The organism is Brevibacillus laterosporus (assembly GCF_030489605.1).
Classification (GTDB): domain Bacteria; phylum Bacillota; class Bacilli; order Brevibacillales; family Brevibacillaceae; genus Brevibacillus_B; species Brevibacillus_B laterosporus_E.
Genome location: NZ_JAUKFY010000002.1, coordinates 346,029 through 403,699 on the forward strand (window position 1 = coordinate 346,029; position 57,671 = coordinate 403,699).

Annotated in this window: 48 protein-coding genes (1 of these 48 only partly in view); 44 read left to right on the forward strand and 4 right to left on the reverse strand. The window is 39.7% G+C overall.

Annotated elements, in window-relative coordinates; translation table 11 throughout:
• Positions 1-509 carry the final stretch of a flagellin gene (locus QZ995_RS03385; protein ID WP_301802997.1) on the forward strand. The gene continues 688 nt to the left of window position 1, outside the view, so 509 of the gene's 1,197 nt are visible here — the last part of the coding sequence; its start codon lies off the left edge, out of view; the stop codon is at positions 507-509.
• Between the two features lie 187 nt (positions 510-696).
• A complete protein-coding gene (locus QZ995_RS03390; RefSeq protein ID WP_301803000.1) occupies positions 697-1,404 on the forward strand; it encodes a DUF4309 domain-containing protein in 708 nt (235 codons plus the stop codon).
• A gap of 475 nt (positions 1,405-1,879) precedes the next feature.
• Here the strand turns inward: QZ995_RS03390 and QZ995_RS03395 are convergent, their stop codons facing one another.
• A complete protein-coding gene (locus QZ995_RS03395) occupies positions 1,880-2,887 on the reverse strand; it encodes a DnaA N-terminal domain-containing protein (RefSeq protein WP_301803003.1) in 1,008 nt (335 codons plus the stop codon).
• A gap of 278 nt (positions 2,888-3,165) precedes the next feature.
• Here QZ995_RS03395 and QZ995_RS03400 point away from each other — a divergent pair, with 278 nt between their 5' ends.
• From QZ995_RS03400 to QZ995_RS03590, 39 genes are all read left to right on the forward strand, one after another.
• Positions 3,166-3,405: a hypothetical protein gene (locus tag QZ995_RS03400; RefSeq protein WP_301803005.1), complete on the forward strand. Its 240-nt coding sequence runs from the start codon at positions 3,166-3,168 to the stop codon at positions 3,403-3,405.
• Between the two features lie 200 nt (positions 3,406-3,605).
• On the forward strand, positions 3,606-3,866 hold the full coding sequence (locus tag QZ995_RS03405) for a hypothetical protein (RefSeq protein ID WP_301803007.1): 261 nt from the start codon (positions 3,606-3,608) through the stop codon (positions 3,864-3,866).
• 263 nt (positions 3,867-4,129) lie between these two features.
• Complete coding sequence (locus tag QZ995_RS03410) at positions 4,130-5,188, forward strand: hypothetical protein (RefSeq protein WP_301803008.1); 1,059 nt, start codon at positions 4,130-4,132, stop codon at positions 5,186-5,188.
• A 149-nt stretch (positions 5,189-5,337) separates the two neighbouring features.
• On the forward strand, positions 5,338-5,838 hold the full coding sequence (locus tag QZ995_RS03415; RefSeq protein ID WP_301803215.1) for a DNA polymerase III subunit gamma/tau: 501 nt from the start codon (positions 5,338-5,340) through the stop codon (positions 5,836-5,838).
• Between the two features lie 185 nt (positions 5,839-6,023).
• Positions 6,024-6,173, forward strand: coding sequence for a hypothetical protein (locus QZ995_RS03420; protein WP_301803011.1), 150 nt, complete (start codon positions 6,024-6,026; stop codon positions 6,171-6,173).
• A 65-nt stretch (positions 6,174-6,238) separates the two neighbouring features.
• Positions 6,239-10,723 carry a hypothetical protein gene (locus tag QZ995_RS03425; protein ID WP_301803017.1) on the forward strand — a complete coding sequence of 1,495 codons (4,485 nt, stop codon included), beginning with the start codon at positions 6,239-6,241 and terminating at the stop codon, positions 10,721-10,723.
• 124 nt (positions 10,724-10,847) lie between these two features.
• Complete coding sequence (locus QZ995_RS03430) at positions 10,848-11,465, forward strand: S-layer homology domain-containing protein (RefSeq protein WP_301803020.1); 618 nt, start codon at positions 10,848-10,850, stop codon at positions 11,463-11,465.
• Positions 11,465-12,517 carry a hypothetical protein gene (locus QZ995_RS03435; RefSeq protein ID WP_301803023.1) on the forward strand — a complete coding sequence of 351 codons (1,053 nt, stop codon included), beginning with the start codon at positions 11,465-11,467 and terminating at the stop codon, positions 12,515-12,517. The genes QZ995_RS03430 and QZ995_RS03435 overlap by 1 nt, the downstream gene beginning before the upstream one ends.
• Before the next feature lie 10 nt (positions 12,518-12,527).
• Positions 12,528-15,995, forward strand: a complete 3,468-nt coding sequence (locus QZ995_RS03440) for a peptidoglycan DD-metalloendopeptidase family protein (RefSeq protein ID WP_301803026.1) — start codon at positions 12,528-12,530, stop codon at positions 15,993-15,995.
• A 116-nt stretch (positions 15,996-16,111) separates the two neighbouring features.
• A complete protein-coding gene (locus tag QZ995_RS03445) occupies positions 16,112-16,531 on the forward strand; it encodes a hypothetical protein (protein ID WP_301803029.1) in 420 nt (139 codons plus the stop codon).
• 3 nt (positions 16,532-16,534) lie between these two features.
• Complete coding sequence (locus QZ995_RS03450; RefSeq protein WP_301803031.1) at positions 16,535-16,921, forward strand: Low copy number virion structural protein; 387 nt, start codon at positions 16,535-16,537, stop codon at positions 16,919-16,921.
• A 16-nt stretch (positions 16,922-16,937) separates the two neighbouring features.
• A complete protein-coding gene (locus tag QZ995_RS03455) occupies positions 16,938-19,598 on the forward strand; it encodes a PKD domain-containing protein (RefSeq protein WP_301803034.1) in 2,661 nt (886 codons plus the stop codon).
• A gap of 40 nt (positions 19,599-19,638) precedes the next feature.
• Positions 19,639-21,060, forward strand: coding sequence for a hypothetical protein (locus QZ995_RS03460; RefSeq protein WP_301803036.1), 1,422 nt, complete (start codon positions 19,639-19,641; stop codon positions 21,058-21,060).
• 34 nt (positions 21,061-21,094) lie between these two features.
• Complete coding sequence (locus QZ995_RS03465; protein WP_301803041.1) at positions 21,095-22,930, forward strand: hypothetical protein; 1,836 nt, start codon at positions 21,095-21,097, stop codon at positions 22,928-22,930.
• Positions 22,931-22,952: 22 nt separating this feature from the next.
• Positions 22,953-27,134 carry a hemophore-related protein gene (locus tag QZ995_RS03470; protein ID WP_301803044.1) on the forward strand — a complete coding sequence of 1,394 codons (4,182 nt, stop codon included), beginning with the start codon at positions 22,953-22,955 and terminating at the stop codon, positions 27,132-27,134.
• Positions 27,110-28,225, forward strand: coding sequence for a cell adhesion protein (locus QZ995_RS03475; RefSeq protein ID WP_301803048.1), 1,116 nt, complete (start codon positions 27,110-27,112; stop codon positions 28,223-28,225). Before QZ995_RS03470 ends, QZ995_RS03475 begins: the two co-directional genes overlap by 25 nt.
• A gap of 15 nt (positions 28,226-28,240) precedes the next feature.
• Positions 28,241-29,074, forward strand: a complete 834-nt coding sequence (locus tag QZ995_RS03480) for a hypothetical protein (RefSeq protein ID WP_301803051.1) — start codon at positions 28,241-28,243, stop codon at positions 29,072-29,074.
• A 75-nt stretch (positions 29,075-29,149) separates the two neighbouring features.
• A complete protein-coding gene (locus QZ995_RS03485) occupies positions 29,150-30,382 on the forward strand; it encodes a hypothetical protein (RefSeq protein WP_301803054.1) in 1,233 nt (410 codons plus the stop codon).
• Between the two features lie 240 nt (positions 30,383-30,622).
• Entirely contained in the window at positions 30,623-31,114 is a 492-nt protein-coding gene (locus QZ995_RS03490; protein ID WP_301803056.1) for a hypothetical protein, read from the forward strand.
• Between the two features lie 48 nt (positions 31,115-31,162).
• Positions 31,163-31,780: a hypothetical protein gene (locus QZ995_RS03495; RefSeq protein WP_301803057.1), complete on the forward strand. Its 618-nt coding sequence runs from the start codon at positions 31,163-31,165 to the stop codon at positions 31,778-31,780.
• Positions 31,765-34,773: a filamentous hemagglutinin gene (locus QZ995_RS03500; RefSeq protein WP_301803060.1), complete on the forward strand. Its 3,009-nt coding sequence runs from the start codon at positions 31,765-31,767 to the stop codon at positions 34,771-34,773. The genes QZ995_RS03495 and QZ995_RS03500 overlap by 16 nt, the downstream gene beginning before the upstream one ends.
• 37 nt (positions 34,774-34,810) lie before the next feature.
• Positions 34,811-38,611, forward strand: coding sequence for a DNRLRE domain-containing protein (locus QZ995_RS03505; protein ID WP_301803063.1), 3,801 nt, complete (start codon positions 34,811-34,813; stop codon positions 38,609-38,611).
• A 214-nt stretch (positions 38,612-38,825) separates the two neighbouring features.
• A complete protein-coding gene (locus QZ995_RS03510) occupies positions 38,826-39,143 on the forward strand; it encodes a hypothetical protein (RefSeq protein ID WP_301803065.1) in 318 nt (105 codons plus the stop codon).
• 285 nt (positions 39,144-39,428) lie between these two features.
• Positions 39,429-39,725 (forward strand): hypothetical protein, encoded by a 297-nt coding sequence (locus tag QZ995_RS03515; protein ID WP_301803067.1) that lies wholly within the window; start codon positions 39,429-39,431, stop codon positions 39,723-39,725.
• 714 nt (positions 39,726-40,439) lie between these two features.
• Positions 40,440-40,973, forward strand: a complete 534-nt coding sequence (locus QZ995_RS03520) for a sigma-70 family RNA polymerase sigma factor (protein WP_022584824.1) — start codon at positions 40,440-40,442, stop codon at positions 40,971-40,973.
• 366 nt (positions 40,974-41,339) lie between these two features.
• Positions 41,340-42,479 (forward strand): hypothetical protein, encoded by a 1,140-nt coding sequence (locus QZ995_RS03525; RefSeq protein ID WP_301803075.1) that lies wholly within the window; start codon positions 41,340-41,342, stop codon positions 42,477-42,479.
• 252 nt (positions 42,480-42,731) lie between these two features.
• Positions 42,732-42,965, forward strand: coding sequence for a hypothetical protein (locus QZ995_RS03530; RefSeq protein ID WP_301803076.1), 234 nt, complete (start codon positions 42,732-42,734; stop codon positions 42,963-42,965).
• Position 42,966: 1 nt separating this feature from the next.
• On the forward strand, positions 42,967-43,209 hold the full coding sequence (locus QZ995_RS03535; protein ID WP_301803079.1) for a hypothetical protein: 243 nt from the start codon (positions 42,967-42,969) through the stop codon (positions 43,207-43,209).
• Between the two features lie 58 nt (positions 43,210-43,267).
• On the forward strand, positions 43,268-43,597 hold the full coding sequence (locus tag QZ995_RS03540; RefSeq protein ID WP_301803082.1) for a hypothetical protein: 330 nt from the start codon (positions 43,268-43,270) through the stop codon (positions 43,595-43,597).
• 102 nt (positions 43,598-43,699) lie between these two features.
• Complete coding sequence (locus QZ995_RS03545; protein ID WP_301803085.1) at positions 43,700-44,032, forward strand: hypothetical protein; 333 nt, start codon at positions 43,700-43,702, stop codon at positions 44,030-44,032.
• Between the two features lie 38 nt (positions 44,033-44,070).
• Positions 44,071-44,358: a hypothetical protein gene (locus QZ995_RS03550; RefSeq protein WP_301803087.1), complete on the forward strand. Its 288-nt coding sequence runs from the start codon at positions 44,071-44,073 to the stop codon at positions 44,356-44,358.
• The gene (locus QZ995_RS03555; protein WP_301803090.1) at positions 44,355-44,600 is read left to right on the forward strand and encodes a hypothetical protein; all 246 of its coding nucleotides are present in this window, start codon (positions 44,355-44,357) and stop codon (positions 44,598-44,600) included. Before QZ995_RS03550 ends, QZ995_RS03555 begins: the two co-directional genes overlap by 4 nt.
• 174 nt (positions 44,601-44,774) lie before the next feature.
• Positions 44,775-45,380, forward strand: coding sequence for a lytic transglycosylase domain-containing protein (locus tag QZ995_RS03560; RefSeq protein WP_301803092.1), 606 nt, complete (start codon positions 44,775-44,777; stop codon positions 45,378-45,380).
• A 300-nt stretch (positions 45,381-45,680) separates the two neighbouring features.
• Entirely contained in the window at positions 45,681-46,730 is a 1,050-nt protein-coding gene (locus QZ995_RS03565) for a sigma-70 family RNA polymerase sigma factor (protein ID WP_301803095.1), read from the forward strand.
• A gap of 2 nt (positions 46,731-46,732) precedes the next feature.
• Positions 46,733-46,996 (forward strand): hypothetical protein, encoded by a 264-nt coding sequence (locus QZ995_RS03570; RefSeq protein WP_301803097.1) that lies wholly within the window; start codon positions 46,733-46,735, stop codon positions 46,994-46,996.
• Positions 46,997-47,132: 136 nt separating this feature from the next.
• Complete coding sequence (locus QZ995_RS03575) at positions 47,133-48,116, forward strand: helix-turn-helix transcriptional regulator (protein WP_301803098.1); 984 nt, start codon at positions 47,133-47,135, stop codon at positions 48,114-48,116.
• Between the two features lie 357 nt (positions 48,117-48,473).
• The gene (locus QZ995_RS03580) at positions 48,474-49,457 is read left to right on the forward strand and encodes an ABC transporter substrate-binding protein (protein WP_301803101.1); all 984 of its coding nucleotides are present in this window, start codon (positions 48,474-48,476) and stop codon (positions 49,455-49,457) included.
• A gap of 15 nt (positions 49,458-49,472) precedes the next feature.
• Positions 49,473-50,654, forward strand: a complete 1,182-nt coding sequence (locus QZ995_RS03585) for an MFS transporter (protein WP_301803104.1) — start codon at positions 49,473-49,475, stop codon at positions 50,652-50,654.
• A 280-nt stretch (positions 50,655-50,934) separates the two neighbouring features.
• On the forward strand, positions 50,935-51,474 hold the full coding sequence (locus tag QZ995_RS03590; RefSeq protein ID WP_301803108.1) for a GNAT family N-acetyltransferase: 540 nt from the start codon (positions 50,935-50,937) through the stop codon (positions 51,472-51,474).
• A 43-nt stretch (positions 51,475-51,517) separates the two neighbouring features.
• Here the strand turns inward: QZ995_RS03590 and QZ995_RS03595 are convergent, their stop codons facing one another.
• Positions 51,518-52,132, reverse strand: a complete 615-nt coding sequence (locus tag QZ995_RS03595) for a hypothetical protein (RefSeq protein ID WP_301803110.1) — start codon at positions 52,130-52,132, stop codon at positions 51,518-51,520.
• Positions 52,133-52,764: 632 nt separating this feature from the next.
• Between QZ995_RS03595 and QZ995_RS03600 the strand changes: the two genes are divergently transcribed.
• A complete protein-coding gene (locus tag QZ995_RS03600) occupies positions 52,765-53,388 on the forward strand; it encodes a glycoside hydrolase family 73 protein (protein ID WP_301803114.1) in 624 nt (207 codons plus the stop codon).
• 513 nt (positions 53,389-53,901) lie between these two features.
• Here the strand turns inward: QZ995_RS03600 and QZ995_RS03605 are convergent.
• Positions 53,902-54,609: a GntR family transcriptional regulator gene (locus QZ995_RS03605; protein WP_301803117.1), complete on the reverse strand. Its 708-nt coding sequence runs from the start codon at positions 54,607-54,609 to the stop codon at positions 53,902-53,904.
• 30 nt (positions 54,610-54,639) lie between these two features.
• Positions 54,640-56,049, reverse strand: coding sequence for a GH1 family beta-glucosidase (locus tag QZ995_RS03610; protein WP_301803120.1), 1,410 nt, complete (start codon positions 56,047-56,049; stop codon positions 54,640-54,642).
• A gap of 510 nt (positions 56,050-56,559) precedes the next feature.
• Here QZ995_RS03610 and QZ995_RS03615 point away from each other — a divergent pair.
• Both QZ995_RS03615 and QZ995_RS03620 read left to right on the forward strand, forming a co-directional pair.
• The gene (locus tag QZ995_RS03615; protein ID WP_301803123.1) at positions 56,560-56,709 is read left to right on the forward strand and encodes a hypothetical protein; all 150 of its coding nucleotides are present in this window, start codon (positions 56,560-56,562) and stop codon (positions 56,707-56,709) included.
• A gap of 4 nt (positions 56,710-56,713) precedes the next feature.
• Positions 56,714-56,935, forward strand: a complete 222-nt coding sequence (locus tag QZ995_RS03620) for a hypothetical protein (protein WP_301803127.1) — start codon at positions 56,714-56,716, stop codon at positions 56,933-56,935.
• Positions 56,936-57,671 lie beyond the last annotated feature (736 nt).

A 57,671-nucleotide genomic window follows, 5' to 3' on the forward strand; every position in this document is an offset into this window, starting at 1 on the left:
AAGCTGCTGGTGATAAAACAAATCCAGGGGCAATTACTGCTACTAAGCAAGATGTGTTGAACGCATTGAAGGAATCTGGAGTGGTATTTGCATCAGCTAAAAAGGATGCAACGGGTAAAGATTTAGATCTTTCCGCAAAGCTTACTGCTCTGCCAACAGCTTCTGCTGCTAATGCTTTGAAAAAAGCTACTGCTGACGACACAATTGGTGTTGATATCTCCACTCAAAAAGCAGCAGACAAAGCAATCACAACCATCAACAACGCATTAAACAAAGTATCCGAAGAGCGCTCTAAACTAGGTGCAAACCAAAACCGTCTAGAGCACACAATCAACAACTTGGGAGCAACTGCAGAGAACCTAACTGCTGCTGAATCCCGCATCCGCGACGTTGATATGGCGAAAGAAATGATGGACTTCACGAAAAACAACATCTTGACTCAAGCAGCTCAAGCAATGCTTGCCCAAGCTAACCAACAGCCTCAAGGCGTACTTCAATTACTTCGTTAATTGATCGTTTATACAGCCAAAAAAGACCTAGCCTCGCGCTGGGTCTTTTTTATTTGAGTCCTCCATATAAATTATCATCAAAGTTTTATTGAAGTAAAATAACCAGCATCTTATTATTATAAGAGCGCTGTCATTATTTTATGTCATCGACAATAGAAAGATTTCTCTTATAAGAAGGAGGCACATAATGAGAGTAGTGCATATATTGGCAATATTCACATCTGTATCACTATTATTAGTAGGCTGTTCTACATCGAAACAAGCCGACAAGGAAATCAACATCCAAATATCAGAAGCGAAACAAGAAGTGGCGGCAGAAAGGGAAAGCATAAGCAAAACAGAAGTAGGAAACTCAACTGATTCAGGGGCAAAAAGTAAAGCAGCTACAGACAAATCTGCTGATAAATCTACAGAACCCCTCGATTTGACCAAGAGCAAACTGCTCCTCGATATAAAAGAGCAAGCGGAAAAAGGTAAGCTGAAAGGTATCACGACTTCAATAGGAACCGCTTACAATGAGATAGAAAAAGTCTATGGCAAGCCTAAAATTACGAATGTTGAATGCTGGACGTATAGTTATGACCATCCTAAGACCACTGCCAATTTCTTTTTTGACCATGATTCCTGCGGAGAAGAATTAAATCAAGTAAAGCCAACTACTAAGCTTAACCGAATAACGGTCGAACCAACCTATTACAATGTTCAGCTTACAGAACATGATATTCGACAAGGTTTAGGCGAACCAACGAATGCTTATGATAATGAAGCCTATGATGGCTATGAGATGTATTATAATGTAGGAAAATATCAGATTTTTATCCGGGTAGATACCGATTCTTCAGACCGAAAAGTAAGTTCTATTTCGGTTAGAACTCCTCTTGTTTTTGAAAAGTAAAAATTTGGGCTAAAAGCTGGGTGGTATAGTAGAATAACCCAGCTTGTTATTTTGAGTTATGAAAAATGTAGCTTTAAAAATATGGATTCGCTACAGTAGCAACTCTTTATAGATGTGAATTAAAAAATACAATTTCCTCTAGCCCACACATATGAATACAATATGTCATAGGTTCTTTTGTTCAAGCTTCCTAAAAAGTTTACTTCAAAAACAACATTCCTCTTTTAGATTAAGTAATAAGGAAAAGATAAAGACTTAGTTTTTTTTATGTTCATAGATTTTTTATGGGCAGATGCCGATCTCTTTTTTATCTGCCCTGACCAGATCATTTTTTTATGGGCCAAAAATCTGTGGATAACCTACCCATAAAAATTGTATCAGCCTTTTGTTATAGAACTCGGATGTTGCCCATAGGATTTTAATGGGCTACCCATAAAATATTGTTTATGGAAAGAAACAAAGGTTCAGAGAAGCTTTATTCGTTTTCATCTAGACAGGCCATAAAAGTTATTTGTTCAAATTCAAAAAAATGGGATGCATCGTGGAGAGCCTCCATAATTAATTCCCGATAACGACTGGATAACCAATCCCGATGAAATGCGTTTTTTGCGTAGATCATAAGTTCTTTTTCTTTTGAAATACAAAAAGTGTCGACATACCAGGTTTTAAATGAATTAAGAGTCAGCCGTTGCCGGATATAAGCCAGCACGCTAATCCACAGTTGTTCATCTGCTATGCTCCTTTGATCCATAATAGCTGTAATTCTTCTTTTAGCATATAAGATACGTTCAGCAGGTGAAAGGTCAATCGGGATCCTACCCAGCTTACCTTTCTCGCGTAATTTCTCGAAATCATTGGTGTAATCGTAACTTTCTGCAAGCTCAATATGCGTAACCTCCATGACCTGTTCAATGTATCGATCATGCATGGATTGAAAGGGCTTGGACAGATTTTCAACTAGCTCTCGGCTTAAAATAGGAATCGTACGTCTTACCTTATAGATAATTCCACAATCATTATTATTCTCCTCGGGATTTTGCAACCAAAATCGAAAGATAAAGCCATGCTGTTCAAGAATATCCATATATTTATTTAAAGTAGTGGTTGTTATCCTCATTTTAACGGCGATCGTAGGTAAATCAGGAAAGCAGAAGTCCTTGTCTCCATAGCAATATCTAGTCAGGTGAATAAAAAGAGAAGTGGCTGTTGCTCCCATAACAGCACCCCAGAAGTCCAAAAAATAATTACTAATCGTGGTAAATCCCTTGTTATCTATTGGTAGATTTACCCCCAATTTTTCTAGTCGAAGAGTCTGAAAATCTTGATAGGTGTAATAGACCCGTTGTAAAACCTCCTGATCATAGGTTTGTTCAACAGGCTTTCCTTTAACGACTCTTATCCGTGATACAGGCTTTTTAATGCCTGTTTTTTCAATTCGATAATAGGTTAATTGCTTTAGATCGAGGTGTTTCTTTTTTTTCATAGAAGAAATCCTTTCTATAGAAAAGAAGTAGCAGTCTTATGGACGGGAAACTGACTGAGTTTGTGTTCCATCAAAATGTATAGCTTCTAATGATATCTCTTATAGATAAAGAAGGCCCCTCTCTTTCAATGTAACAAGAGAGGGTTTTGTATTTCATGAGCAACTGTCTGTTGTAAATATAGCAATGGAGTGGACAGCTTATGTATGTGAACACACATTGTTAACCATGCTTGCCGCTCACTTATATTGAAATGGAAAACATCTTTGCGAATAGGGAGATGATCCTATTGTTAGACAACCTTTGTAAACAAATTACGTCCAGCTTCGGTGGTGATACCTATTTCATGGGACTGGCTTTCCGATTCAAAAAAGGTATAGTGATGACGGATCTATACGTAAACAGTCAACAAACAGCAGAATATACAATAGAGTTTGTTAGTTTTATCGAGCATGAACCGCCAGTATATGTAAAAAGTAAAGAAGAGCTTTATAGAGTGATTCAAGAGTTTGCTATGTAGCCTTTTCGATTGTAAATGTTGCACCTTGCTTTTATAGTAGTGGTTCTATCCTAAGGAAAGGTTGCGAAACGTTTCATTTTTATTTTCAAGAGCCACAAGAAATAGAAATAGGAATACTTCAGATGAGTGGACAATTGAAAGCAGAGCTATAAATGAAAGATAGAAGAATTGGTTGATTGCTAGTAGATTGGATGGATACAATGCAAAAATTAGAGAGATGTGTACAATGTGGTTTCCGCTATGTAACGGAAAAGGCAAAACAAAATTATTTTGCGCAAGGATTTACAGGAGAGCCGCAGACCTGCTTGCATTGTCTGGGAGAGAAAACAGGAAAAGTAATGAATGCTCATGGAAATCTTGTATTTCCACATGAAGTCGAGTCATCTAATAAACAACTGTATATTCCTAAAACGGTGATTGAAGGCTGTCGGCCTTGCATGAAGAGAAGAGGGCTTCTGTAAAAATGCTTCTTGGAACATATTGTCTTGGATAGGAGCTTAAATGAGCAACACTGTCATTTTATTTTAGATGGTAGAAAAGAGAAACAGAAAAAAGCTCTTTTCAATACGCAGGTTAGTTAAAGCCTATACTGCTTTTACTTATATTGTGATACGAACCATGAAAAAGATGATGGGTGCCAGTAGTATCTTGTGTTTCGAATCTATACAGGAAGCACGAATTACTATAACCATTGTTTTGAGATGACTAGAGGAGGGTTTTATACATGGGTACAACGAAGAATAAAAAAATGCTAATTAAGGGTGCAGGTAAATTTATGGCAAAACTGCCTAATTGTGATGAATTAATCACAATTGGTACGTTGAACAACATGCGCTTAGATATTCAGCTTGACATGCAGGATATTGAAGGCGGAGACTCTAGCGTTGCTCTGGATACCCTTTTACGAAAAAAGACGATTGATATCACGGCAGAAGATGCAAAATTTGACTTGAACCTTGTCCGCCTGGCCCTTGGCTCAAAATTACGAGAAGGTGTTAGTGGTGCCACCTATAAAATGGTGACGGAAGCGGTACAGGTTCCTTCTTCTGCTCCTTATCAGGGTACGCTTTCTGAAGGATCCGTATCAACTCCTGCTCATAAAGCGTATGAGAGCACGATTAACGGAACAGACGTAACCTCTAAAGTAACGCTTGCAGGTAAAACCGTTACGTTTGATGATGCTCTTGCAGGTAAAACCGTGGTTATCTTGTATCCAGTTGCTCTTAGTGGAGTATCGTACGATGAGGATGGCTTTGTTTGGGTATTAGAAGAGAAGAATACCGTAAAAGAAACAGGCGGCAAATTCGAAGTCGATCTTGTTTTCGGAGCTGCCCTGCATAAAGATCCTCAAATTTCTGTTCGTACCCTAAAAGGCAACAAGCTTTTAAAGAAAACGACAAACGCTACTCCAAAAGAAAATGAGTACACAGTAAATGGCGGAACGCTATCTTTTCATTCTTCCTTAAAAGACGTGGATATTTACGTAAACTACAAACGTAATGAAGTTGTAGACGTGTTGGATATTAGTACAAAGGATATGCCTCTTACAGTCCATGTCATTCATGATGGTCAATTTGAACAAAAAGACGGCTCTATCCAAGGCTATCAAACGGAACTGTACTTGTGCCGAGTAAAATCAAACTTTACGGTGGATGCACAACGTCAACAGGCTTCTACACATAGCGTAACCTTAACCGTTATTGATCCTGATCGTGTAGATGGAAAGCTTGGAACAATCAAACGATATGAAGCGCAAAGTGCAAATGCCAAAAATCTTTGCTAGGTAGGGACCCCTCTAGAAGGGGTTCTTTCCATAATCATGTTCGAAATTACTATGAAGTACTTAGAATGACAGCATAGGTAGCTATCTGGTTACCCCCGCCATTTAGCTTACCTATGTCTAACTGTAAATGGGGGAAAACACATGTGGGGGTGCCACGTTTGAGTAATCGAAATTTCGCAATTCCGAAGCATCAGGAAGATACATCGAAGCAAGAGGAGGCTATTCAACAAGAGCTAGCCAGTCAGGTTGAAAATCAACAAGCGGTTTCAGCTACGGAGGAAACACCAGCTAAGGTATTGAGCCAAGAAGAGGCGTCCATTCGTGAAAAAGTATTTTTTGAAGAGGATGAAAAGGTTCGGCTGCGTGATGGCAAAACGTACTCAATTCCTCCTCTAGGTATCAGGGATGCCCGAAAATTGATGAAATTGTTAAATACGATTGATTCAGGAATTATTATTGCCAACTTAATTCCAGAGTCAGAGTTAGACGATGATCGTTATGAGGAATTATTAAGTGTGCTTCTAATGGCGTTTAAACCCTACTATAAGCACGTGGATACAGATTACTTAGCTGATTATGTAGACCTAGAAACTGCCAAGAAAATTATTGATGCAATGATCGGATTAAATGGATTAAAAAAGTCAATGTAACCACTGAGGAGGAAGATGAGGAGTATAAGGCACGAGCTCCCATCAATTGGGCTGATATTTTCTTTAAACTAGCTCATTATTGTCATCTGGATAAATATCAGGTTTGGCAACTGACATTGCCTCAGTTGGGTTTTTATTTAGAGCAATGCAATGAACATATCGAATTCACTGTGAAGGTTTCAACCATGTCCTTTGGAAGCCTGTTTGGCGGAAGACTATCTTCCAAGGAGCAATCACATGGAGAGACCAAGACTAGACTAGATGGAACTTACCTGGATGGCTATAAAGTAGCAGATGAATCAGATATGGAATGGCTTGCCAACGTTTTGGGTTAATACATACTCCTGCTCTGCTCCTGAATGGAGGGGCAGGAGTTTTATTTTATAAGGCAGGTGAGACGATGAATAATGAAATGAGAGCAAGCTTTGCCACTGAGCTGCGCACTTCCATTCAAAGGTCCATTCAATACAGCAAGGAGCTGGAGCGACTAGACTCTCGATTTGGCAATTTGGCTGCTCGGATCAATACGGCACACAATTCCCTACGTTCTTTTCATCGAGAAGTAAATAGAGACATGGGAAGAAAGCTGCACCAACAAATGAATCAGGGGGATAGCTCCATGCCTGCAAGCAAGAATATGGGACAGAGGGCTGGAACACTCACTCAGCGAATGCCAGAATTACAATCCCAGATGCAAAGAGTCTCTGATGAGGTGCGAGGAAAAGTAAAACGAGGTATTCAGCTTGAAATGCAGAAGTTAGCAGACAGCATTGAAACATTAGATATTAAATCGAGTCCTAGGCTAAAAAAACACCTCATAAGTCAAATCAATTTGATCAACGAAAAGCTAATTCAAAAGATTAAGGAACAATTCGATCTCCAAGTGGACCATATATTGCAAGAATTTGGGCAAAGTGCGGGGCGCATACAGAGACATAACCGCACCTTGCCGCCGTTTCTCGCTTCTCCTGTCATGTTACGTTCATTAGATCATGGTACTGCAGACACGGGTATAACAGCATCAGGAAAGAAGGCCAGTGCTTCTCCAGCTTCAACCGAGGCGGCTCCTGCTGCTAGTGTAGTGACAGCTATCAATGCTCAAAACGCTGCTATTGCCTCTATTCGCAATAACTTAGCGGTAAGCGGAGCTAAAGACCCTTCCTCACTTCTCTACCAAGCTATTGATATTTTTAATAATATTCAGCAGGAAGAGATCAAGCTATACCGCAGTCTCTCGCTGTTAAAAGATTATCGAGTTGATCCTAATAACGCTCAAAGCTCGGTTGATCAGGGAAAAGTAGCGAGTGCAATTGAAGGGATTAAAGGCTTTGTTCGTCAACAAACTTCTTTTTATGGTCTTTCCTTTAAGCAGCTTTTTGAAGTAGCCTCTATAGGTGGTAAAACACTTGCGGAACCAGCGGAGATCAAAAAGCTAGTACAACAGGTAGCACAGATCAAAATAATTGACCCATCTACTGATATGAAAGCGGTAGCTAACGGTTTGCTGGCTACGAAAGATAAGCTGAGCCTATCCATGCAAGAAATGGATGATAAGATTATTCGTTCTATTGCTGCTGTCACTCAAATGGGAACGGCAAACAGTGAACAAATTTTGCAAATGATTAATAAATCTGGCAATACTTTTCAATCAAAAACAGACGCGGATATGCTCGTAGGGCTTTCTGCCGCCTCCATTCAAACAAATACAAATCTCGGAATCTATGAAAAAATCCTGAAACGCTTTGAAACTGACAAAGGAAGAGATAAAGCGAAAGAGCTTGGTCTCAAAACAGAAGAGATGGACCCAGCAACTGGTGGGATGAAAAACAGAAGTGCAGAGTCCATGTATAAGGATTTTGCGGATATGCTTTCTTCCTTACGTAACAGTGCTGAACGAGATAAGCTGATCGATTCCTTCTTTGGTACCAAAGAAGGAGGGAAAGGGGGCGCCAGTCAGGAAGCCTTATTAGCTAAAACACATGCAGAGCTTATTACGAAGATGAAAGGCTTTGATCAGTCTAAATTTGAGGAAATGCTTCAACAGTCCTTGCAAAATCCTTCAGTGAATATGAATCGAGTTAATACAAGCTTAGAAGTAGCCTTGGACGCATTAGTCACTGAACTGACTCCATCCATTAATAAGGTATCTTATATGCTGATGAATATGGCAGATGGAGTTTCAAGGAATATTCAGCTTTTTGCTGGTTTAGCAGATGTACTGTCTAACGCATTGCTTGGTCTTACCCTAATGAAAGGCATCAAGTGGGGCTGGCAAAAATCAGGAATTCCTGAACACTGGGAAAAGCAAAGAGAGCGCACTGCTTATGTCGACCGTATGAAAGGGATGGTGTCAGACCCTGCAGTAACGAGCATGATTGGGAATGATTTAAAAGGAAATCATAAGAAATTACGCCAGCAGGCAGCGGATTTTCAGGGAAATGAAATCTTTTTAAAACGAATGCAAGAGTTTAATTCCATGAGTAAAGCTCAGCACGAGCATTTTAAAAAATATGTAGCCAGCTCTGGACATAAGGTAAATGATTTTCCTACTTTTTTTGCAATGATGGAGGAATCAAAAAGCTGGAAGGAAAAAGGGAAGGTTTCCTATCAAGAAAGATTTAATCGGAATCGGACTTATGCTAATCGGTTGAAAACGAATCCTGATTCCAATCATCTCGTTCAGCCTGCATTTTTGAATACTCTGCTAGCAAGTACAACGGATCGGACTTCCTTTGTGCAAAAAATGGCTTCCAATACAGAATTTAAAAATGTTGCTTCACGCATGGGTGCCATGAGTCAAACTGAATTTGAGGGTTTTGAGAAGCATCTGAAGGAATTGCGAAGGAATGGTTCTCCAGCGATCAATAGCATTACGAGTCTGCAACAAGCTTTAGATAGTTATCAGAATTCGTTAAGGCAAAGTTCGGCAGTTACGCGCAACGCTTCTTCCACCTATCTAGAGCTATCTCATGCGATGCGCAGTATGAATGAGCAAGTTAATCGAAACAAAGTAGGAGACAAGTTTAAGAGCTTCCTAAGTGAAACATCGGATCTTGCTAGGGGAGCAGGGGGAGCCATCGGTGGGTTAACAGCTAACATTTTCAAGATGGGGGCACAGCTTGTAGCCATGCTAGCCTTGGCCCAAGCTGCCAAGACAGTAGCCGTGAATTTGACGACCACAGAAGATCAGCGTCAATTAATGAGTGCGGAAAAAGAAGAGAAAGACATGGTAGGTGTGGCGAACACATTAAGAGTGGCGGGAGATAATGGAGTTTTAAGTTTACCTAACATTGGGAATACTCTTTATCTCATGTACGGGACTTTTATGAATGGTGTCAGTCGTTTCTTTGGAGGAGAAGATACGCATTTTGGAGTGGGTCATGCTAAGGAAATGATGGATGGAATTCGCGAAATGTACAATAAACAGGGAGCGAATCTCAAAAATAATGAAGATCTTGCCAATTATCTAAGAGATAATAATATTTCCGAAGAGGAAGCCGTGAATGCTTGGTCTGAGGCAAGTGGCAAGAAAAAAGAAATTCAGGAAAAGAAAAAACAGGCTTTTATCAAACAATATGAACGCACTCAGCTTGAAAATAAAGAGAAAGCTTTAATCGAAAAAGAAGCTAAGAAAAGCTACGATGAGAAATATCAAAATGGACTCTTATCCAACATTACCGCAGATGAAGCTAAGATCAGGCTTAAAGAGGGCTTCACAGAGACGCAGAAAAAAAACGAGGCAGAGAGCTTACAGGCAGAATTGGATGGTGTGGCTACCGATAGCAAAGCTTTCCTTGATATGAAGGAGGGACAGATAAAACGCCTAGAAGAGGTATTACAGCGTGAATTAGCAATTTTTGACAAGTATATTGAAGAATCTAAGAAACGCCTGCAAAGCATTCAAAATAAAAATTCTGCAGAATACAAGGAAGAAGAAAAGCGCTATAAGCAATTGATCGATGATCGAAAAAGTACGGAAGAAGAAGGCCAAAAGCAGATAGGTATGGACAAAAAGCTGGAACAGCAAAGACAATTTCAAACAAAGTTTTCTTCCATACAAAAAAGGCTGAAGCAGACAGAACAAGTTGCTCAAGCCAAGGAATTGATGGTTGCAATCAACATGGACAGGCAATCTAAGGCTTATATTGGTGCATTACAAAAAATTACAAGCTCCAAAATTAGCGACTTACAGAAGAGACTTGCTGAATTAAAAGCGATGGAGGCGAAGGGGGATCAAAGGGATGAGTTAGCCTTTGCCATTCAGGATTTGCATAACAGCATTTCGAATGAACAGCTTCGATATAAGGATCTATCGTTATCAAAAATTGGCATTGAGCGGATTGAGTTAGAAGAGAAAGCGGGAGGTCGAGAAAATGCGTACCTGGCAGAAAAACTAAGACGAGGAGGAGCACCAGATGATTCCCCTGGACTGCGGTCACTACGCATTGCTTCCGCTAAACAAGAGGTTCAGGACATAAATAAGCTAATCGGGCAATACAAGAAAGATATGGTTGGAAAGAGTCCGGAAGAACAAAAGAAGTATATGCAAGAAATTCGGGATTTAACGAAACAATCGCTACAGGCTCAGCTCGGCATTCTTGAAGAAGTGAAATCGCCTGTAGGAACCTTTAATTTGCCAGATGGTATAACAGCTATGAGCCGTTATGATTATTTGACGCGAGGAAACACGCATCAGTCCTTTACAGTTGGTTCAGGCGATGTGGTAGTAAATATCGCATTGCCAAATGTAACCAACAATACCTCGGCAGCACAATTAACAGCGATTGGGAACGGAATTGGCCGTGGCTTATTCACAGGTCGAGTAGGCAGCATACGCGATCAAATGCTGATGGGGACGGCTGCTTACCGTTCAAGTTATCCGTAATATTTTGTTATGAAAATGAAGCCCTACCTTATATTGAGGTAGGGTATTTTTTTACTAAGTAACGAGCATGTTTTTCCTGAATTTTCCCCCATAAAGTCTATAGCTCTAACAAGGAGGTAGTAATATGACTCAGCAAAACAGCTTTCACTCAGAAGATTACATATATAAAAAACGTCTCTTTTATGATAACGGCATTCGTTTTACCGAGGTAAAAGCAAAGCTTATTAACGATTACAAGCCGCCTTCGCCTAATCTGAAAACACATGTAAACCAAACGCTGTCGTCTTCTGCTGGTTTAATCAGTCATGGAACCTCTCATTATACAACGACGCTTACCTTATTGTTTTACAGTAAAAAGGAATTTGCAGACTGGCTACAGTTTAGTGGCGCCAAGCATCGTTACTATGATGAAAAAGGGACGATTTATGTCGGGATTCTAACCGGGGAACCAGACATTAGAACAGCAGAAATGGAAACGAAATATATTGTGACGATTGGGCTTTCTCTTATTCGGAAACAAGAGCATGAATACAGATATAAAAATCAATTCATTGATATGGAGAAGCATTGGGCAAAAACATATGTTGATGAAATGCAACAGAGAGGATTAATTGCCAACTATGAAGATGATGGTGCGGCTCTTTCTTACTTCAGACCTGACAAAGTATGTACACGCGCAGAAGGAATCACCTTTTTGATGAGGACCTACCGTCATATTGATCGGATTCTAAGGGGGTATTAATGGTGAGGCGTTGGATTGACATTGATCCGCTCGATTGGTTTTATCGGGACTTACTGGAGGCTACTCGTCTTCATTTGGATGGTGAAGGCACACAGAGCTTGATTGATGGGATGTATTATGATGCTTTTGAAAAGGGCTATGAGCGTATCGTCAAGCGTTTTGTTACCGTGGATGGACAACAAGAATTTCTCATTCCTGATTATAAGGTACATGATGATAATCCAATTTTTGTGCTCGTACATGGAGTGGAGGTTCAGCCCGAGAAGGTAGAAAATGGGAAAATTACGCTGTCCAATCCGATGTCAGGTGGGATTGAAGTTGTCTGTATTGCTTTTGGAAAGCCCAAATATAAACAGGAAGGCTGTGTACGTACTCCCTTTAGCACCTGCGGGGAAAATGCTGTCCGCATGCCATCTGCGGATGTGATGAAAAAATCCCAATATACGTTTAGCTTGCGCTTAAAGCCCGAAACTTGTACGGTTTTAGGGGTGAAGCTGAAGCGCAAGCTAGTAGACATTCAACCAGGGGATCATCCAGAACAGAAAATAAAAGAAGCGATTGGCTTTAATCGGGATGTATTTGTTATGCACGCAGGACGAGTTTATCTACCATACATGTATAATGGCTATCCGGCAAAAGTGACGTATAACTACAAGGTGGGTGGAAAATTCAAAACAACAACAGACACAGTCATAGTAGAGTCAAGCTGTGTACGTTATAATGATCGATTTTTCCCAAAAGTCCAATTAAGAAGATTTGAATTTATGGTATTCCTGCAACGTATGAGAAAAAGCTTTTACAATCGTTTTACAGATAAAGAGTACAAGCCAAATCCATCTCCATCTCGTTACATTGCTGATCAGAATACCTTTTCTGACAAGTGGTACGAGTCGGATGTGATCGATATCTTAGAGGAAAGATTTTTGGACGGATGCTATGCGTTTCCACTGTATGAGGATGAACGCTTTGAACCCGAGGAATGTATCACGCGTGCCGAAGCGATCGTTTTTCTCAATCGATTCATTGAATGGGCAATAGAAAGGTTTAGGTAGGTGACGCAAAATGGCTTTTGTAAGTGATGTAAACTATCCTTCCTCCAGATTACTGGAGTCGATTATGAGGCGGATAAATGCGTATGGAACACAGCCGCGTGTAATTATTGAGCTAGATAAGCTGTCTTACGTGCCGGGATTTCGGCAAAAATATGATACGGTACAGTACGTGTATGACTCAGTTGTGGGAAATATGCTGTCCATCGACGGGGTCACACCATTGACGAATGAAACAGATGGAACGCCAATTACCGCCCCGACTGAATTGATTAATACAACGATGTCAATGCCGATTTTGTCCAGTAGAACGATGAATGGTAAGAAGAATGACAGTACTCATATAAATGGGATGCTGATTACGGATTGGCATGACTCTGATCCAAGGTGTTCTAGAAAAAGACATAAAGGGATCGATTTGGACTGTGAAAAAGGAGACCATATCCATGCTGTATGGGGAGGCCGTGTCAAGCAAGCAGGCTGGATAAATGGGTACGGCGCTGCTGTGTACATTGATCACGGGAACGGTTGGTCTACTCGTTATGCCCATATGAAACCAAACCACCTGCTGGTTACGAAAGGGGAAACGGTTCATGCAGGGCAACCGATTGGGATTGGCTGGAATTCGGGACTTGTGATTAAAGGAGGGGGAGGTGACGGTTCCCATCTCCATTTTGAGGTGAGGCAAAATGGTCATGACCTAAATCCAGAGCCATTTCTAAGGGGAGAAAAGGTAATTCAGGCTCCGGCACGTATCCTTTTACCAACCCGAAAATCCGAGCAATCAGCAGGTACCGCTATTGAATATTCGATGGAAGCCACTGCCTATCATGCAAAATGTACGGGGTGTACAGGAATCACAAAAGGGGGAACGGATGTTAGTGTCTGGAAAAATGATAAAATCATCGCTGTCGATCCCTCTATCATACCTCTAAAAAGTAGAGTAGAGGTAATTGTCGATGGTGTTAGCTGGGGAGAATATTTGGCTGATGACATTGGTGGAGCCATCAAGGGTAATAAGATTGATATTTTAATGGAAAATGATCAAAAGTGCAGGGCATTTGGCAGAAAACAAGTTCTTGTTCGGGTGAAAAGCTGGGGAGATGGCAGGGCGCGCAAGTCAGATGGTCAGATTGATCATGCCGTTTCCACCTATCAATTTAATCGGACGACTGAAAAGATTTCCTATCATAAGGATTTTACTGCAAAAAAGACGGCATTAGACCCTGCTAAATATACAGAGATAGTAGGCGCGGAGCAGTACATGGACTACGATTCACACAATAAATCCTATCATCTTCTAGGATTTAAGAAAACCAATGCGGCCGGACAGATTAAAAAGTTTACATTTGAGCATGACTGGTTTAAGGCTGGCAGTTTAGGCTGGGCTTACATGGCCAATCTGGAATTGGAAGATGTGGTTCAGGTCAAGGCTGATGGGGTCACAGTAGCTACGATAAAGGGTATAAATGCCAAGTATGGTATAGCATATCCACCATCTATTCCTGTCCCAAAAGGAAAACACAAAATCGAATTTTCTTTATCCAATCCTTCCAAAGCTTCTACTGGACGTTTTGGCATTCTTTTCCTAAAAGCTCGTGAATTCGATGTAGAATCAATTAACAGGAAAACGGTATGGGATTATGAAGATACAATGAGTTCTGCGAAGAATTGGATTATGTATCAGCAAGCAGATATTAAGGATAATGGTGCATATCAAACCATTACGTCTAACGGAAAAGAAGCAGGTCTAGAACGAGTGGGCAGGGTGAAAAGCTTCCCATTTACCATTCAATTTAAGGTTAAGGTTGATAAAGCTTCCCAAGGAAAGGTATATATCTCGGATGGAAAAAAAGGTTATCAAATCGAGATTACCGACGCGGGGATCAGTACCAATGGCGGAGCATACCAAGTGGACAATAAAAAGGATTTTGTAGAGTATGTTGTTGTTTGTCATAACGAAACGGATATGGATGTGTATGTGTATGTTAAGAAGCAGCTCCCTGATGATCAAGAAAAATGGGAAAATACGGGAGTGCGCGGGACAGCGGTTCCTTATGGGACAAACCGTATTTTGTTCGCCGTTACAAAGGGGGCGATACACCTTGCTGATGTAAGGTATGCGTTCAATAATTATGCTATCGAACAGTTTGCTACTCACATTGAAAATACGTACAAAGAAAAGTGGTATGAGGTGGGGAGCTTTCAATACGAGGATACGTTCGTTTTAGAAGATGACATCATCTCATGGGAGGTAAACTCACATCTAGATACCTCCTCTACAACTGCTGCTATTACGTTAAATAACGCAACGGGGAAATACTCACCTACATTTGAGAGAAATACGATTTTTCCTGACACCTATAAAAGCCTTCCGTCTCCCTATTCTTATTGGGAGGAGGGCGAAATGCGCCATGTTATTAGTGAAGGGACGCCTATTCGAATTTATGCTGGCTATGGGGAAGATGTGGTTCGCATTTTTACAGGACTGATTAAGGGTGAAATTGAAGAGGACGCCGAGGCTAAAACGATCACCTTTCATTGTGTTGATCGGTACGATGTGTTGGAAGAATTTGTCTTTTATAAACCGATGTCCTATCCGCCAGAAGAAGCGTATGCAGGTGATGGCGGAGCATATGCCTGGCTAAAATCTAGTATTGTTGAAGATATCGCAGTGACTGCTGGATTAAGCAATTGGCGGGTTCATTATGAAGATACCAAATACCCGGATTATGAAATTGAGGATACAGTCTATATTGATGTAAATAAAGGGAAGAGCACCTTTATGAAATTTAATAAAAAGACAAATGAATTAGAAGCAGTGACTCAGGAAAGTGTGAAAACAGTGGGAGGCTGGCAAAATCCATTTGTTGCGTCCGTCACCTTCCAGCCAGGGACCAGAGCGGCAGATGCTATTCAGTCATTGCTACAAGATATGCCCTACAGAGCCTATTGTGATAGATATGGAACCTTTCATGTAAAACGTCTTTCCTTCCTAGATGTCCCCCAATGGCAAATGATAGATTCAGCGAAATGGGAGTTTGTCGATAGTAACAATTTGCTAGAAATGACCTCCTCTACGGACTATTCGCGAATCCGAAATCACCTGATGATTTCGGGCTCAGCAGGCTTGGTTGAGCATTTTTTTGATAAGAGTTTATTGGTGGCCACGAAAGGGAATATTCGAACAGCAGGTATGCATATGGCTTGGATTGAGGAAAAGGATGGAGCTACCATGAGAGGGCTGAAGGAAGAGATTGCCAAAAAGGTTTTCTTTGATATGAAACGTCAAGCACGTACAAAAAATGTAGTAGTAAAAGGCAATCCATGTATTGAATTGCTGGATGGCTGTTACGTGTATGATCAAAATACGTACACAGCAGGCTACTATCTGATCAAAGGAAACAGACTTGTTGGCAATGAAAGCGGCATGGTGAACTTTTTGGAACTAACCTGGCACTCTTTGCCACAGCCTAAATAGTATAAAGACTCAGCGTACTTGAATGACATCTCCATAAAAAAAGCAAGGAAAGTTTACGTATCAAACGATAACTGTTCCTTGCTTTTTCTTATATTGAAATAGAAGCCGAGGTGTTTATGATGTTCAATCGTAACTTTACAAACGCAAATGAAGTTTTCCCCATTATAGACCTGATTAGAAGAGAGCTGAAAAAAGGGGGGCTATACGCAGGTGGGGATGATTTAACCATTGTCCAGAGCCAGAGGGAGCCTGAGGTTGTAAGTGTTGAGGTATTGCGAGAATTAACATCGCATCCGTCACTGGTTACTACCGTTATTTATACATATGACAATGGGACAATTGAAAAGCTCAGTCTTGAACGTGATGATAGCTTAATAATCACGGGCTTTTTAATTGAAGTAGAGCAATCCTCCATCGTAAATGAGGAGCTGGAGAAGGAGACAGACATTCAAGCATTTAGAGCGATTCAGGGCAGTATTATTCGTGAAAACGGTTTGTTTAAGAGTCTTAAACTTGAATATGTAAGGGCGGTGTAGGTGTTGGCGAGTGGTGCTCATTTTGCTAGTTATGTAGTTGGCGGAAGGCTCGATCCGCCTTTTATGCCAACGAAAACAACTCCTTATATTGAGGGGATCATTCTGACCTCCAAAGGTCTTGGCAAGACAGATCATGCGTTAGCTATTGCTGAGGATAGTGAGCTACTTTCTATTGCTGTTGGGTCTTCTCAATATGAAGCAAAGGATTTTTGGAATTTTTACGTAAACAATCAATTGGTTTGCAAGAACATTTATACAAAGGATTTACCTGAGGGAATGTATTTAACAGCTCTTATACCATGTAAGGCAGGGGGTACATTCTATTTTGAATTTTTTAATGAGGGTGGAAAAAATAAATATATTTGGGTGAATTACCAAATGCTGAGGTAGGAAGGGAGGAGATTATATGTCTGATGCTCACCCTTGGCTTGATGTTATGCTGACCGAAAAACATTTGCTTGAAGGCTTAGCGGATCTATGTATAGCAAATGGTTGGAGGAAGGAGGCTGAATTTCACAAAGTAGTGTATGCGCCGCGACTGACCAAACCAACGATTGTTCGTTTCTTTTTACCTTTGGCTCGCCCCTATGTCGATATTCCCAAGCTAGCATATCCAGATGATTTTTATATTTATTTGGATGGAGAATTGATGCCTAGTACCTATTATAGCGTTATGGATAAGGCAAATGGCGGTTTACGAATTGAATTCGAGCCAGGTGTACAGGGACAAGCTGCCATTTACTACAGTGAGATAGATGGCTCAGATGAGTTTGAGTTTTACGTCGCTAAACACTATATCGTACGAAACATCTCCGGAAATTTGTTTGGGATGGCGGTGCTTGGAAAGGTTAAGGAACAAATTTATAACACAGGTGAGAGAGTGCCCTTCGCTGTTTATCATCCATCTGCAGATTGGGGTACCCAGCTTATGCCACATGATACAGGCATTTTTTCATGGGCAATTAAAAAAGTGGAGGAAGAAGACCTGTATGAACGGCATACGTTGTATTTCTATCAGCTTGATAAATTTATTTTAGGCGGAAATATGATAGTAGGCTGGCAAGATCCAAAAGAGTTCCAAAGGGTCGCACTGGATGTAGAGGTTCAGGCCGCGATGTGGGGATTACAGGCCAAGTCACAAGCCTTGCAATTCAAGGTTACAGAGCAATATCCGCAATTTTATCAGTCTCCCATTGTTACTACAAGAACCCGCATTCCACAGCTAGAAAGCATTGGAGATAGCCATGGATTACAAGTTAAATACACCAATTGGTGGAGCGATAGCAAAGTGTTTGTTAAAGGCTTTGTGGATGGTAAGTCCCTGATGTTTATCATTACTTCTGATACCGCACCTGTTTGGAACAGTAATGCGGTACCGGCTATTCCTCTTTATATGGGGGATTTTGATGTGGAAGGCGAGACGGAGGAAGTGTTGAAGCGAGAGCTTGTCTTTGAGCTGGACCAAGCCACTGGGAAAAAGATGACCATTGTATCCAATAATCCCATGAATTCAAAGGGATCAAAGGTCAAAGTTTGGTTATCTGGAGATGTAAATGGAGATGAAGGTGAGCTTGTAAAGGTATCTGTTGAAGGGGTAGAGGTAGGTGTTTTTCATACAACCGACTATCAAAAACCTGTTGATATAAAAGCGGATGCAGAGTACCTGGGAGAGTTTGATGTGTTTGGAATTGAGGATAAGAGCACGATTACGATAGAGGTTCAGAGTACCGCTGGAGTGAATGCTTATCCTCCTGTATCAGCCCGCATATGGCTGGATTTTATTATTTATACAGATAAAGGTGGCAAGCCCGCAGCTTTGTTCGCGGGGTCTGCTTTAAGTAAAAAGGGCGCTAGCGCAGACAATGCACTAAGGGCTTCTGCCGCATTTGACTATGATGATTACGACGATGCTAACTGGCAAGATACCCTGCTGCCTATTTTAAAGGAATATCCAGTCCATGCGAGTAACGGAATTGATTCTGTCATGGTCAAAAGAACCAAGTACGGTGCACGTTATCAGTCCTATTATTTTTCTTGGAATGTTCCACCTAATAGTATGCCACCTTTGCGTGAAACTAAGAAAAAAGAAAAACATCCACGGGCTTGGAACAATTATATGCAAGAGCTATACAAGTATCAATTCAATCCTTCCAGATACAGTGAAAAAGCACATGCATCTAAAGCTATGCTAATTCATCCTGAGGATGGAGCTCATGGAACGCTGCGACATGTTATTTTTGTATCTCCCTTAACTATAATGAATGGTGATGAATTAGCTGTAGCCGATCAATACTGCGATGTAGACGGAAATCATAAATACCTAATCTATTCCTACTATTTGGTAGAGGGAATTTCCCCCATGACGAAACGGCCTGGAACTCCTTTTCGTCCAGCAGGACTCGGGATTTTAAAAGATGGAAACATCACGCTTCCGCCAATACCTCCCGATCCACCGCCGCCACCGCCATTCGTGGTAACCATTGCCCCCTCTTTTTCGCGAATTAAGACTGGGGAGTCTGTTAACTTTACATCAAGTTATAGTAGGCATTCACCCATACTTCATTTTGAGTGGAATGGTTCAGGAGACCACCATAAGGGGAGTTATTCAGTAGACCATGCTCAATTTACATTCAAACAGAGTGGAACCTACACGGTAACCTTAACAATTGTAAATGAACAGGGGCAAAAAGGGAAAGCGACGGCAACGATTGAGGTTATAGAGCCGCCACCACCCCCACCACCTCCTCCGCCACCCCCACCTCCAAATACGCAAAAATGTGGCAAGCTGGCAGAATCAGGTGGAGGACAGCGGACGGAAAAATATCATGAGCTTGGTTCCAACGGAGGAAATGTCGTTATTGAATACGACATGTACGGAGTACCTGATCGTATGGATGTCTTTTATCAAGATACTCTAGTGGCTAGTACTCATGGCGAAGTAAGTAACAAAGGGAGCCTGTCGTTTCAATATAACCCATTTGGTGGAATAACCCAGATTAAAGTCGTCGTATCATCAAGCAGCTCGGGTACGCAATGGGAATACTTGGTGCATTGCCCTAGTCCATAAGAGTAGGGGAGTTAAATAAAACATATAAGGGGTGTATGATATGCCTTTCATTGACACGACTGCTGCTACTTTTTCACCAAAAGTAACAGAGTCTGATTTACAAGCTCGATTAGGTGATCTGCTCGCAACAGCAGGCTGGAAGGTTGTGGCGAACTTTAAGAAGGTTATTTTTGATGCAAGCTTAACAAACCCGCGATCGACGAAAACACCCAGCACAGCATATCGAATAACGGTTGCCGAGCACTTTATTTATGCCAATCAGGAAAATAAGATGTTCGGGATTGCTATCGCTGGATCTTGGAGTCCAAAACTACTTGAGTATAAGTTCAGACCTGATAAAGATGCCTTTGCTGACTTTGCTGATTGGACAACAAACGAATTTAGAAAATATCGTTCCCCTCAAACATTATTTGTTTATATGGTTGAAGACCTAAAGGGCTTGACTCAGAATTATCCTGATATTGTCTTGGCTTGGGATACAAGTCTAGAAAAGGAACAATTGCGTGCAGCAGTCGATATTGAGGTGGAATCCAGTAAATGGAGCGATTCTGGGTCATCAAATGTGGTATTCACAATTGAAAAGGCTGAGGGAAGCCGAATGCAATCACCTGTCATGCAGGCAGGTCTTCGCACCAATTTATTGGAGAAATATTTCGAACCCTCTTACAATTCTGCTGTCCAGTTTACGAACTGGTGGGCTGATTCTGAAATATCAATCAAAGGGACTCTGTCTAAAACGAATCTATTCTTTGTGATGCAATGTGATAATGTGCCCGCACCTGAAGGGAACTTAGTCCCAAGCATTCCATTTTACTTTGGAAAGCTGGACCCGATTGAAGAGGGAGACAATGCTTACGCTTTGTTTGTAGGCAGTGTACCTATTGAGAAAAATCTCAAAGATATTACGGAATATGATTACGACAATACAGCTACTCGTCAACCTAATATTATGCCGTTGTTAAAATCATATCCAAAATTCCCTGCTAACGGGCTGGATAACGTATGTGTGCATCGCGGTAAGCTGGGTGCTCGCTATCAGGCGCACTATTTGTCTTGGAATGCACCACCTAATCAGATGCCTCCAGCACGATCTTCAGTCGATGGAAAACGAGATTACCCGCGAGCTTGGAATAACGCAGAAAATCCTTTATATAAATACAATTTTAATCCATCTCGATATAGTAGCAAGGTTCACACCTCCAAGGTATACGTAATTCATCCTGAGGAGGGTGTGCGTGGAACGTTAAAAGACACCATCGCTTTGGCTGCGTTCTCCTTTCATGCAAATAAATTACGGGTTAAAAAAGCTCATTGCCCAGACGAATTTGACGTATATCGTTATTTCATGGTCGAAGGTGTTTCTCCTCTTACCAAAAAGCCAGGGACTCAGTTCCGACCAGCGGGAATTGGTTTGTATCTGAACACGGTTGATAAAGAAGGAAAAGAAATCCCTACTCCTTAGGACTAGGTAAAACACGTAGAGAGGTGAATGCGTAATGGCATGGTTTGATGGAGATTCTACCATTCAATTGTTTCCTGATAAACTGGAAAAATTATTTAATGAGCATGGCTGGCAAACTTATGTGAAATATCGTGCAGTAACAGATCAGGCAAAGAAAGTGACAACTAAATTTGCAGATGTAAGATTGTTTCGATCTGTTGGAAGTGATGGTCAGGTTCGAAATTTTGGCATGGTTTATGGTTATGGTGGCAAATTCAAGAAGCCTGGTGAAGTAGATTATATTTCACAAAACTCAGTGTTAGGTGAAGCTGCATTCCTACCAGGTTCAACGACCCAAATGCAAGTAATAGTGTACCCTATTGAAAAAGGCTCATTAATGCTTTACAAAAATGGTGTATTTGTTGATAAAACTGAGTACAAGGTAGAGGACTTTACTGGAGTGATTACTCTTACGGCTCCAGCAGACCCAAATGATAAATTCACGGTTTCCTATGCTCCAGCACCAAATGCACCTGATATGCCGAAAAGATTGTATTTCTTTACCTATGATGATGTTCGAAGTGAGAAAATTGTGCAAGGTATGGATGGCAATGTAAAAGTGGGTGATCCTGAATCCATTTTACCTGATGGAGACGGGGCTAAACGAAGCTTCCAGATTCCTACAGTGGCTACGATTAAGGAAGGAACTGTACGTCTTTATATTAATCAGGTTGAAATCTCGTCTGATGAGTACGAGGTAGATTATACGACCAATACAATCAAAATTCTTTCAACTCGTCCAGCCCCTGATTTAGGTGCGGAGCTGCATGCTTCTTATGTACGCGTGTTAGTTGGAACAGGGACAAAAACAATTAACTATGGCGATATCTTAGTGAAAAAATTTGATCCAGATGACGGAAAATCTATGATGGATGGTGTATATTCCGCTATTACGTATATTTATCCATCTATGCCAACTGCCTTGTCCTTCACACCTTTAGATCATTTTGATCGTGGTTGGCAACGTGACTCAACAATGTTTTATTGGGGAAATATGACAAAGGATCGTATCGTTTTATTCTTGCGGCCTGATCCAACAGCGGGTCCCGAGAACACCTATTATGCTCCTTTATATATTGGACGTATGACTACGCTTGGCAAATCTCCTCGTAAAAATCATGTGATTCTATCAGGATGCCGTCAAAAAGATGAGATTAAATGGAAAAAGGATATGAAGCTAGGGGCGCTATTTGTTGACTATGGCAACCATACCTCTAATGGCAATAGTAGCGTTCAGTTGCAGCAGTCTATTGGTGGTACGTACTATCAGGAGCATTATCTTGCGTTTATTACGCATGACAAAATGGTCGATGAAGGTGAGTCGCGCTTTAATCCATCTGTTTATAGCGGGAAATATCATATTTCCCCAATGTATGTCGTTCATCCTAACGATGGTTTTGTTGGTAAGCTAGATGAGTGCTATGCTATCCACCCTAAAAATATCTCCCAATTGGACGAGCTTGAGGTGATTGAAATTTCTGAAAATGAAGATCTAGGTAAAGGTGATGGAGTTAAAAAAACATTCCATCTATCCCATCAGCCTTCACTAAAAGATGATGGAACCCCGTTCAAGCTTGAGGTAAAGGTAGATTGTGCGTTGATGGTGCTCGGTAAAGACTATACGCTTGATTTTGAAACAAAGAGAATCGTGTTCTTAGACGGAAAAGAACCTGCAAAGGATGCAGAAGTATTTGCTACTTATGACTATAAGCAGTTGTATCGCTATACGTTAGCAGATACGCCTGTATGTCCGTTAACGTTAGCGACCATTAGCCCGTTTGCACCTATCGGTCTTGGTATCCTAAAAGATACACTTGTTAAAAACAGCTAATAAGGCGGGGGAGGTTGGCGGTGTGCTGAACGGTAAAAAATCTTACCTTATCAGTTTCACCGCCCTTTTTTCTAAAAAGGGCTATGAACTGGCGTTTGGTATAGACACAGTGTTTAATGGGACCAGAAATACTAAATACCATGTAACAGCCCCTGTTAACAGTACTTATAGAAGCCTAAAATTGGATACCTACACGACAGCAAATAAAGTCTCAAACTCTGCGACCGGTCTGCTTGGAAAAAATATAAAGTTGGCTTCTAACGTGACAGAAGTGGAGGGAGTAGAAGCAGAGCTAGCTTTTGGTAATGTCGTATCCTATTTTTTGGACATCTATAAATACAGTAACGGGGAGTATGCAGGGAAAGAGTGCAATCATCATGACCTGTATCAAGGAACACCATTTTTGAATGTCCAGGAACAGATCGACAGAACTACAAAAGCTGATTCTATTTTACATGCTAATCACGAACGAACGGTCTTATCAGAGACACTCGTTCCTGTTTGTCAGTCCTCATTTATCTATGGATCACCAAGCCTAGAGGTTCAAAATCAGCATGCTTTTCGAGCTGTAGGATATGACCAGCATGCTCAAACAGACGCCACTTCTTCAGCAGATAAAATCTTAAATACCTACAAAGCAACGGTGGAAAGTCAAGATTTTGCATCCACCCCCAAAAAGGTAGATGCTTCACATCCTAATCAACTGACGAATAGTAAAAGGAAGACGCCAACCTATGAAAGTGAGGAAATGCTCCTTCACCAAAATATTCTCTACGAAAAAGAAGGCGAGCTACAAAAGAAATATCTGACTAGTAAAATGGATTACGGTCTAGAGAATCAAGGGAGTAAAGCTGCTGTCCGTATTCACGGGGAGATGCTTGACGCAAAAGGGGAACAAAATGCTCTTGGATATAGGAAATCCATCTATGATGCTGATACATTGCATGACGTTCCTGATCCAGCAAGGCGCGCCTCTTATCTAGCAGATTGTACAGATAAAAAAGCAGCAAAGCCTGTTTTTGACAAGAAGGAACAAATCGTAATTGAAACCTTACTTCATCTTAGTAGAAAAGAAAACAAAGATATATATTCTATTAGTTCTTTTTCTGCAAGTGATTCGTTATCAATACAAGCAGATGCAAAGCTGCCTCAGAAAGTAATAAATGGATTAGCTTCTGAAAATGTACCTGGACATGTTTTGGATTTCATACAAAGTCATGTAAAACGAGACGGTGGGGGAACGTTAGATAAATTGTCTGTCTCAAACCTGGGAATTGATAAGGGTGTCGATCAGCAAACATTCCACGCTGTAGAAGGATTAAAAAGTATATTAGCCCAAAATCCTGAGATAAGTAAGATGAGTCGTTTATTAGAAATTATGCATGGTGTCCAAGCTTTTAAAATGATTGAAGCAGGCATGGAAAATGTGATTAGGCATACGGTAATGCAAGCTACTTCAGATGTCGATATTCATTCAGTCTCACAATCAGTAATACAGCACCTTATGAAGGGGAATAGCAGTCAATACTCAGAAGCGGGAATGCAAAAATTCACACAATGTCTGGCTGCTTATACCAAGGATGTCCAGATAGAAAGAGAAGATCTCGGACAAAACCAGATAAAAGCTAATGGCTTAGAAGACAAACAAATGGATGCGTCTGTCAGCACTAGGGGAGTAGAAGCTACTGCAAGTTGTTTTGTATCTAAAGAGCATAGCAAGGCTAACCAGCTAGCAAACACTACTAAATTCCTATTGGGTCAGTCTGCACGTACGCAATACTCAGATGAGTCAGGAAGCATAGTCCATGGTTTAATGAACAACTATTTGCCTTTGAACGTCGATGATGCTGTCTTTGTAACAAAGAGCCAAAATCGAAGGATTGATCTGGAAGAGCTGATTTCATCGAATAGAGGGTTCGTTCGTGAGCTGGATCGCCACCATCAATTCCTGTTAGCAGAGGTAGAAAAAGACCCTGCTTCCGATACGCCGCTGAATTATACAAAAGCAAATTTTATCAGTGATACAGCAGGAGAAAATGCATTGTGGTTAGTAACAGGAAATAAAAATCACGTAGAAGAAGCTCTTATGCTCGAAAAAACGTGCGGGCCTGATATTAATTCTGGCAGTGAAGCGATAACCGATGATGGTATACATGCTTATGCAGAGCTTGAGAAAAGTGCTAAAGGCTTTAGTGGATATACTGAAGATACGCAGCAAGAATTCATATTATGGGTTGACAAACGGATAGACCGGGAAAGTGAATATCAACCACAGCTTACAGCACATACAACTACAGGCGGGGATGCTGTGGTAGAAGAAGGCGAGAGAACCCGCGAAGGGACAGATTTCCCGTTTGCTATGTTGGAAAACAAGGGGCTAGGAACAAAGGCTGTTTATGCTGATGGTATTCTTGATTTCACGAAATTATCCGAACGAGAGAATACCGATAATGGAGTGTTTGTTTTCTTAACAGAGGCTGCCTCTTCTCTAGCAGAGGATTCCAGCAGAGTAGACTCGACTGAAACCGCTGATTATCTTACGAATTACAAAACATCAGCGAAACGTCCAGAAACGGCTAATCGTGTAACAAGCTACGAAGCCTCTGAGCAACACCCAGAAACGGCCGATTATGTAACCGACTATGAATCCTTAGACCAGCATCCGGAAACGGCTGCTGCCTATGTAACCAACTATGAAGCGTTAGACCAGCACCCGGAAACAGCTGCCTATGTAACCAACTATGAAGCGTTAGACCAGCACCCAGAAACGGCCGATTATGTAACCGACTATGAATCCTTAGACCAGAAACTGGAAACGGCTGCCTATGTAACCAACTATGAAGCCTTAGACCAGCATCCGGAAACGGCTGCTGCCTATGTAACCAACTATGAAGCCTTAGACCAGCAGTCAGAAACGGCTGCCTATGTAACCAACTATGAAGCCTTAGACCAGCACCCAGAAACGGCTGCCTATGTAACCAACTATGAAGCCTTAGACCAGCACCCAGAAACGGCTGCCTATGTAACCAACTATGAAGCCTTAGACCAGCACCCAGAAACAGCTGCCTATGCAACCAACTATGAAGCGTTAGACCAGCACCCAGAAACGGCTGCCTATGTAACCAACTATGAAGCGTTAGACCAGCACCCGGAAACGGCCGCCTATGCAACCAACTATGAAGCGTTAGACCAGCACCCAGAAACGGCTGCCTATGTAACCAACTATGAAGCGTTAGACCAGCACCCGGAAACGGCCGCCTATGTAAAAAATTACGAATCATCAGAGCAACAGCCAGAAACGGCCGATTATGTAATAGATTACAATAATCTATCTGTAGATAAGCTAGAATCAGGAGCATATGATCTTAATTATGATGCCGAGACGAGTAACATGGAATCAGGCGTCTATAAAGAAAAAATCCTGAATACCTATACTTCTGTAAATAATATGGCATCTGTACAAAAATCCACCGATGAATCTAGTTTTGTTGAGTGGAATAGTGGCAATAGACAACAGCTTACAATAGATGCTATTTCAAGTGGTCTGGAATCAGGAGAAAATAATAAATTAGACAACGTGAACCTCCATAATGGTGAGTTAGCTTCCTCTGATAAAGGTTTGACTACTGTTATAGAAGAAATGACGATGCAAGTAGGAGACAGCATCTATGACGCGCGTATGGAAACCGCTGAAAGCTCCGGAGCGGATACCATTTCAATCAGTGTTACCCAAAAGCTTGAAGAATCTTATATGAACGGAAGTAACAAGTTAGGGGTTTTACACCGTCAAGTACATGCAACAACTGACGGTGGATCTACTCAAACCACTGTTACTCAGGAGACTAAGGCTGATTCTATTACAATGACTCAGGACAGCCACGTTCACATTCACTCAGATAGTGTGCGGAAGAAAAAACGTGTTGTAACGCATCTGCAAATAGAAGAAGTGTCCGGAAGACGTAAACGAGTCTATCCAACCCTCTTGTTTTATGCTTTGAAGGGTAAACGCAAAAAGAATGTAATGATAACAGATCTGATTCAGCCTGAGGAAGCAAGAAGACCGAACAAAAAGATAAATACAGTTCTAGAACATGGATCGAGAGCTACCAATGAAACCATCCCGACTTCACCAAAACGAAAAATTTGGATGATTCTTGGTAAAATTGCTTCCTGGAGCATATGGAACTGGAAGAAAACAAGGTAGGGGAATTTATGGGAATTTACAAGAAATGGAGTGGTTTAATTTTTGATGATAGGTTTGATAACGGGAGTATTCACTCCCGTTACAACTTATCTCCAAGCGGTGCCTGCTCACTTGATCGCAATAAAAATCAGCTTGTTATGGCTCATTCAGATTTGGAAACCTCAGTACTATTCGATGTACCAGCAGAACATACCCTAATGTTTGAGGTAATAGCTGATTATGTCCCAGTGGAGCTTGGTGATGAAGGCGGCATTCTGATTTGGCAGGATGGTTATCATCGACTAGAGTTTCTTGAAAGCAGAGATACAACAGGAACGGAATATAGCAAATGGCGAGTCTGTAAAAAAGGAAACAAATGGACTTTTTTTGCTAATCGAGGATATGGGTGGGAAATATTTGATACAGATAGTATAGTGGCTGAAAAGATGGGGGTCGTTGTCAAGAATTCTTCATCATCAGGCTATCAGAATGTAAACATTGATCGGTTAGTTGTATGCAAAGACAGCAAAATTACGATTGGGAATCTGCCACCAGGCTTTTCTGTGTTTTTATGTGACAAAGATGGGTATACCGTCGCCTCTTCGACCTTGGAAGAAAACTGGACAGGAGTTGAGCTAGAACTCCCGATGTTGTCCTACCACGGGATAATTCGAATTTATGATTCTACAGGTACCCTCTTGTCGAGTCTAGGACCCGTTGATATGTATGGTGGGGATGTTTTTTTATACGGGACAGATTTACGTGTCATGTGGAAAGGCGTTGAACTAAGCCCTACAGGAGCAACCTATTTAGGTACGATGTATGATAAAACAATTATCGTTCAAATGGAGCTTTCCAATCCGTCATCTAATAAAGCAGCAACAAACATATCTATGAGTATTTTAAAATACTTAGAGGAATTTGGATATGAGTGGGCTGATATTTGTCATGACGACGGATCAAATATGCCGACGAACAAATATTCTCAAACCCTTGACATGGGAGATCTAGCCCCGCTTGCTAGTAAGAAGTTTTGGATGAGGGTAGAGAAAAAAAGCGAACGCTTCGGATTAAAGCCGTTGCATTTTATTCTGGATATTAACCATTTGTAAGGAGGTGTTTTGGGCATGGCAGGAACTAAAATGAATCTACGTCGATATGGAAACGAATATCTATATTGGAAGGAACAAGAGATCATTGTAGACCAAGCTTATTTGGATCTCAATCGCGGGTTATTTATTCAGTTAACACATCCTTATCAAATGGGTACGAAAATGCTGGACGTATTTTTTAATGGTCAGCACATACTTGCAGATGGTGGGTATGAAGAAATCAATGAATATATGATTCGTCTCGATTTAGGTGTTTATCCAGAAAACCATCCATTGAAGGGACAAGCTGTTCCGCTGATGCTTGGCGACGAGATATTTATACGTACCTGGAAACCTGAATATCGCCAAGGAAGCGGGAGTGGTATCGATGATTTAAGATTTAAAAGATTAGAAGAAGAAATTATTTCAGCAAGAAGATATAAAACGAATGACCTGCCTTTCTACTCTATTGACGACAGACTTGATCATATACAGGAAAGAGTCGAGGTAAAAACGATGGTATTTGTATTAAATCGGGTCTTTTTAGGAGTTGCAAAGCTTGAAATAAGGTTCCCATTTGATGGAAAGATTCAGGAAGTATACGCTTCTTGTGCTAAATCAGGCAACGGAAAAACAGTATTTGAAATCGAAAAATGTACGCAAGACAATTATGACAGCACTCCATCCTGGAAAAATATTTTCCAGGATAATCTTGTCATAGACAAAAACGAAAAGTCTTCAAAAACAGCTCAACCTACCTATACATTAGCCGAGGATACAATTTTAAAGGATGACCATTTTCGAATTCATGTTGCAGAACTCGGCGAAGGCATTGAAGGCGTAACCATTGAAATAAAGGTTATCATCTAATATTACCATTTTTAGAGAATATCCAGTCCTTTATACCTATAATGATTGTGAATATTTCAAAAGAGGTGATTATAAATGGCTGGAACAAGAGGGATTGCTAGATTACGCGGTGAGCAGTTTCACAATAAGATTATGCGAAATAATCATTTTGATACTGCTAACAAAATTAGTGAAACATACCTGGATATTCAATTTCACAATCACCGGGAAATTCTAGAAGACACCAAGATTGATGTATTTGTACAGGCAAACAACAAAGAAGTAAAAGGAGTTTCTCAGATTGATGTTACGGCTGACATTGGTGCTCGAAACATCTCGACGGGAGTGAACGTAGAAGGGGTTGTCTTAACGGAAAAGGTTCAGCTTCGATTGACGGGAAGCGATACACCTATCGGGGATGCTGATTCTGATGTAGTGTATGGTCGTCTGGAAGAAGCAGGCGGAGTATTTACTCTTAAATTCTTTAGTATGGAAAAAGGAGCAGAGCAGCCGTATACGTTTGATAAAAAAGCGGAAAATATTGATTATCGCTTTGTTATCCGTACAAATCTATCTGTTATTCCTGTAGATGCGATTGTTAAAGGTGGCGGAGGCTTTGTAGAAGGCGCCACAGATGCTAGAGCATACATGAATCTGGTACAACTTATGAAGGATATCTATGGTAAGGGCGGTACGCTTGATAACGATGGAAATGCTAATCTGGGTACATCCCTAGTCCAACAAATTGCTGACGAGGAAAGCGCGCGTAAGAATGCCGATAAGGCAATTCGCGATGATCTTGCTGCTCCCACCGGCGCTTCCCTGATTGGAGTTGTTAACGATCCAAGCTACACAGGCCTTACTGTTCAGACAGTGCTGACAGATCTGGCAAATCGTTTAAAAGCCGTAGAGCATGGTTCTGATAAAGAGGTTGTAGATGCCCACAACCGTGACGTGGAATCGAAAAATGGCTTGTTTCCGAAAGCGAGCTTTACTAGTCTGAAGGAACGTCTCGTTGATATGGAAAATAAGACAGATATTCGCACAAAAGAGCTCGATGATCGCATCTTACTGCTTGAAACGGAAGAGGAAGAAGAGTTTTACGAAGCAAAAGGCGGAGAAACAAATTATTCTCTTACAAAAGGATTGGCAAAGGACAAATCTGTTTTAGTAGCGATTAATGGTCAAATCCAAGTGCCTACGGTTAACTTTGAATTTAAACGAGATGCTTCTAACAGAATTGTCGGCATTGATTTTGCTCCAGATGCTTTAAAAGTAACAGATGGAATTCCTGATCTACTCTATATCAGGTATAAAAAATCCGTCTAGCTGAATTCGATTGCCTACTGAAAAATATAAAGTAACGAAAGGACTCTCTCAACAGAGGGTCTTTTTTGCTGTATGAAAAAAGCAGTTTAATCACTTAGGTACTTCTCATTACTAGCTCATCAATTGTGTTTTGCATAATTGCTTGAATTTCGTTTCTACGCTTTTGTTAAGGTTTCATGTGAATAACTTATATTAAAGGTATAACAAGTGTGTTTTAAACACTCTCAAGGAGGTTTTCACATGCCAGCACCAGCAGTATCGTGGTATAAGACTGATAATGTAACACAATTAACAAAATGGGAGATCGGCACCATTGATGCCGGGTCAATTTCACCGGCGCTCGGGGTGTTAATCTGGAATAACCGTGGAGGTACGGCAGATGTCTCCACCATGACGGATTGCACGATCACAACGAAAGATAGTGCAGGTGGCGACACGGGAGATTTGGTAATCGGCACATGGATTGAAGTTCGTGTTGATAGCATGAAAGACAGTAATTTCTCTAAAATTGGCGGCCCTGTAACGAAAGCTATTCAGCCAGGCGGCAATACAACCAATCCAACAGGAACCTATTCACCAAACAATCAGGAGATTCTGGGTGTCCAAAATGATGGTTCGACTGTGAATTCAAAAGGAAATTTTGTAGAGGTTACACTGCGTGCCAATGTGCCTCCACTTGCTACAGCAGGTAATGTCAATTTCTTGACTCGGGTAGCTTATCGCTATATCTAGTGAGGATGTTTATTCTTACATCCAATACAATGGAGGGGGACTTTTACCGTGTTTTCTCGTTGTAACGGCTATTCGCCTGTCGCACAGGATTTCATTTGGTTAGGTGAGTATGTTGATGGTACTCACCTAGCTGAGTTTGATTTTACTACCAAACAGGAGAATAATTTCTATCGTATTCAAAGAAACAAGCTAATACGTTTCGGGCTGGTTGGTCATGGCCAGAAGCTTTTCTTTGAAAAGGACGGGACGTTTAATCTAGCAGGGCGAATTATTGATGTTACCTATTCGACACCCGATAAAGATTATTATCTAACTGGAAACATTCAGAATACCTACACAGATATTATTTCGTATAAAGATGCAGAAGCCAGAGGGTTGGCTAACTTTAGTCCTATAGCTCTTGGTAATGGGGGCAATCTTAGCAGTACGATTACCCAATACAATTTTGGATACAAATCTACTTTTCTAGTAGATGATGTGACGATTCATTTTAAGGCAATTTGCTGCATTCCGTTTCAGTCTCCCTTTTATATGAATTTATGGTTAGTTAGTGATAAAAAATTAGATGGAAAATTACAAATTAGGGTGAATGGACTTATCGCTGACGAGTTTCATTCCCCGTTACGGCCTAATGTAGGAGGTGAGCTGAATTGGCAGGTGCTATAAATGAACAGCTAGCAAAAGAAATCCGCCAGTTTATAAAGGAGGCCATGAACGGCGGAGTAACTCCCGCTATTCAAGAAGAACTGAGGAATGCTCCTCAGAAACGGAGTGCTCCTCAGAAACGGAGTGCTCCGAATAAAAGAAGCGTTTCCAAAAGACAAGCAAGGTCAGTTGCTATTCAGCAAGTGCTTTCTGTGTCAGAAGAAAAAAGAGCAGAATCAAATCCTTTGCAGGTGAGATTTTTTTCATCACGTGTTCATGATGGTAAGGGACAAGCGACCTTGAAAGCTTCTCCTGTACCTGTTGAAGTACTAACTCCACATGGATGGGTATGTGTCAAAGACATTTATTTAGTTGATATGCTTGCAGCCAAGGAAGCAAACGAACTAACTAAAGAAGAGCAAAGCATCTATGAGGAATATCAAGCCTTTGTCAATAGGTTTGGGACTAGACATCTGGAGGCAAAGGTAATTTTAGAGACTACTGATTTGTCAGAGATCGATATAAAGGGAAAAGATAACCTCCCGTCTATTACCAAAGCGATTGAGCAGCATGAAGATATTCCGTTTTCACGTGAATTTGTTTGGGTGGATGGTGCCAAGGATACCAAGGGAATTATCGTTTTACCCTATGATGATTATGACAAGGTTTTTGTTGTAAGTGATACTGATCAAAATGGAAAAAATGAGATTACGTTTCTTCAAAGCAAGGAAGAGACAAATGGGGTGAGACCATACTTTGAGAAGAAAAATGGGAAAACCTATCTCTATGTAAACCACTTTTCTGGAGGTGGTGGAACGCAAGCCAATCCGTACATTGTTTCAAATGAAGAGGATTTGAATAATGTGAGAAAAAATCTAGGGGCTTGGTATGTGCAGGATCAAGATATTGTGATGGCCAGCTTTCAATCGGGGGAAGGGTTTGAACCGATAGGGACTACCAATGCACCCTTCACTGGAAATTATGATGGTCGAGGTCATTTCATCAAGGGTCTCTTTATGAACCAAAACAGGAATTTCGTAGGCTTGTTTGGTGCCGGTCGTTCAGCAATAATTCGAAATTTGCGTCTTATAGACCCTAATATTACGAATGGAAAACAAACAACAGGTGGTCTCGTAGGATATATCGTTGGATGTAAGATATTTAATTGTAATATTATTGGCGGAACAGTAGAAGGTCAAGAGGGCAAAGTTGGAGGACTTATTGGTGATGCCTATGCATATTCTGTTCATAGTACTTGGGCTACGGAAATAAAATATTGTTATAACTATAAATGTAACGTTAAAACAGGTGGAAATATTGCTGGCGGACTGCTGGGAAATGCATATTGGGACAATAATGGGGTTTATACAGATAATTGTTATTCCACAGGAAAGGTGGAAGACATTACAGTTGCCAAGGACAGAACCAATATTGGAGGTCTAGCAGGTTATTATAGGGATAAATCTATTGCTACCAATTGTTTTTGGGACCTAGAAACCTCAGGTGCTCCTGCAAGTGCAGCAGGTATTGGAAAAGCAACCTCAGAGATGAAGGGTAAGGATTCGTATTCTTGGGATTTCGATTTATATTGGGATGTAAAGAAAGATGTCAACGAAGGGTATCCGGAGCATCGCCAATTTATTCGATACAAAACTGGAAAAGGAACACAGGCTGAGCCCTACATCATTACTACAGAAGATGAACTCAATCAGATTCGGTGGTTTCGGCATAGCAGATTTAAAGTAGAAGATGATATTAAAATGGTTGATCATCAATTAAATAGTGGTTTTTATCCTATAGGTTTTCCTATAGTTGGTCAAGATAATCACTTTCAAGGGAATTTCGATGGTGGTGGAAGATGCATTGCGAATCTGTTTATTAATCTACCATCAAATAGCTATGCCGGATTATTTGGGCAAATAACAGGAGCAACCATCCAGAATCTAGACATTATAGATTGTAATATTACAGGGGGCGCATCTACTGGTTCATTAGTAGGATATAGTATCAATTCGTTGATCAAAAATTGTCATGTGGATACGTTTTCATCATGTAGAATAACGAGTAAAGGCCATAACGCAGGTGCTCTGATTGGTCAGGCTTCCTCAAATACAATTATTGAAGATTGCTCTGCAAATGCCAATATGATTGGAGTTAACAATATTGGCGGATTCATCGGAACTATCACAGATAGTAACATCAGCGTGAAAAGAAGCTACTCGAAAGGAAGAATCGAGGGTTCTTCTAATGTTGCAGGATTTATTGGACATATGAACTCTAGTAATTCCAGCATTGAGGACTGCTATACTTCTTGTGATGTAATCGGTAGTACCGTTGCAGGATTTGTTGGTTATATTACAACAGGAAATTTTAAACGATGTAATGCAATCGGTACGATCTATGGCACTGGTACAGGTTTTACGTATGATCACTATAGCCCTACTAATAAAACCCTGACCGGATGCTATTTCGATCGTCAAACCTATAAAACAACAAACGGCGGATACGGCGGAATTCCTAAATATACAGCAGAACTCAAACACCCATCTCTCTACACGAATTGGGATATGAACACTATCTGGATTTTAGATGCCAAATACAACGACGGCTACCCAGCATTGCGAAATCTCCTACCTATTGACCCTCCAATTTTAGGTTTCCGCAATGAATTTGGAAAATACTATACGGACAATGCGGGTGGATTATTGCGCTATCTTGATTTTGGTACCTTGATCGCTAGCCAGACCTCTTTGCCAAAGGCAGTGTGGTTACAAAATAATGCCGAGTTTCCTGTCAATCGAATGCAGGTGTGGGTCGATAAAGCAACGGTCGAAGAAGGGATGGATATCAAGCTCAGCATAAGTGAAACACCGTTTATTGGGATTTCTGAATTAGAGTTTAGCGGCACCTATGCACCAGGTGCAGCAGCTAAATTTTATGTCAGAGTAGGTTCAGATATTACGGTGAAGCATGGTGGTACCTTTGATCTCAAGGCTAAGGCAAGTCCGGCATAACGGCATTCCAATACAATGGAACAGGGCGTGATCTTACATGTTTGTTAAGGAAGGATTGGTTCTTTCCCTTCACGCTTCTCTTGCTGATCAGGGGCTGACAAGAGGCAATAATGCCACACCTACCACCAAATGGCATGATCTTAGCGGGAATGACAACCACGGTACCTTGCATGGGTTTCAATATAACTCCCAAAGCGGGTGGACAGGAAACAATACAGCTTCCCACCCGTATAGCCTTTATTTTGATGGATATGGCAGCTATGTTACTTGCGGTAGAGCTTCTCAACTGAAGCCTGCCGCAAGTATTACATTTGAAGCCTGGTTCTACTTAATTGGCGGAAGCATTGTTCTGTCTTCAGGGGGACAAGTTGAGGGTACACAAGGAATTGCTCTCTTATGTAACGATATGGGCGAATTGGAATTACATGTCACAACTCCTGACAACCAGGCCATGTTTAACCTTGGCTACCAATCTAAAAGTGAATGGTATCACGTAATTGGCTCATTTGATGAACATACAGGATACTTAAGTGCTTATCTCAATGGAGCTCCACAAGGAAGGACAAAAGCAATATCTGGAACGTATACAGATTCGCTAGCTGACTTGATTATAGGGCGACACCATAAAGAGATGACAAAATGGTTCCGAGGAACAATTCCAGTGGTTCGAATTTATAACAGGGCTTTGTCTATGGAGGAAGTAGCTCAAAACTACTTGGCTGGGTATCTGTTATATAAAAACGAGAGCCGGGTATTTTCACATATCATAGTCCCTAATGGCCAGAATATTCATTCTTCATTAAAAATAGGTACCAGTGGCTTTGTGAAAGGGAAGTACCGTAGTATCCCATCGGGCGTAGTGGACATACCATCCAGCATCAAGATTAATAGAGCAGTTAGATTCGCAGGCAGTCTGTATATTACTCCACAAACAATTTTGCAAGGGAAATACCATATTAAGCGGCAGACTTATAACGATATTTCATCCTCTATTTCTATTCATCATGCGAATCACCTAGAAGCAAAGCTTTCTGTTCGGCCTAAGGCTATTCTGTCAGGAAAATATCAGATTAAAGAGCTATTTAGACAGGATGTAGACAGTACCATCCGGATCATTCAAAGAGACACATTAGTATGTCACCTATCTCTTTTGCTAAAGGGGCAGCTAACGAGCCGATATATAGTGAAAGGTATAACAGCTAACGAATTGTCAGGCTCTCTCACAATTACAAATACCTCGAATTTACCAGGAAAAATAGGAATTACATCCAGCCAAAAACTTATAGCTCAATATAAGATCATCGAGACTACAGCAGAGGATCTTACCTCTTGGCTAAACATCACTGCTACATCTCAGCTATCCTCTAGCATGGGAATTAGTACACAGACTCGACTTTTCGGTAGGTACGATATGATACCGGTTGAAGGCAGCGATCTAGTTTCTTCACTTAATATAACAAGCAACGCTGATCTGAACAGTCGATTGAAGATAGCTACACGTGGATTCCTAAAGGCCAAATATGGAATGATAAGAGGCGATTATTCTAATCTTGCTTCTAACATGTCTATTAAAGAAACAAATGATGTACCTTCGTCACTTGGCATTGCTCCGTATACAAGATTAATAGCGAAATATGGCATAATCGCTAACTATGCTTCTGATATTGTAGCAGATATGACTATTAAGGTGAGTAGCAATCTGCCAGCACTGCTGCGAATTTCTCCCTACACTTATATCAGAAGTAAGTACGAGATTTTGCCGCCGCCTGAATTTACTGCGATTTTGTATGCGACTAAGGACGCTTTTGTTCGAGAAGCAGTTCCAAGATTGAACTATGGCATTGAACAACAAATGTATATCGGACACGATTCTTCTTTACAAGATACGTTCCGTTCCTATATAGGGTTTGATCTAGCAGCAGCTTACATCCCACCTAGCAATGTTACCATTAAAAAAGCGGTCGTAAGGCTGTATGTTGACGGTAGAAATATACCGCCTAAGCAGGTCCAAATGATTGAACCAGTTGCAGATTGGACTGAATATGGCATCACCTGGAAGAACCAGCCTTTTCCGTTTGGATTTGATTCGCCTACATCTTCGTATGATGGGATTAATGTGATAGAGAGCATCGAAGGGAATTCCAGATATATTCCTTTTGATGTAACAGACTCTATTAAAAAATGGTATGAGAAAAAGAAAGACAACTTTGGATTTATCGTGAAAGCTTTCAATGAGCTTGAGAATTCATCGCTTACTTTCTTTACCAGAGAACAAAAGTCACATAGACCTATCTTAGAAATAACGTATTATGACACGCGAATATATAGTCTAGGCAGAGATAGCTGCTGGTCGGAAATAACGGTTAAACAAAGTAAGTCATCAGATCTAGTCTCAGGTCTACAGATTAGACAATTCCAAGGTTATGGGGATTTGCCAGTTCACTTATCCCTCGTCAGTCCGCGGGATCTTTTATCGGAGCTGACCGTGAGCAGGGAGCTGTTGATAAGTCGCATATCTGTGAGACAGTCAGCACATCATGATACGGTAGCCTATATGAAGGTCTTCACAAAAGAAGCTTTCTGGATTGAGAGTAGTCTATTTGTAAGTGTGCCAGACAGGCCTTCTCACATCTATATCTTAAATAGAGAAGATGTAGACTCTAAGCTGGCAGTACGACGCGAGGGCCTGCCATATCCGAAGATTCATTCAACCTTATTCATTAATCGGGATGTAACCGTTGGAGAAGTGATTGTACGGCAATCGTCTAAAATAGATTTCTTTTCCAATTTGACTGTAAATAGAGACGATTTGCATGCTTCTTTATCGGTCTATAATGGCTTTGACACTTTAGGATTTTTATCTGTTATGGTAGAGGACCAGATTGATTTATCAGCAAGTGGATTTGTAAAATTCCATGACAGCTTATCAAGTATGCTGCTTGTCCATAAAACCCATATACATGGTAGCTTGAATGTGGTGTATGCGTCTCATCGTGCAGCTTCTCTTCACGTTCGGATTGCAGAAGATGAGCAATTAACAGCAAAACTAGCAGTAAAGTCCAGAAACAATCTTTTATCAAGTTTATCTATCTATCCTAAATTTGATGTTCCTTCTCATATATTTGTTCTCTCTGGGTATCTTACGGGACACTTAGCTATTCCCTATCAGAAAGGAAAGGATATACCTTCTTTTGTCACTATTAGGGTAAAAGCTGTGTCAGATTTGGAGAGTTTAAATCAGGTTCAATCAGGATATTTAGGATCAAGCATTCATGTTCGCACTAGTACACAATACGATGTTCCTTCTACATTGGCCGTTCAATTACAAGATAGATCCGAATGTTCTGGTCACTTGGTGGTAAACGCCTTAGGGAAAGCTGATATAGAAGGCCAAATCAGTGCTCGTAAAATGCGTTACGCCTTCCTGTGGTGTTTCTTTGCCGTTCGATTATCGGATTCTGCTTCCGTACACAGTAATCTGATCGTTCGAGTAGCTGATGGCAATGATTTACATTCAACAACTTCCATTAGAGTATTCTCAAATGCCAATCTTTTAAGCCATGTCGCTGTCAGACGAGAGGATTTCTTTGAGTTGCTTTCCTTACTGCTCCTAAAAGAGCATCGTAATCTCTTAGGAACAATGGCTATTCGGGTTCAAAATAATAGCGATATTTGGTCATCTATGGAAATATGGGAAAAATCCTTACTGAGCGGAAGTATTAGCATACGGAAGAATATTGACTCCGATCTCTCAAGCTCATGTATCATTAATGTATACAGTGAGATTGAAAGTCATATTGATGTCGTAGCTGAATTTGGATACGTCTATATTATGTAAAAGTAATAACCTCTGTCCTTCGTGGCAGGGGTTAATTTTTTACTCATTTTACTTATATTAAAAGATGTTAAAACAGATGTAATGCATGATATACAAAATCGTTTCATGTAAGTCCAGTCTTAAGCAGTGAAAACGATACAACTTTCCCTAGCCTATAGGAGGACGTCCTTGAACTTTACGTAACGTTTACAGACAAAAAGAAGGTGAAATGAGCATGGATGCGAATGTGTTAATCGCCATCATTGGGGGAGCAGTATCCCTTGGTACAGGTATTATCGGTTATATATCTGGCCGAAATAACAATCAAAAAGAAGTTAGTATCTCAGATCGTCAATTATTATCGCAAGCTGAACAGACATTTCGAGCTGAATTGCGTGAGGAATTGCGCATCTACAAGGAAGAAATCAAGGCATTAAAACAGGAGATTGAAGTATTACGGCAAGAAAACTTCAAACTTCTGACGGAAAACAGATCGCTTAATACAAAAGTGGAATCGTTAATGCTGCGTTTAGATGGGGATCACACTGATTAAAAATGTCGACTAATTCGGCATGAAAAGGAGTATGAAAAACGTACTCCCCGTTCAAATCAGGAAAAGCTATGGTCGATACACAATCAGCAGATGGAAATGAAGAGGGCTTATAAGAAAGGAGTGGCAATTTGAAATGCTTACCAAAGCCTCGATTAATCTTACTGTTAACGGTTATGTAACTGATAATACCTGGGCTGAAAAAGTAAAAACTCGAATGTTAGATCTGAGTGAGCTTAGCTTTATAATGACGTTGGTATTACAACGTACCCTAACAGGTGAAGGCAAATGACAGATTTTATATTGGAAAAAGCCCAGCTACTTATTCTATTGGCCTTTTTAACAGAATCCTTAACAGAAATAATGAAAGGACTGTTTTCGAAGTGGGTTAAAGACCAAATGACTTATTCTATGTCCATCTTAATAGGAATTATCCTCTGTTATGCTTTTGAGCTGAATCTTTTTGGTCTACAACATATATGGAAACATATCTCTATCATTTCGGCTGGATTAATTGTGAGCCGAGGAGCCAATTATGTGCATAGCTTTGTCAAGAATGTAGGCATGCTACAAAAAGGACGTTAGTAGATACTAACAGCATATTTGCAAGCAGCATAGAAATGTATCATGTTACTTTTCAAAAACGAAGTGGATAGAAAAGAAAAAGAGCTAATGGCGATTGATTCGTTATTGGCTCTTTTTATGTATGTGAAGAAATGCTTTAAAATTAAACAGAAACGTTCGTTCGTGTTTTTGAGTGATTTATAAGTGGAAATATCGTGCAACTTTTCAAAAGCTTGTATCGACTACTATAGTATTTGCTACTGAAGGACTATTACCTTAGGTGTAAAAATATAGTTGATACCTTAGGTCTTAAACGTAATATCTGCTTTTAGTCCTGCGATGCTTTAGGTGATAAGTCCTTGTGAATCAAGATATACGGAACGAAAAGTACGCCAGAGTGATTTGTAACTAAACAAAGGCAATAGCAGGGGGGATGAAAATACGAGTTGAAAAAACAAAACGAAATGTAGAGAATTGGGGGATTTTCTTACTTTATACATATACTTCCTAAGAAAAAATTACTAAGGTTAGTTAGATCATGTCAGCATTTACTTATATATAGAAGTGAAATCCTTTGGTATCAACTATCCAGCAATGACAACACGTAACATGTAACAAAATTAGAGTTCTCTATTCTTCTAATACCTATATGCACAAATATAAGTTTCTCTAGTAACCAATTATCAAAGTTGATCAGTTCTCATAATATTTGTAGTCGTTAGGAGGATTTATGATATGGAAAAAGCCAAAGGTACTGAGGAAATCTTAGATATTGGAATTTTAAACCCAATATTTGATTTTGTGTTGTCAGGGGTCCACATAGCAGATAGAGAGGATGTAAAGCATGATTCTATTGTAAGAATATTAACAGCAATGAATAAAGGAGCAATTAAAAAGGATCTCTTTACTTTTTCTCATACGGTAATTAGAAGAACTGTCATGGATTACTATCGAAAAAAAAGACGAATGATTATACAGAAAAGTACGATGGTTCATTTTTGTGATGGGGCCGACGATGAAAAAGGATCGACTGTTGATCATTTCTATGGTGTAGATTATGAAGTGGGCTATGGATTGGCTGATGTGCGCAATGATTATCTGTTTCATAAACATCTATTTACAAATCAAGAACAGAAAATTATTAGCTACATGCTATTTACCGAAGACGGAATAGATATGAAGCCTACGCAAATTTCCAATCAATTAGGATTAAATAAGTCCCACGCTTCACGAGCCATGAACAAGCTTAAGCACGTATGTTTGGTGTGATTCTGATAAAAAGAGGAGACGAAATCCATTCCATAATAAATATATCATTCTGCTCATAAATCTGCAATCTAACTAGGAAGAATTTTCGCAACTTTTTAAAGACATAAAACGACAATATTTAGCAAAAAAGCAAAAAAACATGACTTTCTAGTAAAAACATATGCCAAGTACAGCAAATATTTAGATTTATTGCATCTTTTCAATGATATAGATCGACTACTTTTACTATAGATGAAAATTACCAGACATGTAGGTATGCGATCTATGACAAGTTCGGATGACGAGCCTACCCCGATCAATATTTATAGATGAGCATTTTATTATACACGACTTCCTAAAGAAAAAGCATGAAGGAGAGTTAACCCAATGTTAGCTAGATATGTAGTAGGCGGAAGATTGGACCCTCCCTATTATCCTACCAAGACAAGGGCCCATTTTATCGGACGAGATATTTATGTAAAAGGAATGAGAAGCTCTGGTACTAGGAGAGTAATTACGGATACTTTTCATTTATCACACGATGTGGAGCTTTATGCGATATCCATAAAATCCGATATTATCACTCCCTCAGATTATTGGAATCTTCTCATTGGTAACAAGTTCATTGCTAAAAATATTTATTGTAAAAATTTTGAAGAGGGACTCTATTTTCAAGTCGCTCACCCTATTAAGGCAGGGACTATATGCAAATTAGAATTCTATACAGAGGCTGGCGACAGAAAGCAAATAGAGGTCATGTTTCATCTTCTCTGTGATCCGGAAGCTGAACCAATTTTGACTGGAACCGTTGATAATGGAAATTATCCCGATCCGCTACCCCCAGATCCCCCAGATCCGGTTCCCGTACCCATTCCGGATGACGATGACACCTGTAAAAATCCAATTGTATGGAAGCCGTATACAACAGCAGCAGAAGCTGAGAAATGGTGTAATAGCATAAATATTGATGCTAATTTTCAACGAAATGTTCACGCAGCTAATTATGTAACAGAAGGACTTGTTCATCTTTTGAATCATTGTTGCGGCTTCAAAACGATGATCACAAAACATAAGCTCACGATAAATATCAAAGATGCAAAAGGCGCAAATGGTTACTTTAATCCTCCTACTGGAGAGGTTGTCGTGAACAAAAAATACGATTTTGCCAATGCGGATAAGATTGCACTGGCAGAATATCAATCTGGCCAAAAATCGTCTCCTCATAAATTACGAACGATTATCCATGAAATAGGTCATTGGATACATTTTCATAATGTAGGGGAGGATCAATTTTACCGATTTTCAGCGCTTGATCCTGATAATTACGGTCCAAAAACCATTTTGACATACTCAGAGGCTGCTTATATTGCAAATCATCTCTGTAGCTATGCGACCAGTTGGTATCCAATCGAATTAATCCCAGAGGCATTTACAGCGAAAGTAACCGATATCCCCATTGACCCGAAGATACAAGAATGGTACCAACAATACGGTGGATATGAATGTAATAACTGGAAGGGAGGATAGCAATGGATTTTACGATACCTTGCGTTTTTTGTAAATATTTAAATCGTGATAACAGGACAAAAATGAGTTGCATGGCCTTTCCTAATGGGATTCCCAAGCAAATACAGGAATTAAGGGTGATTCACACAACTCCATTTGAGGGTGATAACGGAATCGTTTATGAGCCCTTGGATGAGACAATGGACTATTTTCTTTATTTTTCAGGAGAGGTTAGAGAGTAAAGGAATGAAAAACAAATCGGGAGTGGATTAAATGAAAAAAGAGATAGGACAAAAGATAAAAGTATGTACGGATCTGCAATTCATGGATCAAATGATTACATCCGGTACTGTAGGTATAATTGAAGGTATTCAGAGGGGAAGTAATGGCCTACGAGATTATGTAAAAGTAAAGGTAGCAGACATACAAATGGATATTCCGGCAGAAGATTTTGAGAATCAATTTTCATATGTAGCGGAACAAAAGAACAAGGATGGAAAAGGATAACGTGAGAAAAGAGACCGTTGTACGAAACGTTAGAGAACTGATGATTCTTTTTCCGGAGACACGTACCAATGATAAATTGCTACTCTCTTACTATTGGCGGCTCATTGATAAACTAGATTTTGATAATATCGAATCTTTTATGCATGATTATATTGAAAAAGCGACGATTCCAGAAACGATAACCAGAGCAAGACGGTTTGCGCAAAAAAACCTCCATTTGGGACAAAATCTAATGAGAAACTAGACAATTTATCAGCTATCATGCATAAAAAACAAGATAAAAGGAAGCAGGTTATGTTGTAATGATAGGTTATTTAAATAAATGTCCGCATTGCAAGGAAGAGGCATCCTTTGTATTAGAGGAATTGGAATGCGATAAGTCACTGGTTGCCTGGTGCCGCTTGTGCGGAAATTACATCAATCAAACCTTTACATTAGAGACCTTTCGGAGATGGTGGGAAAGACACCAGCAGGGAGAGGAAAAGATTCCACCTCCAATCAAAAAAGAAGCGTTGGGCAAATTAAAAATGTTTGAAGAGGCTATTGCACTTGATTCCTCTTGTTACTTGAATAGAGTAGAAATCCATTTGAAAGATTTTACTGATTACGTATATAAAAATGATGCCGAGTAGCTCGATAATTTATGAAAGTGATTTGGCATTATTATCCTGTACAGCAGTTGGAACATGCATAATAGTTTAAAAACACGGACCTATTCATTTTGGAGTGAGCATATGATAAAACTTGATACCATTTTCCAAGATCAAGAGATTGTTGATACGAAGGCAACGATCGACCTCCACTTACTTGTTAAAATCTTGAGGGAGTATGTAGCTTTGCGAGAAAAAACCAAGCAATTATTGAGAAAAAACCAAGCTTTATCGGTCAACAATGAACAGCTTTGTAATCAATTACAGGACCAATGCCGACAGTTAAAAATGTTACAGAGCCAGCTCGCTGCTAATCAAAAAAATCAAACCGGTAACGAAAGCAGCAAAAAAGATCAAATTGAATTGTGGATAACGCATGATCAGTTTTTTGGGGGCTTTTTTGATAGTAAAGAATAAATGACAAAGGAAAGAAGACGCCAGACGGGAGGGAAGCAGTGTACACGTTAGGTAAACTTATCGAAAAGATAGATGAGATTCTGAATGTCATTGAGCAGATAAACAGAGCGATGAGACATACTTCATCTGCTTCGGTAGAAGTGCTTCGTCGACATAAAGAACAACTAGAAGAGATCACAGAATATATTATGGAGCAAGAAATTTCATCCTCCCTCGATCTGGAAGGCATGCTGATGAAACATAAAAAATGCTTGCGAGAATGTATGGAATCATCTTATAGCAATAAAAGGCCCTATACAGAGAGGAGCAGGGACTATACGCCATGAAAATAAAATGCAAGGATCTGTATGAAGCTTTACAGCATACGCATAAGACTCTTACGGACATGGGTTTAGATATCGAAAATATTGGTTGTGGTACAGCTAATTGCTTAGTGACTTATGAGCAGCTAAGGATAAGACAGAGTTATATGGAGCTATATAATGCCGACGTATCTTTGAAGGAAGTAGACCTTGATGATATACAGAAACAAATTGCTGCTTGCATGCGAGAGTGTGTAGACTTTTGAGACGGGAATACTCCCGTCTTTTTTGATAGATGACTATATGTGTCGGATATAGGCCAACTGGGGGGAATGCATATTTGTAAGATCAGAAGTAATAACAGCTATTATTTTAATCGCAACCATCCAATAGGGTAACGCGACAACTATAGTATGACATTTTCAGCAAAGGATGGTTGCATGATAATTGGATTGAAATTCATCATCGTAATACTGCTGACGATAACAGAGCTATCATTTTCAAATCTGTTCTCCCAATTAGACAATATATCAGCAGGTCAAAGGAACACGGTTTCATTTGTCACAGCAGCTTCCATTTTTACTCAACAACAACAAATGCAGGAGACAATCATACACCATATGACCTCTAAAAATATTTCCATCACAGAGGCAACGAAATTATCCAACTATATTCTTACTTTTTCGGAAAAGTACAAGGTAGATCCTTTTCTAATCGTAGCAATAATCGAGGTCGAAAGCTATTATCATCCCAATCTGATTGGCAAGCATAAAGATACGGGCCTTATGCAAATTTTGCCTTCTACACAAAAATATATGGGTATAAAAGGAGAGCTTACAGATCCGGAAGTGAATATTCAGGTTGGTTGCAAGTATCTGGCCTATACGCAAAGCAGATTCGGACCAGAGCTGGGGATTATTGCTTATAACCAGGGAGAGGGAAATATCGTACGTGGAACATTTAAAACACACTACTTAATAAAAGTTAAAAAGGTATGGTCAGCCATTAAAAATAAAGCATTTTATTTAAAAATAGGGGGACTGTAAAATTTAATGATAGAAAGGGATGTAATGCACTCTTTACTGTAGATAGTGGAATAATCCTTGAGCGGGACATATCCAAGTGATCGGCAGGGAGTGTATTTTTTATCGTAGCCAAAAAGCAGAGATAAAGAATGGCTTGTAATAGCTACGTTATGTGTTAAATAAAGGTTTTGGCATACAGGTCCTTTATGAAAAAAGGATATCAGGAAACAATGCCGGTCATATCTGCATCTTTTCGCTAGGATAGCCCGACTATTATAGGGAGAAGGGAAAAGAAAGAGATGACTGGGAGTGAACAAAAGCTTGTTAAGTCAACGATACCTCCGTTTACGGAAAGAAAGTATAAAAGATATGCACAATATAGACCTTATTCATGCCTGTAAAGAAGATAAAGAGCTGTTAGGAGAGTTTTTGAAAGAAAACAAGGAATTTCTTTTCTCGATTATCAAACACTATAAAGGTAACGTTGAGGAATTGTGCTTTAAGTTTCGAGTAACAGAAGAAGAATTGCTTCAGCATGCTTATATTGGTGTGATTAGTGCTTTACAGGAATTTGATTTTCATCGGGGAATCAAGTTTACAACCTTTGTGGTTAGGCCGATTATCTGGGAGATCAATCAACTGCTTTATAACGATTCACGATTTGTAAGATTAAGCAGGGGAGCTGTTGAACAGATCAAGCGTATGATCGCTATTGAAGAAAAGCTAGGATATCGACCTAGTGAAGAGGAAATGGCTAAGCTGCTCGCTATCCCGGTAGAAAGGTATAAGGAGATAGCCCGATTTAGTGATGAAATTGAACATTATCACGCTTATGAGAACTTCGAGATGATAGATCATAATTGCAGCAATATTGAAGAGCATGTAGTGGATAAGGTTTATGTAGAACATTTACTCAAAAGCTCAATTTGCAATGATTTTGAAAAAACAATTATGAAGCTTATCATGGAAGGTATAAATAATACTCAGATAGCCGAACGTCTTCAGGTCTATCCTATGACAATTAACAGAGCAATCATGCGTATCAGGAATAAAATTCTGAATTTTCAATCAAATAAATCAGACCTGCAACAGCATGTCACCTCTAAATATGATCGGGAAATCAAAATGATAGAAGAGGAAAGCAGATTGCGCAACAAGCTTATGTGTGTTAGCGAAATAGCAGAGCTCTTAGAGAAATCTGGATTTGACAGGCAGGCTTATTCAAATCGAATTTTATACTACATTCGGCAAAAGGTAAGTAAAAAGTGGCAGGATCATCGGATAAAGTTAAAAAAGCCTGAGCAGAAGGCTAATTCTGTTAGAGGTGGACAGCAATTGAACCAAAACAAAACGCAAGGTAATGGTGAATGACTATGGAATTAACATTTTATTATCGGTCGTCTTGTAGTTCGTGCAGGAAATTATCAGCTACCTTAGATCAAATTATTGAGGTAAGGAAGCTTGCTATTCGTTCGATATGTGCTGAAAAGGAAGATGCACTTGGCATTATGTACGTGCCACTCGTGATTATATCCTATGGCGGATCTGAAGTAGGCCGCTTTACAAGCGCTTTGAGCAAATCTGTCATTGATCATTACTTGGATGAACTTCAGCAATATATTGATGACTACCTGTAAAGAAACAAAATGATCGAGGAGATGGTCAAATATACAAAAATTCGTTACAATAAGAATGAGAATTATTATCATAATTAGATTTTACACCGATGGAGAAGCAAATGAGGAAAAGTAACACAACCGGAGTGATGGACAAATGAGCAACATTGGCTTTCACCAGAACTTTAATCTTTTCTTTGACGGGCTTGGATTGGCTCGAAAGAATGTAGATCGTACAGAGCAGATGACGCTGCATTCTTCAATTGGAGAGGGCTCTATCCGTCGCTTTGTCCCCCGTCCGGATATGGAGGTCGTTATTTCTGATTACACCTTCCATGACAAGCATGCAATGAGTTTTGCCCCGAGAGAAGAAATGGTTGAGCTGAGTTATTGTTTTCAAGGAGCAAGAGAGGTTAGTCTTCAGGGCGTTCGTCAGGAAATTGTTTCAGGAACTTGTACATTACAATTTATGAAGCAGGAGCAAACTCGTTTTAAGTTTATGGGAAAGCAGCCCTTTTATATGCTTGGCATTGGTATTCCAGTTTCCAGCTTTCATCATTTTATGGAAGAGGCAGATGGTACTAGATCGGTTCATTTTTCGGATATATTGGGAAAACGCTCTTTCCGGGCTTTTCAACAAATGATCGATCCACTTTCCTCGATTGTCCTGCAACGATTGATAAAGCTAGTAGATTCACCAAGAACGCGAAACTTCGAGATAGAATGCACGATTATGGAAATTCTGTCTGCAGCCTTCCAAACCTTTTTACTAGATCGGAATCCAGAATCGCCCCAGCTTACCAAGGATGATATGGAAAAGATTCGCCAAGCGCGTGCGATCATGCTCGAGTGTATGGCAGAGCCGCCAACACTAATCGAATTATCTCGAATGATAGGGCTTAATGATTATAAGTTAAAAAACGGCTTTAAGGAAATGTACGGGACTACAGTATTTGGATATTTACGGAATAAACGAATGGAAACGGCCCTCTTATTGCTGCAAGGCGGTAAAATGAATGTGAACGAGGTATCGTGCGCAGTCGGGTATTCTAACCCGAGTTATTTTGCAGAAGCTTTTCGGGAAAGGTATGGTGTTAACCCTAGTGAGTTGGTTCGCCGTTCCGTTTCCTCTTGCCGCTAGTGAAAATAAGATTCACAGGCATAGCAGTGATAAAAGGTCAACTGTCATATGGGCTCATGAAAAAAACATAAGGATTTTTTCACCTAAACTGCCTGGTAAGGGCATTTTTTTATTTTTGGAATGGCGAATCGATAGACAAGTGCGGACAAATAGAATGAAAGCCTTCCCACAGCTTATGAAAAGCCAAGATTGATAAATATATCCCGCTAACCGCAATCTCATTTCCTCTACTGGTAGATATCAGGCAAACACGCATTATAAGATGTATGCATTGATAATTAATCTCATTTACTAAGTTGTTAAGTTAATGAAACAAAACCGCCTCAGAGAGCGGTAAAAAAGGAGAAGCAGAAGAAGATGCAGAGAATAAAGATACTGACTATTATCGTAGGGGTGGCTTTGCTACTGCTAGCTACAGGATGCACAGGAGCAGGCAAACCAAATACGAAAGTAACGGAAGAACAAACAACAGCTTCCGCAGCTAGCGAAAAATCATCCTCCCATTCCTTCCCAAAAACAATAAAACACATGAAGGGGCAAACCGTTATTCAGAATAAGCCAATCAAAATTGCTACGCCATACATTGCTTTTGTAGACTATTTAGCTGTTCTGGATGAATATCCATATGCCGCGTCAGGGATTTCAACCATTAAACAAAACTTTCCTAATCTTAGTAAACGTATAGAAGGGAAAGCAATCATAGACCTTGGTTTAGAGGCAAATATGGAAAAATTACTAAGCGCGAAGCCAGATTTGATCATTGCAGCGGACGACATGATTGGCCAATACGAACAATTGAGTCAGATTGCTCCAACTGTTATTTTTCCTCAAGCAGGTGATTGGCGAGAAACATTAGAGCAGATCGCTGCTGTAATTGGGAAAGAGGATGCATCGGCGAAGATATTAGCTGATTTTGACCAAAAGTCAGCAGATTACAAAAAGAAGCTGGCTTTTCGAAGCCAAGAGTCTGTGCTATTTACCATGTCGCGAAGCAAGGATCAATTTGTAACCTGGGAGGAAAAACGCTTCGAGCCTTTCTATAAGGGATTAGGGCTAAAACCGGTGCCAGGAGCTGAAAAAGGTGGCCAATTATCATTGGAGAGCTTAGCCCAACTGAATCCGGATCATCTGTTTGTGATTAATAATTGGCAAGATCCAATCCCGGGGGGAGTCAAGGAAGCGTTGAAAGATAATCAGGTATGGAATAGTTTGAAAGCAGTCAAAAACAATCAAGTGTATTTTTTAGAGGACCCTTCACTATCTGGACCGATGGCGCTAGCAAAAATTGACGGTTTGGAAGAGATTATGCAAGCAATGGGGAAAAATCTAACAAATAAATAGAAAAGGGGATTTACGATGAAATTCAAATTCGCGGTTATGTTCCTAATTGTGCTGGCTGGCATGATTTCAATAGCCGCCTTTAACCCGGTCATTGGTCCTCTTTCACGCAATTTAGGACTAAGCGAGGTTCAATCAGGTTGCTTGGTTTCGATAACTGGAATTTGTTGGTTACTGGGTGGTTATTATTGGGAACGAAGACCAGCAAAAAGTAGAAAAAAATTACTAGCTTCTATTATGTTTGTCTATTTAGTTACCCTAATCGTATTTGCTTTGCTCGCTGACAATGCCAAGAGTAATTCGCTGGGTGCTGGTTCCGCCGGTTTATTTTGGATATTTTTGATTTTGCGGGCCATTGCGGGCTTTTTCTTTGGAGGGATTCCTGCTAAAGCTCAAGCATATGTAATGGGCTGGACAACGCAGGAAACACGCACTTGGGGAATGGCGCTATTCGGAGCGGCCAATGGCCTTGGTTTTGTGTTAGGACCAGCGATGAGTGGCGGATTAGCAGTAATTAGTCTGACCGTACCGATGTATGCGGTAGCTGTGCTTATGTTGATTATTGCCGTTATTTTCCTCTTATCTATTCCAGATGAACGGGAAAGTGAGATTCAGCGAACAACAGCCACGATCTCACCGAATGATTCACGAATCCGCCTTTATCTGTGGATTGGATTCGTTCTATCTGCTGCACTTAATATCGTTCAGGTTACGATTGGATTTTATATCCAAGACACTTTGGGCTACAATGCTCAAAAAGCGACACAGCTTATCGGACTTGGGTTAGCTATTTCGGGTATTATGGTTGTTTCTTCTCAGGTTCTCATCAGTAAATATTTGAAATGGAAACCTGCAAAAGTGCTACGAGTAGGTCTTTCTTGTGTGACTTTAGGTTTAGTAGGCTTTTTGTTATTCATACGCTTCGCATTCCTTGATTTTGCTATTTTGGGAATTGGAATAGGGTTTACCTTGTTAGGATACAGTTCGGGTGCTTCCCTAGCTGTTGAGGATCACGAGCAAAGAAGTGTTGCTTCCTTTATCGCTGCACTACAAGGGGGAGGCTCGTTCTTTGGACCTGTTATCGGTACGTTGTTGTATACGAGCAATAAGGTGCTACCATTTTCATTTTGTATACTTTTGATTTGTTTGTCAGGAATTTCTTTATTTAGAAAAAGACATCGTGTAAGGGTTTCTGTATAGCAGGAAAAAATGGAAAAATAGATGAAAAATCTTCGAGAGCGTGAAGATTTACTGTCTCTCGGAGTTTTTCTTTTATCAGAAAAATAATAAAGCCTAGTATTGTTTTGTGGTATAATTCCAAATATTTAAAATGCAGATGTGCCTGACTATAGACGGTATTCGGAAAGTGAGGCATTGTTAGAGAAAAAGTTCAACAACTAGAGAAAGCTGTGTTGAGAGAATACGCTTTTAGGATACCATTACGAAATTTGACCAATGCCAATAACAAAGGGGTGGAGGTATGCTTCACATTGTAAAATTGAATAGGGAAGATTACCCTAATGGGAAAATTATTACATATCAATATCAATCAGATTATTATTACGATGTGCGGATGATATCTAGTGAAAGGGGATGGAGTGTAGATCTCCGTGTGGAAAAGTTCGAGCAAACGTTTCAAAAAAAGGAACTTGGCAATCTCTTTGATGATGATAAAGATGAGCTTGAGTGCTATGCTGCCCTGCTAGATAACAGAGAAGTGGGGATTATCACGATTGCCCATGCAAGCTGGAATCAGAGCTGTGTTATCTGGGATTTGTATGTAAATGAAGAGTGCAAGAGACAGGGGATAGGAAGAGAATTAATTCTTTTTGCGTGTAAACGAGCCAAGGAACTCAATAGCCGCATGATTACTCTTGAAACTCAGACCTCTAATTTTCCAGCTATTCAATTTTATTTAGCCTGTGGGTTTACACTCGTCGGATTGAATGTCATGAGCTATTCAAATCAGGACATTGAGAAAAAGGAGGTAAGGATTGAATTGGCTCAATCCTTAGAGTGAAGATTGGAGCAATGAAGTAAATGGGGGAATAATCCCCCGTTTTTTAGTTTAAAAGCTTGGTGAAATCTGGTTCCTTCTTCACCTCTAAGGTTTTTTTCATTTTGAAAGTAGGCAGATCAACTATATAGACAGTATATGTTTTATATAACTTGTCACTATTATGGAAGTCTACATAATGAATAGTAATGTAGGAAAGACCCAAAGATTTTTTATCTGATGAAAGTTGATAATCTGCAATAAGAGAATTTTCATTTATGGGTAGCGTTGTGATTTTTTCATTCTCTTTTTTTAATAAAAGAGAGTCACAAAGCTTAACTCCACATTGATATTTTAGGAGTAAATAGGCTGTATCCTTATTTTCTGCGAGGATCATCCCGCGGGTAGCGACACCCAGTTCCGCTTTTTTCTGGTTATCATCTTCTAATTCTGAGTAAATCTTATTAAATTCTGGTATAGATTTGATTGGGACTTTTATGTTCTTTGTCTTATCATTATAGTCTTCAAATATAATATGATTCAAATCTTGAATGGATAAATATTCAGAAGGTGCACCTGTTTCAACGATAGGTTGAGAATCTTCTGTAGATGAAGAAGCCGCATAGAATTGAAAAAGACCTAAAAGGATAAGCGTAAATAACCCAACTGATCTTACTTTCATAAAGGACCCACTCCTCCATATATACCAATTTTTACAAGTATAACATGATGAAGGAGAAATATCCTTATGTATGTGAAATATCCTTATGGTAGAGTCTCTTTCTTGGAGGATAAGTTTTTATGCATGCAAAAGCTACCTATAAGTAGAAGGACAAAATGCGTAATCAGGAGGATAACATGGTATCCACTGTTATCTAAACTCAGCTTGTCGAAGAGGAAATGGAATCTTTACTAGCATTTTATGGGGTTCCTGCTGTGGAATAGTTAACTAAACAAACTGAATCATAAAACGCCTTTTCCAATCGGAGAGGTGTTTTTTCATATGGAGCTGATAAGCTCCTTGGAGCGTCATCCAGAACGAAAAGAATAGACGGGGATGAGGATGATAGAGATCGGCGTAGTGATTGCGACAAAAGCGGGTCAACTACGTGGCTGAAAACACAAAGTTGGTCTCCAAAATTGATTACATTCCTCTAGTATGGTTGTAATGGCAATAGCTTATAATGCAATAAACGCTTTATGGTATGATGAGAGATTTACCCGAAGTTGGCAAGATGGCATATTGAGGAAACGGGTGCTATTGGAACTCATGCAAGCGTGAAAAATTTCGTTTCAGAAGGGAGAAGCGGAGTAATGAAACCACAAGACTTTATAGATAAGATTGCACCAAGTGCTGTAGCTGACATGAAGAAAACTAAGATACCTGCGTCTCTTACAATCGCTCAGGCTATCCTTGAATCAGCCTGGGGAGAAAGTGGGCTAACGAAGCGAGGAAATAATCTCTTTGGCATCAAAGGAACAGGTCCAGCAGGCGTTTGCGCCATGTCCACAAAAGAAAATCACAACGGTCAATGGACAACTATCACAGCTAATTTCAGAGCTTACAACAACTGGGGAGAGTCTATTGCAGACCATTCCAAACTAATAGTAAACGGCACAAGAGACAAGCCTACACGCTATCATGGCGTACTAGGTGCTGATTATAAGACTGCCTGTTATGCAATCCACAAAGGAGGATATGCCACTGATCCCGGATATCCAGATAAGCTAATTGGGTTGATCGAAAAGTATGATTTAGTGAAATATGACAAGGAGGAATTGACAGTGAAACCAGAGACAGCGAACGAAATTATTAGCCATTTACAAGGGCAATGGGCTTTTTACAATCAAATGGGAATGAAGGATAAGGCGGTTAGGATTGGGCAATTGGCAGATGAATTAAGGGTGGCTAGTGGGCAAGCTACACAAAATAAATAAAACCAAGTCTCCTTTTTATTTATAGGAGGCTTGGTTTAGAGTTTTTTTCTTAAATTTAAAGGAAGCAACATTTAAATTTTTCTGTTAACCGTGCATATCTCATCAATTAAGAATATATATTTATGTTCGGGAAGATATTTTAATGGCTAGCAAAATTTTGATCCACTAATAATGAAATTTATTTTGCTAGAACATGCAGAAACGTAACGATAGCTTCGTGAAGATTGAAACCTATCATTTAAGAGGGGGAACGAACCAAGTTTTGTTACAGGAGATCTAACTGACGTCAAAATGACCATGCGATAACAATTAGCTAGTGGCAAAGGCAAAAGAGGGCAGGGGAGTAATTGAATCTGGCTACGAAGAGGTAGAGACGTTTGATTCAATGTATAGCGGATTAAATTAAGAAGTCATGAGGATTTCTGATGGATACCTGTTGAGGATGTAGGGAAGGTTGATTTCTAAATGAATGCAAAAAGTCGTCTCCTTACATGTAGGAAACGACTTCTCCCTTTATTTAAAGGTAATACGATTTAAAAGCCTCGCCTTTTGATAATGAAACATCGATTGAGACAGCTCAAATATTGTACCATTTACAAGGTATACCGTATTTTCAATAAGAAGTGCTGGATCGTGTTCATGTACTTCTAGTAATTGTGCACTCTCTTTGTCTATCTTTTCACAACGAATCACCTTATCTGCAAACCCGATATTGAGCTGTAAGTCCTCAATTAAATAACTATATATGGAGCTCGATGCTATTTCTTTATTTAAATAGGGAACAATGTCTTTTTTAAAGTGGCTTATTTCAATCGAAAATGCTTTACCGTCTACAATTCGTAATCGCTTCACAAAATATAGTTTCGTCCCTGCCTGACATTGCATTCGTTCTGCTAATGTCTCGTCCGCCGCCATTACATGTAACTCTACTACCTTGGTTTCAATATTTTGGGAAGCAAGATTTTTCGTTAACCCCCGTAGACTTCCTAAGTTAATATAATCGGTAATAGGGGCTTCGCGTAAAAACATTCCACTTCCTTGCACTTGAAAAATATATCCCCGATTGACAAGCTGACTTACAACCTTACGTATGGTATTGCGGCTAACCTGGAAGATATTCATTAACTCTTCTTCAGTTGGTAGCTTTTTTGTCTCATTGAATTTCCCATCGCGGATATCTTTTTCTAAGATGTCGGCAATTTTTTTGTACTTTACACTCATATTACGTCTCCTAAAACTAACTTTTCCTCATTATAATTCTTCACCCCTCGTTTCAATGATGTGCTTATACCAGTGAAACGAAAGCTTCTTTTTACGCTTTAAATTATCATTATGGTCGACAAAAATAAAACCATATTGTTTTTTATAACCGTTTAACCAACTTAACAAGTCAATCACAGACCATGCATAGTATCCTTTTATGTGAATTCCTTCTTGGATCGCGCGCTTTACAGCTTTTAAATGTTCTTCAATATATTTAATTCGCGGAACATCTACAATTTCTCCATCAATGATTGGATCTTCATCACCAAGCCCGTTTTCCGTCACATACACTTTAATGTTACCATATCTTTCTTTTAACATATGCAATCCATCTAAAAAACCTTTCGGCGATATTTCCCATCCCCATTTTGTATAGGTTTTGTCTTTCATACGCACTGTTCGATAAAATCCATCAAAAGAAGGGTTGCCTGGAGCGAGAGTAGATGTTTCTCTAGAATGCTTTTCATTCCTGATATCCTTATCATATCGTTCTACTCGTATAGGCTGGTAATAGTTCAAACCGATAAAATCGTTTTTTTCAGCATTTTGTTTGATCAACTCTAATTCTTCATTCGTCCAGTTAGGAATCCATCCCTTTTCTTTTAATTGCTGAATAACATAAGAAGGATATTCTCCCTTCAGAACCGGATCATAAAACCAGAATGTCTCATATTCATTCGCATGGCGTTCCGCTAGTTTATTATTTGGCTGATCATCTATGCTATAGGCAGGTAAGAAAACATGGGTAATGCCAATTTCTCCATATTGCTTTAACTGTTTGTACAATTGAACTGTTTTAGCATGTGCATAAAACACATAATGAGTAGCCTGAAAATAACGTGGAACATCATTTTGAATGCCTGGTGGATGGGCTCCTTTTAAATAACCTAATCCACAAAACATAACTGTCTCATTAAATGTAATCCAATGCTTTACTCGATCACCAAATGCATGAAAACAAATTTCTGCATATTTTACAAATGCCTCGGCGGTTCGCTTATTCGTCCATCCACCATCTTTTTCTAGTGTTAATGGTAAGTCCCAATGGTACAAAGTAACAAACGGAACGATCCCATATTGTAAGCATTCATCAATGACTCGATTATAAAATTCAATGCCTTTTTGGTTTATTTCACCATCCCCAGTTGGCAAAATGCGTGCCCACGAAATGGAAAAACGATATGATTCTAATCCCATTTCAGCCATTAATCGAATATCTTCCTGATAGCGATGATAATGATCAATAGCCACATCCCCATTAGTCTGATTGTACGTTTTACCAGGAATTTTTGAAAAAACATCCCAATTTGTAGCGCCTTTGCCATCTTCATTCCAGGCACCTTCTATTTGATAGGATGCTGAAGCAGCTCCAAACAAAAAATCATGTGGAAATTTCAATGCATATACCTCCATTTTTATCATTTTTTTATCATAATGAATTTAAATTATATCCACTTATTCGATTTGTGGGTACAAATATCTAAGCGCAATTATACTCTAAGCGACAACCGATTTCTAGATAAGAACATGAATGAATAAAGGATTTTACTGGTAATTTTGTCATGGATACAATTGTTAAACTGAAGTACTCCAAAAAATCAACCCAAGTCAGATCATGCGATGTAAATGAAAAAATTATAGATTATCAGATAAATGTTATTCTCATAAAAGGAAATAATTGGAGATAACTCTTATAAGTCAATTCTTAAATACGGTATAAAGAGCGTTCTTAATTGTTTCACTTCTATCTATATGGTCTGATGAGTATCAGAATAAAATTTATCAAAAGGAGAGTAGAAATCATGAAACTAGATAACAAATTTGTAGCTTCTGTTTTAACGCTGTCCGTTTTAGGTGTTTAATGGTTGTACCATATCAGTAATAGCCAATCCAAGTATCCCAGAGACTATGGAACCAGGAACGATTGTTGCGTATGATGAAAATAATGAAATGATTGTCCATAAGTACCAATTTAATAATACTAATGCAAAGCGTTCAGCTCTTATTAAAGAAAATAGGCAAAATCAAAAACTCTTTGAAGAAGAAACGGGGATTTGAAAAAGTGAAAAAAGATGCAGGATCGTTACCTGTTTTTTATTTGGACGAGCCAGTATTACCGAAACCTGAACCTGAAATGACTAATTATTATGATGGAATGGGCGAAAAAGGTGCGGACGGAAAAGCATTAAAAGAAAAACATTGTGCTACAAAAATGAAATATGACAGACCTGCATACAATACGAAGATCAAATTAGTCAAATACAAGTTGAGTGAATTATTATAGAGAAGAAAAGCAACCTTTTCTAGCTAATCAGACTACAAAGGATTGTGAATCAGAACTCGTTACAATAGAGAATGTCACACCCATTCATGAATCCGCTTTTTCATATCTCTCTAATGAAATGAGAAATCTTAGTGTTAAGCTGCTAGCGACCTTTTTTATGAATCAAGTGGCAACTTTATATAATAATCCATCCAATCGAATTAATATATCTATGTGGGAAGATACTGAATACTAAACAAGATTGGCAGCCTAGCTTAAAAGAATCACTAAACAGGCGTGTGCTGACTTTCTTACAAGACAATTATTTTTTACCTCAGCCGGTATGGGTGCTGTTTAATGAGGTTTTCATCTGGACGGAACAAAAAATACAATTATATGAATCCTATCCAGAAAATTCTATCGATCACTTACTTAAGGCTTGGCATATTATCAAACAAAGAATATGGAAAAGGCCCTAGTTTATGCTGAGCAAGCATGTCTGGACGATCCAGAAAATACGACCTATCAATTATGGTATGAGCAACTTCAACATCATATGAATGGTAAGAAGGTTTTTTGGGGTCTATTCAAAATTAAATTGAAATCTGTAAAAATACCCGAAAACACCTATCTAGAGCATCAAGATGTGACTGAAATAGAAGATTTTCACTACATACTTGCTAAGAATGAATGGGGGAGAAACAAATCATGACAATGAATACTTCTCTAACAAATCCTACGAGTAAAATTTCATTAT

Bases quoted from the DNA above. Each gene is read 5' to 3' on its own strand.
- QZ995_RS03615 (WP_301803123.1), top strand. From the start codon at position 56,560: ATGGAACCAGGAACGATTGTTGCGTATGATGAAAATAATGAAATGATT.
- QZ995_RS03490 (WP_301803056.1), top strand. From the start codon at position 30,623: ATGCCAGCACCAGCAGTATCGTGGTATAAGACTGATAATGTAACACAA.
- QZ995_RS03580 (WP_301803101.1), top strand. From the start codon at position 48,474: ATGCAGAGAATAAAGATACTGACTATTATCGTAGGGGTGGCTTTGCTA.
- QZ995_RS03460 (WP_301803036.1), top strand. From the start codon at position 19,639: ATGCCTTTCATTGACACGACTGCTGCTACTTTTTCACCAAAAGTAACA.
- QZ995_RS03400 (WP_301803005.1), top strand. From the start codon at position 3,166: ATGATCCTATTGTTAGACAACCTTTGTAAACAAATTACGTCCAGCTTC.
- QZ995_RS03445 (WP_301803029.1), top strand. From the start codon at position 16,112: ATGATGTTCAATCGTAACTTTACAAACGCAAATGAAGTTTTCCCCATT.
- QZ995_RS03570 (WP_301803097.1), top strand. From the start codon at position 46,733: ATGGAATTAACATTTTATTATCGGTCGTCTTGTAGTTCGTGCAGGAAA.
- QZ995_RS03440 (WP_301803026.1), top strand. From the start codon at position 12,528: ATGGCTTTTGTAAGTGATGTAAACTATCCTTCCTCCAGATTACTGGAG.
- QZ995_RS03530 (WP_301803076.1), top strand. From the start codon at position 42,732: ATGAAAAAAGAGATAGGACAAAAGATAAAAGTATGTACGGATCTGCAA.
- QZ995_RS03585 (WP_301803104.1), top strand. From the start codon at position 49,473: ATGAAATTCAAATTCGCGGTTATGTTCCTAATTGTGCTGGCTGGCATG.
- QZ995_RS03435 (WP_301803023.1), top strand. From the start codon at position 11,465: ATGGTGAGGCGTTGGATTGACATTGATCCGCTCGATTGGTTTTATCGG.
- QZ995_RS03475 (WP_301803048.1), top strand. From the start codon at position 27,110: ATGGAACTGGAAGAAAACAAGGTAGGGGAATTTATGGGAATTTACAAG.
- QZ995_RS03545 (WP_301803085.1), top strand. From the start codon at position 43,700: ATGATAAAACTTGATACCATTTTCCAAGATCAAGAGATTGTTGATACG.
- QZ995_RS03525 (WP_301803075.1), top strand. From the start codon at position 41,340: ATGTTAGCTAGATATGTAGTAGGCGGAAGATTGGACCCTCCCTATTAT.
- QZ995_RS03575 (WP_301803098.1), top strand. From the start codon at position 47,133: ATGAGCAACATTGGCTTTCACCAGAACTTTAATCTTTTCTTTGACGGG.
- QZ995_RS03405 (WP_301803007.1), top strand. From the start codon at position 3,606: ATGCAAAAATTAGAGAGATGTGTACAATGTGGTTTCCGCTATGTAACG.
- QZ995_RS03425 (WP_301803017.1), top strand. From the start codon at position 6,239: ATGAATAATGAAATGAGAGCAAGCTTTGCCACTGAGCTGCGCACTTCC.
- QZ995_RS03605 (WP_301803117.1), bottom strand. From the start codon at position 54,609: ATGAGTGTAAAGTACAAAAAAATTGCCGACATCTTAGAAAAAGATATC.
- QZ995_RS03485 (WP_301803054.1), top strand. From the start codon at position 29,150: ATGGCTGGAACAAGAGGGATTGCTAGATTACGCGGTGAGCAGTTTCAC.
- QZ995_RS03515 (WP_301803067.1), top strand. From the start codon at position 39,429: ATGACAGATTTTATATTGGAAAAAGCCCAGCTACTTATTCTATTGGCC.
- QZ995_RS03420 (WP_301803011.1), top strand. From the start codon at position 6,024: ATGTCCTTTGGAAGCCTGTTTGGCGGAAGACTATCTTCCAAGGAGCAA.
- QZ995_RS03505 (WP_301803063.1), top strand. From the start codon at position 34,811: ATGTTTGTTAAGGAAGGATTGGTTCTTTCCCTTCACGCTTCTCTTGCT.
- QZ995_RS03390 (WP_301803000.1), top strand. From the start codon at position 697: ATGAGAGTAGTGCATATATTGGCAATATTCACATCTGTATCACTATTA.
- QZ995_RS03590 (WP_301803108.1), top strand. From the start codon at position 50,935: ATGCTTCACATTGTAAAATTGAATAGGGAAGATTACCCTAATGGGAAA.
- QZ995_RS03560 (WP_301803092.1), top strand. From the start codon at position 44,775: ATGATAATTGGATTGAAATTCATCATCGTAATACTGCTGACGATAACA.
- QZ995_RS03540 (WP_301803082.1), top strand. From the start codon at position 43,268: ATGATAGGTTATTTAAATAAATGTCCGCATTGCAAGGAAGAGGCATCC.
- QZ995_RS03600 (WP_301803114.1), top strand. From the start codon at position 52,765: ATGAAACCACAAGACTTTATAGATAAGATTGCACCAAGTGCTGTAGCT.
- QZ995_RS03395 (WP_301803003.1), bottom strand. From the start codon at position 2,887: ATGAAAAAAAAGAAACACCTCGATCTAAAGCAATTAACCTATTATCGA.
- QZ995_RS03465 (WP_301803041.1), top strand. From the start codon at position 21,095: ATGGCATGGTTTGATGGAGATTCTACCATTCAATTGTTTCCTGATAAA.
- QZ995_RS03520 (WP_022584824.1), top strand. From the start codon at position 40,440: ATGGAAAAAGCCAAAGGTACTGAGGAAATCTTAGATATTGGAATTTTA.
- QZ995_RS03510 (WP_301803065.1), top strand. From the start codon at position 38,826: ATGGATGCGAATGTGTTAATCGCCATCATTGGGGGAGCAGTATCCCTT.
- QZ995_RS03555 (WP_301803090.1), top strand. From the start codon at position 44,355: ATGAAAATAAAATGCAAGGATCTGTATGAAGCTTTACAGCATACGCAT.
- QZ995_RS03430 (WP_301803020.1), top strand. From the start codon at position 10,848: ATGACTCAGCAAAACAGCTTTCACTCAGAAGATTACATATATAAAAAA.
- QZ995_RS03595 (WP_301803110.1), bottom strand. From the start codon at position 52,132: ATGAAAGTAAGATCAGTTGGGTTATTTACGCTTATCCTTTTAGGTCTT.
- QZ995_RS03410 (WP_301803008.1), top strand. From the start codon at position 4,130: ATGGGTACAACGAAGAATAAAAAAATGCTAATTAAGGGTGCAGGTAAA.
- QZ995_RS03480 (WP_301803051.1), top strand. From the start codon at position 28,241: ATGGCAGGAACTAAAATGAATCTACGTCGATATGGAAACGAATATCTA.
- QZ995_RS03455 (WP_301803034.1), top strand. From the start codon at position 16,938: ATGTCTGATGCTCACCCTTGGCTTGATGTTATGCTGACCGAAAAACAT.